Source organism: Amycolatopsis roodepoortensis (genome assembly GCF_014873915.1).
In the GTDB taxonomy this organism is placed as follows: domain Bacteria; phylum Actinomycetota; class Actinomycetes; order Mycobacteriales; family Pseudonocardiaceae; genus Amycolatopsis; species Amycolatopsis roodepoortensis.
On the sequence record NZ_JADBEJ010000005.1, the window covers coordinates 2448036 to 2503438 of the forward strand.

General features: G+C 69.2%; 55 protein-coding genes and 2 pseudogenes (2 of these 57 cut by a window edge). 30 read left to right on the forward strand and 27 right to left on the reverse strand.

What is annotated here, in order from left to right; genetic code table 11:
- On the reverse strand, positions 1-1722 hold the 5' portion of the coding sequence (locus H4W30_RS30885; protein ID WP_192745995.1) for a hypothetical protein. 630 nt of this gene lie to the left of the window's left edge; the window shows 1722 of its 2352 coding nt (coding positions 1-1722); its start codon is at positions 1720-1722; its stop codon lies off the left edge, out of view.
- A gap of 258 nt (positions 1723-1980) precedes the next feature.
- Here H4W30_RS30885 and pstC point away from each other — a divergent pair, with 258 nt between their 5' ends.
- From pstC to H4W30_RS30905, 4 genes are all read left to right on the forward strand, one after another.
- Positions 1981-2970: a phosphate ABC transporter permease subunit PstC gene (gene pstC, locus H4W30_RS30890; protein ID WP_192745996.1), complete on the forward strand. Its 990-nt coding sequence runs from the start codon at positions 1981-1983 to the stop codon at positions 2968-2970.
- The gene (gene pstA, locus H4W30_RS30895; protein ID WP_192745997.1) at positions 2970-4094 is read left to right on the forward strand and encodes a phosphate ABC transporter permease PstA; all 1125 of its coding nucleotides are present in this window, start codon (positions 2970-2972) and stop codon (positions 4092-4094) included. Before pstC ends, pstA begins: the two co-directional genes overlap by 1 nt.
- A 101-nt stretch (positions 4095-4195) precedes the next feature.
- The gene (locus H4W30_RS30900; RefSeq protein WP_192746877.1) at positions 4196-4987 is read left to right on the forward strand and encodes a phosphate ABC transporter ATP-binding protein; all 792 of its coding nucleotides are present in this window, start codon (positions 4196-4198) and stop codon (positions 4985-4987) included.
- A complete protein-coding gene (locus H4W30_RS30905) occupies positions 4984-6540 on the forward strand; it encodes a substrate-binding domain-containing protein (protein ID WP_192745998.1) in 1557 nt (518 codons plus the stop codon). Before H4W30_RS30900 ends, H4W30_RS30905 begins: the two co-directional genes overlap by 4 nt.
- Positions 6541-6748: 208 nt before the next feature.
- Here the strand turns inward: H4W30_RS30905 and H4W30_RS30910 are convergent, their stop codons facing one another.
- Positions 6749-8002: an HNH endonuclease signature motif containing protein gene (locus H4W30_RS30910; protein WP_192745999.1), complete on the reverse strand. Its 1254-nt coding sequence runs from the start codon at positions 8000-8002 to the stop codon at positions 6749-6751.
- 165 nt (positions 8003-8167) lie between these two features.
- Here H4W30_RS30910 and H4W30_RS30915 point away from each other — a divergent pair, with 165 nt between their 5' ends.
- Positions 8168-8761 (forward strand): hypothetical protein, encoded by a 594-nt coding sequence (locus H4W30_RS30915; protein WP_192746000.1) that lies wholly within the window; start codon positions 8168-8170, stop codon positions 8759-8761.
- A gap of 15 nt (positions 8762-8776) precedes the next feature.
- On the opposite strand, the gene H4W30_RS30920 is transcribed toward H4W30_RS30915, so the two are convergent.
- The gene (locus H4W30_RS30920) at positions 8777-9688 is read right to left on the reverse strand and encodes an NADP-dependent oxidoreductase (protein WP_192746001.1); all 912 of its coding nucleotides are present in this window, start codon (positions 9686-9688) and stop codon (positions 8777-8779) included.
- A 99-nt stretch (positions 9689-9787) separates the two neighbouring features.
- On the opposite strand from H4W30_RS30920, the gene H4W30_RS30925 reads away from it, so the two are divergent.
- Positions 9788-10249 carry a GNAT family N-acetyltransferase gene (locus H4W30_RS30925; protein ID WP_192746002.1) on the forward strand — a complete coding sequence of 154 codons (462 nt, stop codon included), beginning with the start codon at positions 9788-9790 and terminating at the stop codon, positions 10247-10249.
- Here the strand turns inward: H4W30_RS30925 and H4W30_RS30930 are convergent.
- Complete coding sequence (locus H4W30_RS30930) at positions 10227-11180, reverse strand: helix-turn-helix transcriptional regulator (RefSeq protein ID WP_192746003.1); 954 nt, start codon at positions 11178-11180, stop codon at positions 10227-10229. The two genes, H4W30_RS30925 and H4W30_RS30930, sit on opposite strands and share 23 nt — an antisense overlap.
- Before the next feature lie 62 nt (positions 11181-11242).
- Between H4W30_RS30930 and H4W30_RS30935 the strand changes: the two genes are divergently transcribed.
- From H4W30_RS30935 to H4W30_RS30945, 3 genes are all read left to right on the forward strand, one after another.
- Positions 11243-12370 (forward strand): epoxide hydrolase family protein, encoded by a 1128-nt coding sequence (locus tag H4W30_RS30935; RefSeq protein ID WP_192746004.1) that lies wholly within the window; start codon positions 11243-11245, stop codon positions 12368-12370.
- A gap of 2 nt (positions 12371-12372) precedes the next feature.
- Positions 12373-13452, forward strand: a complete 1080-nt coding sequence (locus H4W30_RS30940) for a winged helix DNA-binding domain-containing protein (protein WP_192746005.1) — start codon at positions 12373-12375, stop codon at positions 13450-13452.
- Positions 13453-13525: 73 nt separating this feature from the next.
- Complete coding sequence (locus H4W30_RS30945) at positions 13526-13822, forward strand: hypothetical protein (protein WP_034312745.1); 297 nt, start codon at positions 13526-13528, stop codon at positions 13820-13822.
- Positions 13823-13841: 19 nt separating this feature from the next.
- On the opposite strand, the gene H4W30_RS30950 is transcribed toward H4W30_RS30945, so the two are convergent.
- Entirely contained in the window at positions 13842-14612 is a 771-nt protein-coding gene (locus H4W30_RS30950; RefSeq protein WP_192746006.1) for an FHA domain-containing protein, read from the reverse strand.
- A gap of 84 nt (positions 14613-14696) precedes the next feature.
- On the opposite strand from H4W30_RS30950, the gene H4W30_RS30955 reads away from it, so the two are divergent.
- Positions 14697-15068, forward strand: a complete 372-nt coding sequence (locus tag H4W30_RS30955) for a PH domain-containing protein (RefSeq protein WP_026467493.1) — start codon at positions 14697-14699, stop codon at positions 15066-15068.
- A gap of 360 nt (positions 15069-15428) precedes the next feature.
- Positions 15429-15878, forward strand: coding sequence for a hypothetical protein (locus H4W30_RS30960; protein ID WP_192746007.1), 450 nt, complete (start codon positions 15429-15431; stop codon positions 15876-15878).
- Here the strand turns inward: H4W30_RS30960 and H4W30_RS44785 are convergent.
- The gene (locus H4W30_RS44785; protein WP_192746008.1) at positions 15875-16324 is read right to left on the reverse strand and encodes a transposase; all 450 of its coding nucleotides are present in this window, start codon (positions 16322-16324) and stop codon (positions 15875-15877) included. The genes H4W30_RS30960 and H4W30_RS44785 overlap by 4 nt on opposite strands.
- Between H4W30_RS44785 and H4W30_RS44590 the strand changes: the two are divergent.
- Positions 16309-16482 (forward strand): annotated as a pseudogene (locus H4W30_RS44590) (AMED_5909 family protein); the annotation flags it as partial. The gene H4W30_RS44785 and the pseudogene H4W30_RS44590 overlap by 16 nt on opposite strands.
- A gap of 42 nt (positions 16483-16524) precedes the next feature.
- Here H4W30_RS44590 and lpdA read toward each other — a convergent pair.
- The 4 genes and pseudogenes from lpdA to pip form a co-directional block, all read right to left on the reverse strand.
- Positions 16525-17910 (reverse strand): dihydrolipoyl dehydrogenase, encoded by a 1386-nt coding sequence (gene lpdA, locus H4W30_RS30970; RefSeq protein WP_192746009.1) that lies wholly within the window; start codon positions 17908-17910, stop codon positions 16525-16527.
- 47 nt (positions 17911-17957) lie between these two features.
- Positions 17958-18728 (reverse strand): lysophospholipid acyltransferase family protein, encoded by a 771-nt coding sequence (locus H4W30_RS30975; RefSeq protein WP_192746010.1) that lies wholly within the window; start codon positions 18726-18728, stop codon positions 17958-17960.
- 63 nt (positions 18729-18791) lie between these two features.
- A complete protein-coding gene (locus H4W30_RS44845) occupies positions 18792-19199 on the reverse strand; it encodes a nitroreductase family deazaflavin-dependent oxidoreductase (RefSeq protein ID WP_455423576.1) in 408 nt (135 codons plus the stop codon).
- Between the two features lie 63 nt (positions 19200-19262).
- Positions 19263-20201 (reverse strand): annotated as a pseudogene (pip, locus tag H4W30_RS30980) (prolyl aminopeptidase); the annotation flags it as partial.
- 38 nt (positions 20202-20239) lie between these two features.
- On the opposite strand from pip, the gene H4W30_RS30985 reads away from it, so the two are divergent.
- The 5 genes from H4W30_RS30985 (at position 20240) to H4W30_RS31005 (ending at position 25642) form a co-directional block, all read left to right on the forward strand.
- A complete protein-coding gene (locus H4W30_RS30985; protein ID WP_192746012.1) occupies positions 20240-21280 on the forward strand; it encodes a LacI family DNA-binding transcriptional regulator in 1041 nt (346 codons plus the stop codon).
- A 78-nt stretch (positions 21281-21358) separates the two neighbouring features.
- Positions 21359-22510: a dihydrodipicolinate synthase family protein gene (locus H4W30_RS30990; RefSeq protein WP_192746013.1), complete on the forward strand. Its 1152-nt coding sequence runs from the start codon at positions 21359-21361 to the stop codon at positions 22508-22510.
- Positions 22510-23316 carry a sugar phosphate isomerase/epimerase family protein gene (locus tag H4W30_RS30995; protein WP_192746014.1) on the forward strand — a complete coding sequence of 269 codons (807 nt, stop codon included), beginning with the start codon at positions 22510-22512 and terminating at the stop codon, positions 23314-23316. The genes H4W30_RS30990 and H4W30_RS30995 overlap by 1 nt, the downstream gene beginning before the upstream one ends.
- A 69-nt stretch (positions 23317-23385) precedes the next feature.
- A complete protein-coding gene (locus tag H4W30_RS31000; RefSeq protein WP_192746015.1) occupies positions 23386-24858 on the forward strand; it encodes an apolipoprotein N-acyltransferase in 1473 nt (490 codons plus the stop codon).
- 76 nt (positions 24859-24934) lie between these two features.
- Positions 24935-25642, forward strand: coding sequence for a response regulator transcription factor (locus tag H4W30_RS31005; protein WP_192746016.1), 708 nt, complete (start codon positions 24935-24937; stop codon positions 25640-25642).
- On the opposite strand, the gene H4W30_RS31010 is transcribed toward H4W30_RS31005, so the two are convergent.
- From H4W30_RS31010 to H4W30_RS31020, 3 genes are read right to left on the reverse strand one after another with little or no spacing between them, the layout of a single operon-like run.
- Entirely contained in the window at positions 25639-26754 is a 1116-nt protein-coding gene (locus tag H4W30_RS31010; protein WP_192746017.1) for an ABC transporter permease, read from the reverse strand. The two genes, H4W30_RS31005 and H4W30_RS31010, sit on opposite strands and share 4 nt — an antisense overlap.
- Positions 26751-27410 carry an ATP-binding cassette domain-containing protein gene (locus H4W30_RS31015; RefSeq protein ID WP_192746018.1) on the reverse strand — a complete coding sequence of 220 codons (660 nt, stop codon included), beginning with the start codon at positions 27408-27410 and terminating at the stop codon, positions 26751-26753. The genes H4W30_RS31010 and H4W30_RS31015 overlap by 4 nt, the downstream gene beginning before the upstream one ends.
- Entirely contained in the window at positions 27407-27928 is a 522-nt protein-coding gene (locus tag H4W30_RS31020) for a P-loop NTPase family protein (protein ID WP_225949930.1), read from the reverse strand. Before H4W30_RS31020 ends, H4W30_RS31015 begins: the two co-directional genes overlap by 4 nt.
- Before the next feature lie 77 nt (positions 27929-28005).
- On the opposite strand from H4W30_RS31020, the gene H4W30_RS31025 reads away from it, so the two are divergent.
- Both H4W30_RS31025 and H4W30_RS31030 read left to right on the forward strand, forming a co-directional pair.
- Entirely contained in the window at positions 28006-29370 is a 1365-nt protein-coding gene (locus H4W30_RS31025; RefSeq protein ID WP_192746019.1) for a sensor histidine kinase, read from the forward strand.
- A gap of 201 nt (positions 29371-29571) precedes the next feature.
- Positions 29572-30204, forward strand: coding sequence for a TetR/AcrR family transcriptional regulator (locus H4W30_RS31030; protein WP_192746020.1), 633 nt, complete (start codon positions 29572-29574; stop codon positions 30202-30204).
- A 94-nt stretch (positions 30205-30298) separates the two neighbouring features.
- Here H4W30_RS31030 and H4W30_RS31035 read toward each other — a convergent pair whose 3' ends face one another.
- Positions 30299-31036, reverse strand: coding sequence for a TetR/AcrR family transcriptional regulator (locus H4W30_RS31035; protein ID WP_192746021.1), 738 nt, complete (start codon positions 31034-31036; stop codon positions 30299-30301).
- A 61-nt stretch (positions 31037-31097) separates the two neighbouring features.
- On the opposite strand from H4W30_RS31035, the gene H4W30_RS31040 reads away from it, so the two are divergent.
- Together H4W30_RS31040 and H4W30_RS31045 are read left to right on the forward strand one after the other, a co-directional pair.
- Positions 31098-31967 carry an alpha/beta fold hydrolase gene (locus H4W30_RS31040; RefSeq protein WP_192746022.1) on the forward strand — a complete coding sequence of 290 codons (870 nt, stop codon included), beginning with the start codon at positions 31098-31100 and terminating at the stop codon, positions 31965-31967.
- 257 nt (positions 31968-32224) lie between these two features.
- A complete protein-coding gene (locus H4W30_RS31045; RefSeq protein ID WP_192746023.1) occupies positions 32225-32704 on the forward strand; it encodes a hypothetical protein in 480 nt (159 codons plus the stop codon).
- Here H4W30_RS31045 and H4W30_RS31050 read toward each other — a convergent pair.
- Positions 32653-34128: a carotenoid oxygenase family protein gene (locus H4W30_RS31050; RefSeq protein WP_192746024.1), complete on the reverse strand. Its 1476-nt coding sequence runs from the start codon at positions 34126-34128 to the stop codon at positions 32653-32655. The two genes, H4W30_RS31045 and H4W30_RS31050, sit on opposite strands and share 52 nt — an antisense overlap.
- Positions 34129-34224: 96 nt before the next feature.
- Between H4W30_RS31050 and H4W30_RS31055 the strand changes: the two genes are divergently transcribed.
- Positions 34225-35190 carry a winged helix-turn-helix transcriptional regulator gene (locus H4W30_RS31055; protein WP_192746025.1) on the forward strand — a complete coding sequence of 322 codons (966 nt, stop codon included), beginning with the start codon at positions 34225-34227 and terminating at the stop codon, positions 35188-35190.
- A 74-nt stretch (positions 35191-35264) separates the two neighbouring features.
- Positions 35265-35453 (forward strand): DUF5302 domain-containing protein, encoded by a 189-nt coding sequence (locus H4W30_RS31060; protein ID WP_016332157.1) that lies wholly within the window; start codon positions 35265-35267, stop codon positions 35451-35453.
- A gap of 104 nt (positions 35454-35557) precedes the next feature.
- Here H4W30_RS31060 and H4W30_RS31065 read toward each other — a convergent pair whose 3' ends face one another.
- The 4 genes from H4W30_RS31065 to H4W30_RS31080 form a co-directional block, all read right to left on the reverse strand.
- Positions 35558-36628 (reverse strand): Glu/Leu/Phe/Val family dehydrogenase, encoded by a 1071-nt coding sequence (locus tag H4W30_RS31065; RefSeq protein ID WP_192746026.1) that lies wholly within the window; start codon positions 36626-36628, stop codon positions 35558-35560.
- A gap of 159 nt (positions 36629-36787) precedes the next feature.
- Complete coding sequence (locus tag H4W30_RS31070) at positions 36788-37981, reverse strand: PLP-dependent aminotransferase family protein (protein ID WP_192746027.1); 1194 nt, start codon at positions 37979-37981, stop codon at positions 36788-36790.
- A complete protein-coding gene (locus tag H4W30_RS31075; RefSeq protein ID WP_192746028.1) occupies positions 37978-38760 on the reverse strand; it encodes a tryptophan 2,3-dioxygenase in 783 nt (260 codons plus the stop codon). The genes H4W30_RS31070 and H4W30_RS31075 overlap by 4 nt, the downstream gene beginning before the upstream one ends.
- Before the next feature lie 48 nt (positions 38761-38808).
- On the reverse strand, positions 38809-39630 hold the full coding sequence (locus tag H4W30_RS31080) for a PaaX family transcriptional regulator (RefSeq protein WP_192746029.1): 822 nt from the start codon (positions 39628-39630) through the stop codon (positions 38809-38811).
- A 48-nt stretch (positions 39631-39678) separates the two neighbouring features.
- On the opposite strand from H4W30_RS31080, the gene H4W30_RS31085 reads away from it, so the two are divergent.
- Genes H4W30_RS31085 through H4W30_RS31100 form a run of 4 tightly spaced genes read left to right on the forward strand, consistent with a single transcriptional unit; the run spans position 39679 to position 43416 of the window.
- The gene (locus tag H4W30_RS31085; protein WP_192746030.1) at positions 39679-40404 is read left to right on the forward strand and encodes a creatininase family protein; all 726 of its coding nucleotides are present in this window, start codon (positions 39679-39681) and stop codon (positions 40402-40404) included.
- Positions 40401-41903: a benzoate-CoA ligase family protein gene (locus H4W30_RS31090; protein WP_192746031.1), complete on the forward strand. Its 1503-nt coding sequence runs from the start codon at positions 40401-40403 to the stop codon at positions 41901-41903. Before H4W30_RS31085 ends, H4W30_RS31090 begins: the two co-directional genes overlap by 4 nt.
- Complete coding sequence (locus H4W30_RS31095) at positions 41900-42592, forward strand: SDR family NAD(P)-dependent oxidoreductase (protein WP_192746032.1); 693 nt, start codon at positions 41900-41902, stop codon at positions 42590-42592. Before H4W30_RS31090 ends, H4W30_RS31095 begins: the two co-directional genes overlap by 4 nt.
- The gene (locus H4W30_RS31100; protein ID WP_192746033.1) at positions 42589-43416 is read left to right on the forward strand and encodes an enoyl-CoA hydratase family protein; all 828 of its coding nucleotides are present in this window, start codon (positions 42589-42591) and stop codon (positions 43414-43416) included. The genes H4W30_RS31095 and H4W30_RS31100 overlap by 4 nt, the downstream gene beginning before the upstream one ends.
- A 156-nt stretch (positions 43417-43572) precedes the next feature.
- Here H4W30_RS31100 and H4W30_RS31105 read toward each other — a convergent pair whose 3' ends face one another.
- Positions 43573-44532, reverse strand: coding sequence for a helix-turn-helix transcriptional regulator (locus H4W30_RS31105; protein ID WP_192746034.1), 960 nt, complete (start codon positions 44530-44532; stop codon positions 43573-43575).
- A 62-nt stretch (positions 44533-44594) separates the two neighbouring features.
- Between H4W30_RS31105 and H4W30_RS31110 the strand changes: the two genes are divergently transcribed.
- Entirely contained in the window at positions 44595-45065 is a 471-nt protein-coding gene (locus tag H4W30_RS31110; protein ID WP_192746035.1) for a VOC family protein, read from the forward strand.
- On the opposite strand, the gene H4W30_RS31115 is transcribed toward H4W30_RS31110, so the two are convergent.
- The 5 genes from H4W30_RS31115 to H4W30_RS31135 form a co-directional block, all read right to left on the reverse strand.
- The gene (locus H4W30_RS31115; RefSeq protein WP_126735518.1) at positions 45057-45974 is read right to left on the reverse strand and encodes an SMP-30/gluconolactonase/LRE family protein; all 918 of its coding nucleotides are present in this window, start codon (positions 45972-45974) and stop codon (positions 45057-45059) included. The two genes, H4W30_RS31110 and H4W30_RS31115, sit on opposite strands and share 9 nt — an antisense overlap.
- A gap of 10 nt (positions 45975-45984) precedes the next feature.
- The gene (locus H4W30_RS31120; protein ID WP_192746036.1) at positions 45985-46641 is read right to left on the reverse strand and encodes a histidine phosphatase family protein; all 657 of its coding nucleotides are present in this window, start codon (positions 46639-46641) and stop codon (positions 45985-45987) included.
- On the reverse strand, positions 46642-47706 hold the full coding sequence (locus H4W30_RS31125; protein WP_192746037.1) for a phosphotransferase family protein: 1065 nt from the start codon (positions 47704-47706) through the stop codon (positions 46642-46644). It abuts the gene before it with no gap.
- A complete protein-coding gene (locus H4W30_RS31130) occupies positions 47703-48455 on the reverse strand; it encodes an SDR family oxidoreductase (RefSeq protein ID WP_126735513.1) in 753 nt (250 codons plus the stop codon). The genes H4W30_RS31125 and H4W30_RS31130 overlap by 4 nt, the downstream gene beginning before the upstream one ends.
- A gap of 100 nt (positions 48456-48555) precedes the next feature.
- A complete protein-coding gene (locus tag H4W30_RS31135; RefSeq protein WP_192746038.1) occupies positions 48556-49806 on the reverse strand; it encodes a S8 family peptidase in 1251 nt (416 codons plus the stop codon).
- Positions 49807-50067: 261 nt separating this feature from the next.
- On the opposite strand from H4W30_RS31135, the gene H4W30_RS31140 reads away from it, so the two are divergent.
- Complete coding sequence (locus tag H4W30_RS31140) at positions 50068-51024, forward strand: hypothetical protein (RefSeq protein ID WP_126735509.1); 957 nt, start codon at positions 50068-50070, stop codon at positions 51022-51024.
- On the opposite strand, the gene H4W30_RS31145 is transcribed toward H4W30_RS31140, so the two are convergent.
- Positions 51021-52655 (reverse strand): acyl-CoA synthetase, encoded by a 1635-nt coding sequence (locus H4W30_RS31145; protein ID WP_192746039.1) that lies wholly within the window; start codon positions 52653-52655, stop codon positions 51021-51023. The genes H4W30_RS31140 and H4W30_RS31145 overlap by 4 nt on opposite strands.
- A 144-nt stretch (positions 52656-52799) precedes the next feature.
- Here H4W30_RS31145 and H4W30_RS31150 point away from each other — a divergent pair, with 144 nt between their 5' ends.
- Entirely contained in the window at positions 52800-54506 is a 1707-nt protein-coding gene (locus tag H4W30_RS31150) for a bifunctional 3'-5' exonuclease/DNA polymerase (RefSeq protein ID WP_192746040.1), read from the forward strand.
- Positions 54507-54929: 423 nt separating this feature from the next.
- Here H4W30_RS31150 and hrpA read toward each other — a convergent pair whose 3' ends face one another.
- Positions 54930-55403: the final stretch of an ATP-dependent RNA helicase HrpA gene (gene hrpA / locus H4W30_RS31155; RefSeq protein WP_192746041.1), read on the reverse strand. The gene runs 3414 nt beyond the window's last position; the window shows 474 of its 3888 coding nt (coding positions 3415-3888); its start codon lies off the right edge, out of view — the gene reads right to left on this strand; the stop codon is at positions 54930-54932.

The following is a 55403-nucleotide window of genomic DNA, read 5'->3' on the forward strand; positions in this document are numbered from 1 at the left end:
GAAGGTCAGCGGATACGCGCCGTCCTTGGCCGCGGTGCCCGGCTGCACGGTCCCGTCCGCGCCGACCTGCATCGAATCGGCCGCCAGCTGCAGGCTTTCCTTGGTCGGCGCGACGAAGTTCCCCTTGCCGTCCGGAAGCGCGACCGGCGCCCAGCCGTAGGCCCGCGCGGTCGCGAGGTCGGTGATCACCCAGCTCATACAGCCGCCGGTGCAGACGAATCCCGTTCCCACGACACCGTTCTGCACCGTCTTGCGCACGGCGAGCTGACCGGTTTTCGCGTCGACGTTGTGCAGCGAACGGGCACCCGGATCGAGCGCGTTGAGATCGGAGATCACCCCCGGCGATTTCCCGTCCAGCTCACCGAAGTATTCGGTCCCCTTGTTCGGGAACACCCAGGCCGACGGCGCTGCCCCGGCGAGCACCTTGCTCAACGCGAGCGGCACGGTGCCCGGTCCGGATTCCCCGGTCACCCCGAAGAAGTCCAGGCTCTCGGCGCCGGCCCTGGCGCTGGCCGCGCTCGCCTCGTTCTCTCTCGTGACGGAGGCGAGCGCCGGATTGCGGCCGACCAGCGGGGTACCGTTCCGGAAAATACCGCCGCGGCCGTCCAGATCGGGTTGCTGTCCCCCCTTGGTGACCATGTTCGCCACCTCGTCGTGGGTGAATCGCAGGGTGCCGGTGAACTTCGCGTTGAGCGAACTCCCGTTGTCGTCGGTGTCGGTCGGCGACCAGCCGACCGCGGCCACGACCGCCGCGTTGATCCCGACCGGGATGTACTGCCGGTCCCGGACGGTCTGGGTGGCGAGCGCGTTCCCGCTGCCGGTGATCACCAGATCCGAGTCGCCCTTGTCGAACGCGGTCAGGCCGGCGTCCTCCGTCTCGCTCACGATGTTCGCCGGCTGCTCGGCCTGGGTGGGCGCGCAGAGCGCCTGGTTCCAAGCGACCGCGGTGCGGCCCAGCCGCTCCGGCATGCTGGCACTGATGGTGTTCTGACCGGCGCCCTTGCACCCCTTGACGCCGAGCTCCTGCTGCGACGGGGTGAATCGGATCGAGCTGTCGATCCAGGTCACGAACGCGCCGTCCGCGTTCTTCGCGGTGATCGTGACCGCGACCGAACAGGGATTGTTCTCGTCGCACCGGAAGGAGTACTTGTTGCGGGTCTTCGCACCGGTCGCCGGATCGACGACGTCGGGATTGGCCGCCCAGGAAACCGTGGGCGGCTTGTCGGCCTGACCTTCGGCGTTCTTGTTGAAGGTGGTGTACAGCGGGTCCCAGATGATCGGTTTCGGGGTGGTGGAACCGAGCGGGATCTGGGTGTCGATGACGATGTCGCCGGTCCTGCTGCTCCGGCGGCCCGTGGCACTGTCCATATGCGCCGCGTTCGCGATGAACTCGTCCTTCAGCCCACCGCAGTAGGCATTGACCCGCGCGCTGACGGAACTTTCCCGGTTCCACGGCGGTTTCCCGGCGACCTTGATCAAATTGTCCGGCAGGACCGCGGGGCAGACCTTCAGGGACGCCTGGGCGCCGCTCGCCAATCCCGACACCGTGATCCGCACCGGCTCGCCGTTCCGGGCCGCCGACAGATCGGCGGGCTCGGTCTTGAGGGTGTACGGCGGGTTCGACGGCGCTTGCGCCTGCGCCGCGGGGACGGACACACCCGTGACCATCAGCACCCCGCAGATCAGCAAGATCCCGACTTGTCTCGCACGGACGAAGAACACGGACGACTCCCAAGGTGCGCGGGCATACGGCGGAGAGCGAGACTCGATCACGAGCCGCACCGAAATCAAACGTCCCCGAGCCACCCGTTCGGGGTCAACCGTCCCCGGACCCGCCCCGGCACACATTCACATTCGCCCCGTCGGGCGTTCTCCGCGTGGACACCTTTCGCGGGATCGAGCACCACATACTGGCCGCATCGAGGGGCGAAGTGGTGTGCCCTGAACTCGTTTACTTACCGATACGAAGGAAGGCCGCTCGTGACCGTCGCGCCACCCCGGCCCGACCCGTCCCCACCGGGAACCCCGGTGCGGCGGGCGATCACCGAAGTCCTTTCCCGGGCCGACCGGGCGTTCCGCCGGGTCACCACCGGCGCCGGGCTGGCCATGCTGGGCATCCTCCTGGTCATCGGCTTCTTCCTGGTGTATCGGTCCGGGCCCGCCTTCGACAACAGCGGCTTCGGTTTCTTCACCACCATCCGGTTCGACCCCGCCTCCGGCGTCCTCGGCGTGCTGGGCCTCCTGTACGGCACGATCGTGGTCGCGCTCATCGCGGTCCTGGTCGCCGTGCCGCTGAGCATCCTCGCGGCGCTGTTCATCACCGAGTACTCCAGTGGCCGGATCCGCGGCTTCCTCACCGGCCTCGTCGACCTGCTCGCCGCCATTCCCAGCCTCTTGTACGGCCTGTGGGGATTCAGCTTCCTCGGCCCGCAGATCGTCCCGGTTTCGACGTGGCTGACCGAGAACCTCGGCTGGTTCCCGCTGTTCGCGTCCAAGGAGAACACGCTGTACATCCAGTCCATGTTCATCGCCGGGCTGGTGGTGTCCCTGATGGTCCTCCCGATCACGACCTCGGTGATCCGTGAGGTGTTCGCGCAGACTCCGCCCGGGGAAAAGGAAGCGGCGCTCGCTCTGGGCAGTACCCGTTGGGGGATGGTCAAAACAGTCATGTTGCCCTTCGGACGGGGCGGCATCATCGGTGGCTCGATGCTCGGGCTCGGGCGCGCGCTCGGCGAGACGATCGCCGTTTCGCTGCTGCTGCCCCAGGTTCCGGAGATCACGAAGCACATCCTCCAGTTCGGCGGCGCGACCATCTCCGGGTTCATCGCCAACAACTCCGGCGCGTCGGGGCTCTTCCTGTCCGGACTGATGGCGGCGGGCCTGGTGTTGTTCGTCTTCACCTTGGCCACGAACTTCACCGCTTCGGTGATCATCTCCAAGAGCCGGTCCGGCGCGGGAGTGGATGCCTGATGACCACGACAGTCGCTCCCCCGGTCTCGTCCGCTCCACGCAAGCTCGTCAAACGCCGCCCGTCGGAGACCACCCGGCAGGACCGGCTGGCGGCGCTCGGCTGCGCGGTGTCGGCCACGCTGCTCACCTGGTTCGTCATGCATCTCCTGCTGGATTCCCCCGGCTGGCTGGCGGATCTGATCGTCGCCTACCTGCTGTACCTGGCGATGCTCTACCTGGTCACCCGCGACCGCCTCGGCAGGCTCGCCGCGTCGGACCGGCTCGTCTCGACGATCGTGGTCTCCGGGGCGCTCACCCTGCTCGTCCCGTTGCTGTTCCTGTTGACCTACATCGTGATCGAGGGCGCGCCATACCTGCGCCTCGGCTTCTTCACCCACGACATGTCCGCCGTCGCGCCGACCGATCCGGTCACCGCGACCGGCGGTCTGCACGCGGTGGTCGGCACCCTTCAGCAGACCGCGCTGACCCTGGTGTTCGTCGTTCCGCTGGGCGTGCTCACCGCGATCTTCCTGAACGAGACCCGGTCGCGGTTCCGCCGCCCGGTGCGGATCATGGTCGACGCGATGAGCGGTCTCCCGTCGATCGTGGCCGGCCTGTTCATCTACGCGGCACTGATCATCCCCGGTATCCAGGCGGGCGTGGGACTGTTCAGCTACAACGGTTTGATGGCCACCCTGGCGCTGACGATGGTCATGCTGCCGACGGTGACGCGGACCGTGGACGTGGTGCTCCGGCTGGTACCGGACGGCCTGCGCGAGGCGTCGCTGGCCCTCGGGGCGAGCCGGGCGAGGACGGTGTGGTCGGTGGTGCTGCCCACCGCGCGCACCGGTGTCACCACCGCCGTGATCCTCGGCATCGCCAGGGTGGCGGGCGAAACGGCCCCGCTGCTGTTCACCTCGTTCGGCTCGCTCGCGATGAACGCCAACCCCTTCTCCGCGCCACAGGAGAGCATCCCACTGTTCATCTTCCGCTTCATCAAGCAGCCGCTGGAAAACGTCCAGCAGCGCGGCTACGTCGGCGCGCTCGTGCTGATCCTGCTCATCTTCGGCCTGTTCGCGATCGCGCGGATCGTCGGACGCGACCGGTCGAAGCGCAAGGCGAAAAGAACGAAGGAGAACCGGTGACCGACACCACCGAATTGTCCACTGTGGACGAGAACGGGGAGAACCCGTACTCCACCGGCTATCTCACGCCCCGCGACGCCGACGGCAGGCCGCAGGTCACCTTGACCGGCGGCCCGCCGCCCGGCGCGGCCGAACTCGAGTCGCGCGAGATCGGCGCCTGGTTCGGCGACCGGCTGGTCCTCGAAGGCGTATCGTTGCGGATGCCCGCGAAAGAGGTGACCGCGCTGATCGGCCCGTCGGGCTGTGGCAAGTCGACCTTCCTGCGCATCCTCAACCGGATGCACGAGCTCGTCCCGTCCGCGTCGCTGACCGGCGAAGTCCTGCTGGACGGCCAGGACATCTACGCCGACGGAACCCGGCCGCAGCAGGTCCGGCTGCGTATCGGCATGGTGTTCCAGAAGCCGAACCCGTTCCCGGCGATGTCCATTCGCGACAACGTGCTCGCCGGGCTGAAACTCGCCGGCGTCAAATGCGACGACAAGAACGCGCTCGTGGAACAGAGTCTCGAACGCGCTGGGCTTTGGCGTGAGGTCCGAGACCGCCTGAGCTCACCTGGCGGCGCCCTCTCCGGTGGACAGCAGCAGCGACTCTGCATCGCCCGTTCGCTCGCGGTGCAGCCCAATGTGCTCCTGATGGACGAGCCCTGCTCCGCCCTCGACCCCACGTCGACCCGGCGGATCGAGCAGACGATCGCCGAGATCGGGCACGAGGTGACCGTCGTGATCGTCACGCACAACATGCAGCAGGCACAACGGGTTTCGGACCATTGCGCGTTCTTCCTCGCGGCCGAGAACGAACCCGGCCGGGTGATCGAACACGGTCCGACGGACACGATCTTCAACGCGCCATCGGACGAACGCACCTACGACTACGTGAACGGGCGATTCGGATGACGACCTTGCGCAGGGTGGGCGCTTTGGGCGGGATCTCGGCTCTGCTGCTCTCGATCTCCGTGGCGGGCGCGCCCGGCGCGGCGGCGCTCAGCAGGGTCACGGGCTCGGGGTCCAGCTATGTCGGTGTGGCGATGACCGACTGGCAGAACGGTGCGACGTCGCGGGGTATCCCGATCAACTACTCGGCGACCAACTCGCCAGCCGGGGTCAATCAGTACGGCGACCGGACGGTCGACTTCGGCGGGACCGAGGCCGAAGTGTCCTCGCTCCTCGCGGCCGGCGGTGGCGGGGTGACCGCGCAGACCCGCGGCTACCAGTACGTCCCGGACGTCGCCGGCGCGGTCGCCGTCATGTACAACGTCACCGACCAGGCGGGCAAACGGGTCGACTACCTGCACCTGACCCGCGAGGTGATCGGCCGGATCTTCAGCCGGGACATCACGCGCTGGAGTGATCCGGCGATCACCGCGACCAACGGCGGGAAGTCGCTGCCGGACCAGCCCATCACGCTGGTCGGGCGGACCGGGCAATCCGGGACGACGGCGTTGTTCTACGACTTCATCGCGCATGCGGCCCCCGACGCCTACCAGCGCTTCGTCGCCCGCAACGTCGGCAACGGGATGGGCAATCTGCCCGCCGGGGTGCGCCCGATCCAGCTGCCCGAGCGTGGACCGGACGCCGACTGGTACCGGCTGCTCGCGGACTCGGACCAGATCGCGCAGGCCATCGGCAAAGCGACCATCCCGTTCTCCATCGCCTACGACGAATTCGCCTACGCCCAGCGCCACAACGTGCCGTCGGCATGGGTGCAGAACGGCGCGGGGCAGTACACGCAGCCTTACGCGGAGAACATCGCCTCCGCGCTGAAGTTCGCGGAACTCCGCCCTGACCTGAGCCAGAAACTCGACAAGGTCTACTCGAACGCGGACCCGAAGACGTACCCGATTTCGGCGTACTCCTACATCATGATGCCGTGCACGAGCGGCCGGGACACCTGCCGCGGCGGCTATGGCGACCAGGGCAAGACCGACACGATGACCGCGTTCCTCGAACACGTCGCGTGCGACGGCCAGATCAACATGGCCCGCATCGGCTATTCGCCGCTGCCGCCGAACCTGTCGCAAGAGATCATGAACTCCAACGCACGGCTCACCGGGCAGCCGCCGAAACAGCTGAACGCGGGCAACTGTGCCAACCCGACGTTCCACGGCAGCCTCGGCGCGGGTGCCGCCAGCCCACCTGACCCGCTGGTGACCGCCGGGATCATCGCCCCGAACGGCAAACCCGCGGCCGGGACGGGCGCCGCCGGGCCGAACGCGTCGACCGGCCCGAGCACGGGGCCGGCCACCGGTGACAAGACCGCCACCGCGACGGCGACCCCCGACGAGGAGTCGGCCGGCGGCGGCTCGAAGAACTGGCGGGAAGCCGCACCGGCGTCCTACGACGAGGGCGGGTTCGGCGGATTCGGCGGCTGGGCGGCACTGGTGCTTTTCGTGGCGATCGTGACCCCGTTGGTGGTGCGCGGGGTGATCCGGAAGCTGCGAGGGACTTAGCGATGCCGAGATCGACACCCACGCGGGCACGCGTAGCGGCGGTCTTCGTTGCCGAGGTGGCGGCGAGTCCTGAGATTCTCTGATCGGCCGTGGACTGTGTGGATTTTGGGACGTCAGATGTCCCAAGATCCACACAGTCGCCGGTCCTGGCCGATGTCGGGCATGCCGAGGGGCCCGTCGCCTGGGTGGCTGGCGGGCTCCTCGGGGTTCAGCGGTGGTGGAGGGTGTTGCGGCGGGGTTGTCGGAGCGGATCCCGGTATTGAGGCGGGATGAAATCCGGTAATCCGTCGGCGGCCATCCGGACTTCCCAATCACCGTGGTGGATCAGCCGGTGGTGGAAACCGCACAGCAGCACGAGATTCCGGAGATCCGTCGGCCCGCCGTCCGCCCAGTGGATGATGTGGTGGGCGTGGCAATTCTTGGGTTTGCGGTGGCATCCGGGGAAGGCGCAGCCACCATCGCGGATGTTCAACGCGCGTCTCTGGCCTGGGGTGACGAGTCGTCGTAGTCGCCCTACGTCGAGGGGTTCTCCGGCGGTGCTCAGCACGACCGGCAGCATGAGGCAGTCGCAAGCGGCCAGCCGGGCTTCCCGGGCGGTCATCGTCCCCACGAAATCGAGACAGGCGGTGCCGACGCCGGATTTGAGTTCGTCGAGTCCGATGGTGACGTGGACGAGGGTGCGGTAGCCGCTGGTGCCGGGTTGGTCGGGGCAGGCGATGGCGAGGTCGAGGAGTTCGGCCCAGGCGTCGCCCAGGCGTTCGCATTTCATCCGCAGGTCGGCTTGCCCGAATTCGTCGACCGGTCGCGGCTGGGCATACGCCTCCAGCGCGGCCGCCGTCCGGGCACCCGTCTCGTCGTCCAGCAGGCCGGTCAGTTTCCAGAACCCGTCCCGGCGGCGCTCCAGCGTGAGTTCCCGGCGTGGTTCCTTCGGCTCCGGATCCTTCGGCTCCTTGCCGTCAGGGTCGAGCCAGCCCAGCAGGTTCGCTTCAGCCTTGGCGAGCTGGTGCGGACCGGCGTTCGGGGCGAGGTCGGCGAGGATCTTCTCCGCGACCGCCTTATCTTCGGCGGAGGTGTCGGCAGGGAGTCTCTTCAAGATCTCCAGGATCTGGTCGATCCGTTCATCCCCGACCAATCCCTCGGCGGCGACCGCGGCCGTCTCGGGTGCCACGGCCGGGGCTTCGGTGCCATCCAGGTTCCGCGTCGGGTTCAAAGCGATCGCCCGCTTCACCACCGCGCCCGCTTCACCGCGCGACAACCCCGCCATCTCCGCGAGCCAGCTCGCCGTACTGCCATGCCCGAACAAATCCTTGGCGCCCCGAGACTCGACCTCCGCCAGAAACCGTCCCAAACCAGCGGTCGCCACCCGAATCACCCGCAAAGACTGCAGCACGCCATGGGCAAGCTCCAGCTTGCCGGCACGCCACAACTCCTGCGGCAACTCGGGAAGAAAGGTCTCGGACACGCCTCCATAATATCGCGATTCATCGAACAGATGTTCGTAATTTTAAGCGACAATTCCCGAGCTCATTTACCACCGAAGGGGTGATATCGACGGGAGGTGTTGTAACACCACGCGCGGATCGAGCGAGTACGTCCGGCAAGTGCCACCACAAAGCGGGAGCGCGCCATGTACATCCCACCCGAACCGGCCGCACGTCCGGCCAAACCCCGACGCTGGCCTTGGATACTCGCCGCCGCCATCGTCGCCGCGGCGCTCTCGACGACGATGACGCTCGTGCTACTCGGCAACGAACGCGACGGGAAGGAGGTCGCGTCGAAATCGACCGCATCACCTTGCCGGGACTCGGCACTCAAGCCGCCGTGCCGAGGCGTCAACGGCTGGATCCTGGCCGACGGCTCCTACGAAAGCACCACCCGCACGACCCCGCGCGCCTATGTGGCACCGACGACGACCAGCCCGCCGCCGCTCACTCCGGCGGACTTCACCCTCGATCTGAAGACCTATTCCAAAAAATGCTTCGGCTCCGCCGGCTGCAACGTGGTCGTCGAACCCACCCTGACCTACAAAGGTTCCGCGGAAACCATTTTGAGCCACGGAATGTGCTCGATGACTTACGACATCACCGGCGACGAATCGGGTCCGGTCACGGATACGCTCAGTTTCGTCGGAACGGACGTGACCGTGCGCCGTTCGGTGCTTTCGACGCCGTCCTCGAAAACCAAGGTGACCGTCAAGATCGTCAGCGTTTCCTGCGTCTGACGAGGCGACACCTCGTTACGGGAAGGTCAGCACGATCTTCCCCCGCCCGTGCCCGGTCTCGATCTCCCGGTGCGCCGCCGCGGCCTCGCTGAACGGATACGTCCGCCGCACCAGGAAACGCAGTTCCCCCTTGACGTACAACGACGCCAGCATTCCCAGCCGCTCGGCCGACCGCGTCCCGGTGACCACCCGCGCCCGCGCCTCGGGCGCACGGCCGTGCTCGACAAGCGTGAGCACGCGGTGCGGATCGCCGACCAGCTCCAGCGAAAGATCGAAGGCGACCCCGCCCGCGCCGTCGAGCGCCGCATCGATACCCGACGGCGCCAGGGCCCGCACCCGGTCGGCGAGGCCGTCACCGTAGACCACCGGTTCGGCGCCGAGCGAGCGGACGTACTCCTGGTTCGCCTCGCTCGCCGTCCCGATCACCTTCGCCCCGCGCAGCGCCGCGAGCTGGACCGCGGCCGTGCCCACCGCGCCCGCCGCACCGTGGACCAGCAGCGTCTCGCCGCGGGCGACCCGCAGGGCGTCCAGCGCCAGGTACGCCGTCTGCGTCCCCGCCGTGAACCCGCCCGCGACCTCCCACGGCATCTCCGCCGGCTTCGGCGTGACGTTCTCCGCGGGCACCACGATGTACTCGGCGTACGCCTGCACGGCCGTGAAGCCGAGCACCTCGGTCCCCGCGACGAGGCCGTTAACTCCGGAACCGACCTCGTCGACGACCCCGGCGAACTCGTTCCCCGGGACACGCGGCCAACGCAGCTCCAGGCCCGCGGGTTCCCAGCCAGCCCGCACGGCCGCGTCGTACGGCTGCACCCCCGCCGCCTTCACCCGCACCCGGACCTCCCCCGCCCCGGCGTGCGGCTCCTCCAGCTCCAGCACCCGGAGCACTTCCGGGCCACCGGCTTCCGTGAACGCGGCCGCTTTCATCTTGTTCCTCCAGTTCGTCCCCAGCTGTCGGAACCCAGCCTCATACCTCCAGATAGCTGGAGGTCAAGAACTGTCGGTGTGACGTTCTAAGCTGCGCTCGTGACGAGCTACCGCATCTCCAGGGCAAGCGCTTCCGACGCCGCCAGGCTGACGGCGCTGATGCACGAATCGGCCGCCTACCAAGGGGAGTACGCGTCGATCCTCGAGAACTACCAGGTCACGGAGGACTACCTCGCCACTCATCCCGCGTTCGTCGCGCACGCACAGCGGGACGTGGTGGGTTTCTACAGCCTGATCGAGTACCCGGCCGAGCTGGACCTGCTGTTCGTCGCCGATTCGGCCCAGGGCACGGGCATCGGCGCGTGGCTGATCGAGCACATGCTCGGGCAGGCCGCGGACCTCGGCATGACGGAGATCCGCGTCGTCTCGCATCCACCGGCCGCCGGGTTCTACGAGCGGATGGGCGCCCGCCGCGTCGGCGTCGTACCGCCCAGCCCGCCGAAGATCACCTGGGAGCGCCCGGAGCTGGTCTTCGACGTCAAGCGTCCACCGCACGACTGAACCGGCCGATCAGTTTACGCAGGTGCCCGGCGAATTCCGGCGAATCGACGACCTCGAAGTCGGCGTCGAGCAGGCCGAGGTAGAGCGCCAGGTACTCCAACGTGTCCGCGCCGGCCTTGAGCAGGCAGGTCCGCTCGTCGACGGCTTCGACGACGACGGCGGGCGGCACCTTCGCGGCGGCTTCGGCGGCCGGGGCGTGCAACCGGATCGTGGCGTGGTGCCGCCACAACGCGGCGCCGACGCCACGTTGGAGGTAGGCGACAACGCCGCCTTCGGGTGGTTCGCGTTCCTCGAAACGCCGTCCGTTGGGCGTGCGCGGCCGCACCCGATCGGCGCGGAACGTGCGCCAGTCCTGTTTGTCGACGTCCCAGCCGACGAGGTACCACCGGCGGCTCATATGCACGACGCGATGCGGCTCGACCTGCCTGCGCGTCTCGGATCCGTTGTGCCCCACGTAATCGAAGCGCAGGGTCTCACGGTCACGGCAGGCGGCGGCGATGGCCGCGAGCACCTCGGCGTCGACCGTCGGCCCGCCGCCCTGCACCGCGAGCGTCGCGGAATTCAGCGCCGCGACACGGTGCCTTAGCCGCGACGGCAGCACCTGCTCCAGTTTCGCCAGCGCGCGCACCGACGTCTCCTCGATCCCCGCGATCGTGCCGCCCGCGGCCGTGCGCAGGCCCATCGCCACCGCGACGGCCTCCTCGTCGTCGAGCAGCAGCGGGGGCATCGCCGCGCCGGCGCCCAGGCTGTAGCCCCCGGAGACGCCGGGCGTCGCGTCGACGGGATAGCCCAGGCCGCGAAGCCGCTCGACGTCGTTCCGGATGGTCCTGGTCGTGACGTCGAGCCGGTCCGCCAGCTCCGGACCTGTCCAAACGCGCCTGGCCTGCAGCAACGACAGGAGCCGCAGCAGTCTCGCCGAAGTTTCCGCCATGAATCCCACCTTGTCCGCAATCGCGGAACGAACCTTTCCGCAATCGTTCCTAATCTAGCCCCATGACCGAGATCAAGCCCTTCCGCATCGCCATCGACCAGGTCGAACTCGACGACCTCAAGGACCGCCTGCACCGCACCCACTGGCCGCGCGAGGTCACCGCAGACTGGAGCCGAGGTGTCCCGGTCGCCTATCTCAAGGGGTTGGCCGAGTACTGGGTCAACGGCTTCGACTGGCGCGCCCAGGAAGCCGAGCTGAACGAGTTCCCGCAGTTCACCACCGAGATCGACGGCCAGACCATCCACTTCCTGCACATCCGCTCCACCGCCCCGGACGCGCTGCCGGTGGTTCTGACACACGGTTGGCCGAGCTCACCGTTCGAATTCCGGCGAGTCGTCGAAGAGCTGAGCGACGAGTTCCACCTGGTCATCCCGTCCCTGCCCGGCTACGGGTTCTCGAACCCGGTGAGCGGCCCCGGCTGGGGCAACCTGTTCCGCGTCGCCCAGGCGTGGGTCACGCTGATGGACCGCCTCGGCTACGAACGCTTCGGCGTCCACGGCACCGACGCGGGCGCCGGGGTCGCGGGCATCCTGTCGATGATCGCCCCGCACCGCGTGACCGGCGTCCACCTCACCGGGACCAGCGCGGGGATGCCGTTCGGCCCGCCCGTCGAACTGGACGGCCTCGACGAGAAGGATCGCGAGCGCGCCGAACGCTTCAACCGGTTCCAGTCCGGCGGCCTCGGCTACCTGCACCTGCAGGCGACCCGGCCGCAGACGCTGGCCTATTCGCTGAACGACTCTCCCACCGGCCAGCTCGCGTGGATCGTGGAGAAGTTCGCCGAGTGGACCGATCCGGCCAAGGCGCTGCCGGACGACGCCGTCGATCGCGACCATCTGCTGACCGCGGTCAGCCTGTACTGGTTCACCGGCGCGGGCGCCTCTTCCGCGCACGCCGTGTACGAAGGCATGGAGGTGTACCGGCAGATGTCGCAAGGTGGCTGGGACGAAGCGCCTGCCGGTCCGCCGCGGGCGATCGCCGTCTTCGCCGGGGACACCACGATCCGGAGCCTCCAGGACGGCCCGGTGGAACACTGGTCCGAGTACGACAGCGGCGGCCATTTCCCGGCGATGGAGGTCCCCGGTCTGTTCGCCGATGACCTCCGTTCCTTCCTGCGAAAGTGCGTCTGACAATGAAGCAACTGAGCCCCCGGGCCCTCAACCGCGCGACCCTGGCCAGGCAGCTCCTGCTCGACCGCGCCGATCTGCCCGCCATCACCGCGATCGAACGGCTGGCCGGCCTCCAGGCTCAGGCTCCCGACTCGTCGTATGTCGGGCTGTGGTCGCGGCTTCGGGATTTCCAGGTGCACGAGCTGGCGAAACCGCTGGCCGCCCGCGAAGTCGTCCGGACGACGTTGATGCGCGGAACGGTGCACCTGGTCACGGCCGAGGACGCCGTCGCCCTGTGGCCGACGGTCAAATCGGTGGTCGAGCGCGGTTTCCTCGGCCACTACTCGCGGGAGATCGCCGGACTCGATCTCGCCGCGATCGCCGAAGCGGGACGGGCCCTGCTGGCCGAACGGCCCCGCACGCGCGCCGAGATCCGGACCGCGCTGGCGCCCCGGTGGCCCGATGCGGACCAGCCGACCCTCGGCTACGCGGTCAACAGCCTGCTCCCGCTCGCGCACGTGACCCCGCGCGGCCTTTGGGGCCAGACCGGACCGGCCGCGTTCGCCCTGCTAGAAGACTGGGTCGGCGCACCGATCACGGGCGGCATCACCCTCGACGACCTGGTGCTGCGTTACCTCGCGGCGTTCGGCCCGGCGACCGTCCGCGACGCGCAGGTCTGGTCGGGGCTGACGCGTTTGAAAGAGGTCTTCGAGCGGCTGCGGCCCGAGCTGGTCACCTTCATCGATGTCGAGGGCAAGGAACTGTTCGACCTTCCCGACGCGCCGCGGCCGGACCCGGAAACCCCGGCGCCGCCCCGGTTCCTGCCCGAGTACGACAACGTCCTGCTCTCCCATGCCGACCGCGCGCGGGTGATCCCCGACGGCCGCCGCGTGCCGTTGCCCCCGGGTAACGGCGGCCGCCGGGGCACCCTGCTCGTCGACGGTGAATTCCTGGCCATTTGGGCGATCAAAGGGGCGACACTGACGATCGAATCGCGGAAGCCGTTGCGAGGTCAGGATTTGATCGCCGAGGAGGGCGCACGGCTGCTGGAATTCGTGGTGCCGGGCGCGGAGCACGAGGTCCGTTTCGGCGTCGGCGGATAACAGTCCGGCCTTTCGCCGTAACGATGGGCGCCGTTCGGGCGAAGCAGCCGCCAAAGCCTGAAGGGAGCGGGCCATGAGCAAGAACTACGGATTCATGACGGTGCTGGCGGGGCTGAGCGCGCTCGCGGTCATCGCGGTCGCGGCGGTCTGGCGGTACCCGAACACGTCCGACGTCACGGCGGTGATCACCGCGGCGGGAACGGTGATCGGCACCGTGGTAGGCGCCTTCTTCGGCGTGAACGCGGCCTCGGCGGGACGCGTGAAAGCGGAAGAGAGCCGGGATCAGGCCACGGCGGCGCTGGTGAAGGTCGCGGGTGAGGCGGAAAGAGGAAGCGACGTCGCCAAGACGGCGATGGAAGGCGTGAGCTGACCGTCCTCTGTGGACACGCTCAGTCGAGCGCTTCGAGCAGGGCGAGGTCCGGCGGGACGAGCGTCGTGGACAGCACGAGCTCTCGCAACAGGTTGTCGTTCAACGCGTTACCGACCGGCTCGCCGACCTCCTCGCGCCGCAGGCCGAAAACACCGCCGGCGGACAGCCGCGTCCGGACGTCGATGACGACGTGCTCGACCCGGCGCGCGGTCCATGTCTCGCCGGGCCGGAGCTCGGTGAGCACCTCGGCCGTCTGCTGGCGGGACAGCGGCTGCGGGTTGAGGTCGTGCAGCAGGTAGCGCTGCCCGAAGACGACCAGGACCAGGCGTTCTTCCGCGCTGAGGCGCCAGCGGCGGGGCGGCACGGTGACGTCGTCGTGGCGGGTGACGGGCTGCCCTCCCTCGGGCCCGGCGACGTACAACTCGAGCAGGTGCTCCCGCCTGCCCGAACCGCGGACGAACAACGGCGTGTAGCCGTCGGACAGGGGGATCGGCTCCTCGCCGCGGGACAGCCAGCGGGAATTCGGCAAGCGGATGGGCAGCTGGCCGGTGTTGCTGACCCACCATTGGCCGTCGGTGAAGTTCAGCAGCCCGTGCCGGCGGCTGACCTGCAGGTCGTTCTCCCCTACACAAACGTCGACCTGCGGCCGGTTACGCCCGAAAGTGATCTCGCCGCCCTCGCCGGGGTCGACGGACACGCCACCCGCGAGCGTGAGCGCGAACACCGCGCCGGGAGCCGACGGCGGCACGCCGAGCGCCAGGCTCTCGTGCGTCGTCGTGAGCCGCTTCATCGTGCCTCCTCCTGGTCCCCGGCATTATGCGGGACGTCGCCGGGGACGGGTCCCGATATCGCGTTCGTCCGTATGTTGGAGTACATGATTGACTTCTCCAAGGACACCGTCTTCAAGCTCACGCCGTGCAAGCCGAAGGACATCGCGCCCACGGTGCAGCCGATCATCATCCCCGGCGAGGAGATCATCTCGTCGTTCAAGGCGGTGCGCGACTTCGTGGTCTTCACGAACAAGCGGCTGATCGCGGTGAACGTCCAGGGCATGACGGGCAAGAAGAAGGACTTCACCTCGCTGCCGTACAACAGAATCCAGGCCTTCTCGATCGAAACCGCGGGCACCTTCGACCTCGACGCCGAGCTGGACCTCTGGTTCAGCGGGCTGGGGAACGTGCGCCTGGAGTTCCGCGGTTCGGACATCCGGGCGATCGGCCAGCTGATCGCCACGCACACGCTCTAGCTCCCCGCCGCATTTAGTCGACTACTTGCGGCGGGCTGGGTGGGCTGCGGCGGGCTGGGCGTCGGGGCGGGTGGGTCGTGAGTGGCAAGTGACGTTCTAGCGTCACTCACGACCCACTTAGCCGCTGCGACTCCCGCCGGCTCGGAGGCGTTGCGAAAGCCACTTCGCAACGTCTGGACACCTTCGGCCTGTCTGTCGCGAGTGTTTCGGGTCGCTAGCGCCAGCCGCCACCGCCGTGCGCGAATCGCGAACTCACGTGATTGGAGGGACGACACACGTAGTTAAGCGGACGACACACGTGCCCAGACGGACGACTCGCGGCGGCCCCTGGTCGCGCGCAGGCCAGGGCAGAATTGGGACATGACCTTTGAGTCCGAGTACGCCCGGATGTGCGAGCAGACCAACCAGATGCTCCGGGAAGAATCGATAGCGGTCGCCAGGAGGGTACTTCTCGCGACCGACCAGCAGTACCTGGCCCGCGGCTACGGTGTTCAAGCCCACGGCTTCCGGCGCCTGCGCGACGCGCTCGCCGACCAGCTTCTCGATCTGCTCACCGCGTCAAGGCGCGCCAGTACCAGTTTTGCCGATACCGACCTGCCTGTGGCGATCAGATCCGACTCTTACGGCGACAGCTGGGTAGACCCGGGCGCCGACGCGATCGGGCAGCTGGCAGCGGCATTGGCCCGCGCGGCCACCATGCTCGTCGGCACCACACCCAGTGACTTCACCGACGAGTCGACCGGAGAGTGGGCCACCGGCGTGCTGAACGCGGTTCGCACGGCCGCGGAGAAGGTGATCAAAGTGGCCTAGGGCGTGTCCTGTGAGTCATTGGAGCCAGGACACGATCGCGGCGATGGTGAGTCCGGCCTGGTAGCAGGCGGCGCGTTCGGCGAAGCGGTGGCCAGGTCGCGGAACTGCTTGAGCCGGTTGAAGCACCGTTCGACCACGTTGCGCTGTTTATAAGCCTCGGCGTCTAACGCTGGTGGTCGCCCGCCGCTGCGGCCTTTGGCTGTGCGGCGGGCGATCTGGTCATCCCGTTCCGGACTGACGAACCTGATCCGCCGGTCTCGCATCGCCCCGCGGGTTGACGGATGCGAATACGCCTTGTCCGCGCTCACCGTCTCCGGTCGGCAGCGTGGCCGGCCGCGACCGATCCGGGCGACGGTGATGCCGTCCAGCAGCGGAACCAGCTGCGGGTTGTCGCCAGCCTGGCCCGGGTGAGCAGGAACCGCATCGGCAGACCCGCCCGTCCACAACCAAGTGGTTCTTGGTGCTCAGCCGCCACGGGATGAACCGAGAAGTGTCCGAGGTGGACCGATGGCACCACCACGAACTCAGGTACTGGGTGGGTTTCGAGGAGCGTAAGGCCGAGGAGCTAGCCGCACGAATCGCTACAGCCAGAACCAGCTCGTGAGTGGTAAGGACGGTTCTAACCGTCCTTACCACTCACGAGGGTTTACATGTTGATCATGTGGCCCGCGAGGCCGTGCACGGCTTCCTTCACCGCTTCCCCAAGGGTCGGGTGAGCGTGCACGTTCCGCGAGATTTCGTGCACCGTAAGGTCCCACTGCTGCGCCAGAGTCAGCTCCGGCAGCAGTTCGGTCACCTCGGGGCCGATCAGGTGCGCGCCCAAAAGCTCGCCGTGCGTAGCGTCGCTCAGGATCTTCACGAAGCCGACGGCCTCGCCGAGGCCGTGCGCCTTTCCGTTGGCGGTGAAGGGGAACTTCGCCACCTTGACGTCGAAGCCCTTTTCGCGGGCCTGTTCTTCGGTCCAGCCGAAGCTGGCGATCTGCGGCTGGCAGTAGGTCGCGCGCGGGATCATCACGAAGTCGAGTTCCATGGTCTCGGCGCCCGCGATGGTTTCGGCGGCGACGACGCCCATGGATTCGGACGCGTGCGCGAGCATCAGTTTCGCGGTGACGTCGCCGATCGCGAAGATGTGCGGGACGTTGGTGCGGCCCCGCGCGTCGACGGCGATGGCGCCGCGTTCGGTCAGCTCGACACCGGTCTTGTCGAGGCCGTATCCCTCGACCCGCGGCTGGAAACCGATGGCCTGCAACACCTTGTCCGCTTCCAGCACCCGGGACTCGCCGTTCTTCGACACGGTCACGCGCACGCTGGAGCCGGTGTCGTCGATCGACTCGACCTTCGTCGAAGTCAGCACCTCGATGCCGAGCTTCCGGTAGCGGCGCGCGAGCTCCGCGGAGACCTCGGCGTCTTCGAGCGGGACCATCCGGTCGAGGTACTCGACGATGGTCACCTTCACGCCGTAGTTGTGCAGCACGTAGGCGAATTCGACGCCGATCGCGCCCGCACCGGCGATGACGATGCTCTCCGGCAGCTCGTTTTCCATGATCTGCTGTTCGTAGGTGACCACGCGGTCGCTGCGCGTGGTGCCCGGCAGCAGGCGCGCGGTCGCGCCGGTGGCGATCACGCAGTGGTCGAAGGTGACCCGCTCGCCGTTGACCTCGATGGTGTTGGCGTCGAGGAAGGTGCCGTGCCCGTCGTATTCGGTGATCTTGTTCTTCTTCATCAGGAAGTGCACGCCCTTGACGCGCCCGTCCGCGACCTTGCGGCTGCGGTCGAAGGCGGCCTGGTAGTCGAAGCTGACCTTGCCCTCGACCTGGATCCCGAACGACTTCGCCTCTTTGGTCACGATGTGCGCGAGTTCGGCGTTGCGCAGCAGCGCCTTCGACGGGATGCAGCCGACGTTGAGGCAGACACCGCCCCAGTATTTCTCCTCCACGACCGCCGCGCTCAGCCCCAGTTGCGACGCCCGGATCGCCGCCACGTAACCGCCGACTCCGGCCCCCAGGACAACGACGTCATAGTGTGCACTCATACCCCGAAACCTACCCCTCACCGGGACGGTCCGAAGGGTGAGACTGCCTACTCGGGGCGCGAGCCGCGGATCTCGATCAGCAGCTCGGTCACCGCGGTCATGATCCGCTTCGTGGCCTCCTCCAGCACCTCACGGGACGGCGAGGGTGTCATGAGATCCGAGAGGTCCACCGGCGGGCCGGCGACCAGGTTCACCGTCTTGCGCGGGAAGGCGCGCGGGAGCACCGCATCGGACGGCAGCAGGTGGTGCGTGCCCCAGTTCGCCAGCGGGATCACCGGGACGCCGGTCTCCAGCGCGATCCGGGCGATGCCGGTCTTGCCGCGCATGGGCCACCCGTCCGGGTGATCCGTGAAGGTCGCCTCCGGGAAGATGACGACGCATTCACCCTCACGGACGGCGCTGACGGCGTCGCGGTACGCGTCTGACGCCGTGGCCGCGCCCCGATAAACCGGGATGTGCTTGCCGGAGCGCATCACCGAGCCGATGACGGGCGCGTCCCACAGGCTCGCCTTCGCCAGGTAGCGCGGCACGCGTCCGTGCGCGAGGCAGTACGCCGTCACCGTGGTCGGGTCGGCGAACGAGAGGTGGTTCGACGCCACCAGGAAGCCGCCCGACGCGGGCAGGTGCTCCCCGCCACGCACCCGGAACCGGGTGAACAGCACCAGGAACGGCCACACGACGTTGATCGCGAAGGCGAACCAGGCGCCCCGGCCGGCGCGGGCGAAGCGCCGGCCGAAGGCGATCATCTGGCGGAACGTCAGCAGGTCCCCCGAAGCGGGGCTCAGCGCGGTCCAGCGTTCACGGGGTCTCAGCACCATGGACGTAATTCGTAGCCGAACCCGCCCGGGTTCGGCTGAAACCACGCGTGAACGCGGCGCGGATCACACGCGCTCGAGCACCACCACGGGGATCTCGCGGTCGGTCTTCTTCGCGTACTCGTTGTAGTCCGGCCAGACCGCGGCGAGCTTCTCCCACAGCTTCGCGCGCTCCTCGCCCTCCAGCGTCCGGGCCCGCACGGTGAACTTGTCCGCCTTGACCTGGGCCTTGGCCTCGGGGTTGGCCTGCAGGTTCTTGTACCAGCCCGGGTCCTCCGGAGCTCCGCCCTTGGACGCCACGATCACCGGGTTGCCGTCGTCGTCGAACTGGTAGATCAGCGCGAACTTGCGGTCCTCACCGGTCTTGCGGCCCTTGGTGGTGAGGACGAGGCAAGGGACACCCTTCTCCCAGTCGTGGCCCACCTCGCCGTCGGTCTCTTCGTAGCGACGGACGTGCTCGTCACCGAAAAGCATGTCTGAGTTCCTCTCGTCCTGGCGTGTACCGGCGCCCTGCCAGTCTGACGCGAACCGGTCGGTCGCGCTGATCAACTCGTGCAGGATGCCGGGCTCGTCGAACGCGTGACCGGCGTCGCCGACCATCACCAGTTCGGCGGAAGGCAGCACCTGGCTGAGCTCCCACGCGGTGATGGCCGGGGTGACCACGTCGTAGCGTCCCTGGACCAGAACGCACGGGATGTCCCGGAGCTTCCCGGCGTCGCGCAGCAGCTGATCTTCGGCCAGCCAGCCGCTGTGCCGGAAGTAGTGGTTCTCGATCCGCGCGATCGCGAGGGCGAACGAGGGATCGCTGAACGCGTCGATCACTTCGTCCTGCGGCCGCAGTTTGACCGTCTCCCCCTCCCAGCGGCTCCACGCGATCGCGGCGGGGCCGTGCACGGCGGGATCCGGATGGCTCAGCAGTTCGTGATAGACCTCGATCAGGTTGTCCTGCCGGCGCGAAAACGGCACCGGGGCCAGGAAACGCGACCACGCCTCCGGGAACAGGTACGCCGCTCCCCCGCCGTACAGCCATTGCAGTTCCTTCGCCCGCAAGGTGGCGATGCCGCGGAGAACGAGTTCCGTGACCCGTCCGGGGTGGGTTTCCGCGTAGGTCAGCCCGAGCACACTCCCCCACGAGCCGCCGAAGACCATCCAGTGTTCGATGTCCAGATGCTCGCGCAAACGCTCGATGTCGGCGACCAGATGCCACGTCGTGTTGACCGAGAGATCGGCCTCCGGGGTGGCGCAGTTCGGCGTGCTGCGCCCGCAACCGCGTTGATCGAAAAGGACGATCCGGTATCGCCCGGGGTCGAACAGTCTGCGATGTCTCGGCGTCGAACCGCCACCGGGGCCACCGTGGAGGAAGACCACCGGCTTGCCCCCGGGATCGCCGCACTCCTCCCAATAGATCTCGTTGCCGTCACCGACAGGCAACATCCCTTGGACGTAAGGTTCGATTTCCGGGTAAAGGCCGAGCATATCCGCCACTATGCCCCAAACGCCCGCTTGGAGGATCGATGAAGGCTCGCCCCCACGTGACGCTGGAGGACGTGGCGCGCACCGCGGACGTATCGCTCGCGACCGCGTCCCGCGTACTCAACGGCACCGCCACCGTCCGGGGAGACCTCCGCGAACGAGTGATCGCCGCGGCCTCCGAGCTGTCCTATACCCCCAATGCTCACGCTCAGGCATTGGCCGGTGGCTCACAGCCCACCGTCGGGGTGATCTGCCACGACGTCGGGGATCCGTATTTCGCCGCGATCGCCGGCGGCGTCATGCGGGTGGCGAACGAAAACGATCTTCTGGTGATGCTCGCGAGCACTTTCCGCGATCCGGCCAAGGAGGTCGCCTACGTTTCGACGCTGCGCGCCCAGCGCGCGTCGGCCATTCTGCTGATCGGTTCCGCGTTCGAGGACAAGGCGTGGGAAAAGGCGATGGCCGCCGAACTCGAACCGTACCGGCGCGGCGGCGGGCACGTCGCCGCGGTCAGCAGGCATCGCGGACTCAAAGTCGACACCGTCCAGCCCGACAATCGCGGTGGCGGCGCCGAACTGGCGAAGGCCCTGCTCGGCCTCGGGCACCGGCGGTTCGCCGTGCTCGCCGGGCCGAAGAGCCTGACCACCGTCGTGGACCGCCTCGACGGCTTCGCCGCGGAGCTGCTGGAGCACGGCGTCGAACTGGCCGAGGCCGACGTCTTCGAGGCGGCGTTCACCCGCGACGGTGGTTACGAGGCGATGGAGAAGGTCCTCGCGCGGCCACGCAAGAAGTGGCCGACGTGTGTGTTCGCGGTGACTGACGTGATGGCCATCGGCGCGATGTCGGCGCTACGCGACGCCGGCGTCTCCATGCCCGGCGAGATGTCGATCGCCGGTTTCGACGACATCCCGGTAGTGCGCGATCTCACGCCCGCGCTGACCACGGTCGCGCTGCCGCTGGAGAAGCTGGGCGAACGGGCCATGGACCTGGCACTCAAGGCCTCCCCCGGCACCCGGCCGCGCGTGGTGAAGATGTCCGGCGAGGTCGTCCTGCGCCGCAGCACCGCCGCCCCCGCTCGCTGAAACCCTTGTGTGCGGCCCATGAGGTGACTTACCGTGGCGCGAGAAAGCGCTTTCTCACCCCCGCGCCACGGAGACCCGATGACCTTGATCGCCCTGCCCACCGCCGACGGCGGACTGGCGGAGTGGACGCCCCGAGGGGCGGAAACGCCCGCGAAACCGGCGTCACCGCCGACCTCCCGCATCGCCTACGCGGCCGCGCACGTGGTTGCCGACCCGCTCGCCCCCGCCGATCCCGAAGAAGGCGCGGTGCTGGACTGGGAGACCACGCTCGCCTTCCGTGAGCACCTGTGGTCCTGCGGTCTCGGCGTCGCCGAAGCGATGGACACCGCGCAGCGCGGAATGGGCCTGGACTGGGCCACCACCAAGGACCTCATCCGGCGCACCGGGGCGCTCGCCGCCGGACGGCCGTGGGTGGCGGGCGTCGGCACCGATCAGCTCCCCGGCGGCGAAGCGACCGCCGGGTCCATTGTGGACGCCTGGCGCGAGCAGCTGGACCTGGTCGGCGAGGCCGGGGCGATCCCGGTCGTGATGGCCAGCCGGGCGCTGGCCGCGTCGGCTTCCGGCCCCGCGGATTACCATGCTGCGTACGGGAAACTGCTCTCCGGCGCGGACCGCCCGGTCCTGCTGCACTGGCTGGGCGAGCAGTTCGACCCGGCACTGGCGGGCTACTGGGGTCACGGTGACGTCCGCAAGGCGGCCGAGGAACTGGGAAGGCTCTGCGCCGAGCACGCCGACGTGATCGCCGGGGTCAAGGTTTCCGTGCTCGACGCGTCGATCGAGACCGAGTTCCGCCGCGCGCTCCCCGAGGGCGTCAAGTGCTACACCGGCGACGACTTCAACTACCCGGAGCTCATCGCCGGGGACGACCAGGGCCACAGCGAAGCGCTTCTGGGCATCTTCGACGCCGTCGCGCAGGTCGCCGGCGCCGCGCTCGCCCGGCTCGACGAGGGCGACAAGGACGGTTTCCACGGCCTGCTGGACCCGACCGTGGCACTGAGCCGCGCCATTTTCCGCGCGCCAACCATGAACTACAAGACCGGCGTCGTCTTCCTCGCCTATCTCAACGGGCACCAGGAGCACTTCCGTATGGTCGCCGGCCGCGAGTCGGCCCGCTCCATCACACATCTGGCGGAGCTGCTGCGCCTGGCGGACGCCGCGGGCGCGCTCATCGACCCGGACCTCGCCGTCGCGCGGATGCGGCCGCTGCTGGCCGCGGCGGGGGTGGCCTGATGGACCGGTTGAGCCTGAACCAGATCACCACCAAGGCGTGGTCGCTGCCGGAAGCCGTCGCGGGCTGCGCCGAGGCGGGCGTCCGCTGGATCGGCCTGTGGCGGGACAAGGTCGCCGAGACCGGTGTCGAGGAGACCGCCCGGCTGCTCAAGGAGTACGACGTCGGTGTGTCGTCATTGTGCCGAGGCGGCTTCTTCACCGGGGTCACTCCGGAAGGGTCCCCTGTGGACGGTGTCGCGCAGACCCGGGAGGCGATCGACGAAGCCGCCGCACTGGGCGCGGACGTGCTCGTGCTGGTCGTCGGCGGGGTGAACGGCGACCTGGCCTCGTCGCGGCAGCGGGTCGCGGACGCGGTCGGAGAGCTGGCGCCGTACGCCGGCGAGCGCGGGGTCCGCCTCGGCCTGGAACCCTTGCACCCCATGCAGTGCGCCGAACGCTCGGTACTGTCCACTGTGGACCAGGCGCTGACGATCGCGCGCGAGCATCCGGCCGATCAGGTCGGCGTGATCGTCGACGAGTTCCACGTCTGGTGGGACCCGCGGATCGAGGAGTCGATCGCCGCGGCGGCGGGCCGGATCGCCGGATTCCACGTCTGCGACCAGAAGGTTCCCCTGACCGACACCCTGCTCGGCCGGGCGCTGCCCGGTGACGGCCCGATCGACCACCGGCACCTGAAGGCGTGCGTCGAGGCCGCCGGGTACACCGGGCCGATCGAGGTCGAGGTGTTCGACGCCGACCTTTGGCGGCGTCCCGGCGGGGAGGTGCTCGCGGAGACCGTCCGGGCCTACCGGGACCACGTTTCCTGACGAAAGTAAGGGTCCCTCGCTGCCCAAGGTCCGCTGTCCGGGCGGCCGTGGTTTCCTACCGTTCGCGGTATGAAACCACGGCTGCTCTGGTGGCTGGGCACAGCGTTGCTCCTGCTCGCCGTCCACACCGACTGGAACGTTCCGCTCGCGGCCTGGGTGTTCCCGGTCTTCCTTCTCCACTACGCCCGCCTTGTCCCGACACGGCGCGCGATCCTGATGGTGGGCCTGTCCCTGCTGATCGGGCAGCTGTTCTGGCTCGGGGTCACCGGTCTGCTGTTCGTGCTCTCCGCCTTGCTCGCCTTCACTCTGCTCGTAGTGCTGCAGACGACGGCGTTCCTGGCCGATCGGCTGCTCGCCGGCCGCGCCGGGGCACTGAGGACGCTGGTGTTCCCGGTGACGCTCGTCGCGGGCGAGTACCTCTTCACGGTGATCACCGGCTTCGGGGACTTCGGCGCGCTCGGCAGCACCCAGGCCACGAACCTGCCGTTGCTCCAGACGGCGTCCGTGACCGGCGTGTACGGCCTCACCTTCGTCCTCGCGTGGTTCGCCTCGGTGGCGAACACCGTCTGGACGGAAGGATGGCGGCCGGTCAAGCGCACGGCCATCGTCCACGTATGCCTGCTCGGCGTGGTGTTCGCGGCTGGTGGCCTGCGGTTGCTGCTCGACGCCCCCACGACTGAGACCGTGCGGATCGCGGGGATCAGCCCGTCGGCCGAGGCGGACCGGGCCAGTTCCGACGCCTTGGACCGCGCCGGCGTCAAGTACTGGCGCGCTGAGGAAGTCGCCGCCGCCGACCCGGCCGCGGTCGGTGCGGCGTTCGCGCCGGTCACCGACGATCTCGTGACGAGGACCGGGCAGCAGGCGTCGGCGGGGGCGAAGATCGTGCTCTGGCCGGAAACCCACGCCCGCGTCCTGGAACGTGATCAGGCGGCACTGCTGAAGCGGGTCGGCGACCAGGCGAAACAGGCCGGTATCCACGTCGGGCTCGCGTACGCGCTCTACACGTCGCAAGCTCCTTACATCCGTAACGTGGTCGTGCTCGTCGCGCCGTCCGGTGAGGCGCTGTGGACCTACGACAAGACGCATCCGACGCCGATGGAACCGATGACCCCCGGCCCGGGAAACGTCCCCACCGCGGATTCGCCGTACGGACGGCTCGCGGCGGTGATCTGTTACGACGCGGACTTCCCGGGCCTGATGCGCCAAGCCGCGGACAAGGGGACCTCGCTCATGCTCGTCCCCGCCAACGACTGGCCGGGTTTCGGCTCGCTGCACGCGGAGAAGGCGAGCTTCCGCGCGGTGGAAAACGGTTACTCCCTCTTCCGGCACTCCACCCACGGGATTTCCACAGCTGTGGACAGCCAGGGCCGCGTCCTCGGGCACGCCGACTTCTACCGCACCGATCAGCAGACGCTCGTCGCGGATCTGCCGGTGCAGCCGAGAACACAGACCGTGTACAGCCGTGTCGGTGACGTGTTCGCCTGGCTGTGCCTCGCGGCGGCCGCGCTCTGTCCTTTATGGACATATCGAAGGAAACGTTAGCGCCCCGTTACGGAAGAGGTGGTGTTCCTAACGTCATACCCGAAAAGAACAGTGTTCAACGGTTAAGCTCCCCCGCATGCCGAAACTGCTGGTGGTGGAAGACGACGACGCGATCGGCGGTGTCCTCGAATCGACCCTCCGCCTGCACGGCTACGAGGTTTCGTGGCAGCGCGACGGCCGCACCGCGCTCGCGGCCGCCGCGGACGGCGACATCGACTTCGTCCTGCTCGATCTCGGCCTGCCGGATCTGGACGGCGTCGAGGTCTGCCGTCGGCTGCGGGCGGAGCTTCCCGGCGCCGTCCTGGTCATCCTGACCGCGCGGCAGGAGGAGATGGACGTCGTCGTGGGCCTGGAGGCCGGCGCCGACGACTACCTCACCAAACCCATCCGGCTCGGCGAGCTGCTCGCCAGGGTCCGGGCGCATCTGCGGCGCGGGACGGCTCCGCCGGAGAGCAGGCCCGCGATCGCCATCGGCCATCTGCGGGTGGACACCGCCGGACGCCGGGTCAGCGTCGGTGGACGGGAGATCTCGTTGCGGGCCAAGGAGTTCGACCTGCTCGCCCGGCTGGCCGAGCAGCCGGGCGTCGCGGTCAGCCGGGACACGCTGATGTCGGAGGTGTGGGACGCGCACTGGTACGGCTCGACGAAGACCCTGGACGTCCACATCGCCGCGCTGCGCCGGAAGCTGACCGAGTCGGCGCCCACGCCCGAGCAGGCGCCGAGGATTTCGACGCTGCGCGGCCACGGCTACCGCCTCGAACAGCCCTTCGAGAGCCAGGCCTAGTAGTCGCGCAGGTCGGAGACCTCGTCCCGCGCGGCGAGCCGCGCGATCCACGCCGACGCCGCCACGCACGACACGACCACGACCGCCGCCAGCAGCCCGAAGTACCCGTGCGGCGAAGGCACTCGCTCCAGGCCCGCGACGAAGACGAACAGCACCCCGAGCAGGTGCCCGCCGATCAGGCCCCCGCCCCCGACGACCAGCGCGTCACCCGCGATGAACGCGGCCACCTGGCGGCGTTTCCCGCCGAGCGTGCTCACGATCAGCAGGTCCCGCCTGCGTTCGTTGAGCGCCGCGCCGAAGGAGGGCCCCGCCGCGGCGGCCGCGAGGATCAGCGAAGCGATCAGGTCCACCTTGGCCTCGCCGCAACCGTCCTTGGTGAAGGCGGTCGAGATGGCGAACGCCACCGCCAGCGCGACCAGCACCACGGACCGCGCCAGAAGCGCGCTCCGCCACGAAATGGACAGCGCGAGCACACCCGCCAGCCCGGAGACGAGCGGCCGGAGCACGCCGCCGATGACCCTTTTTCCCTTTCGCAGCCCCAGCTCCACCAGCCGCCACAGCAGCATCGTGCCGCCCGCCCAGCCGAACAACGGCCAGACGAAGGCGAGCGCGAGCAGGATGAAGTCGAGGCCGTAGGGCGACCACCAGGGCGGACCTCCGTCGGCCGGGACGAAATACCACTCTCGCAGCGCCGGGGGCAGAATGGCCAATACCGCCACGAGCGTCCCGGCGAGCAGCAAGAGAACGATTTCCCGGACGAGCGCGAACCCGGAGCCGGACGAGAAGCCACAGGCCAGCGACAGGGCGGCCCCGGCCACGCCGCCTGCCAGGCCCGCCGCCACGGCTTCGGCGGCGGCCAGGCCGAGTACTTGCCCACCGGTGGCGCCGCGGGCACGCAGGAGGTCCTGATCCGACCGCAGCACCCGCGCCGAGGGCGTGGTCAGCAGCACCACGAGCACCATCGCGGGCACCCAGCGCGGCGCGAGGTTCCCGGTCCAGTCGTGCACCGCGAGCAGCGTGGTCACGATCGCGACCCCGGCCGCGGGGACACCGAGCCTGGCGGGGCGCACGCGCGCGATCCCGCCGACCCACAACGCCATCGCCGCGATCACCGGTCCCGCACCAGCTTCCCGTCGACCATCGACCAGCGCTCGCCGAACAGCCCGCCCGGGGCCTCTTCGGCCGTGGCCACCAGCAGTCCGGCACCCAGCCGGTCCGCGGCCAGCACGAGCCTGCCGAGGAGCCGCTCCCCCTCGCGCCGGTCGAGCCAGCCCGCGGGGTCGTCGGCGAGGATCAGCTTCGGCGAAGGCGCGAGCGCCCTGGCCAGGACGGCGAGCCGGATCTGCTCACCGGTCAGTTCGCGGGGCGCCTTCTTGGCGAACCCCGCCAGGCCCACCAGGTCCAGCGCGCCGTCGACGGCGTCGCGGACCGCCGTGCCGGTCCGGCCGGCGAGCACGAGCGGCAGGGCGACGTTGAGCCGGACGTCGAGATCACGCAGCAGCCCGCCGTCCTGCAGCATCAGCCCGATCAGGTCGGGACCCGGCGGCGACGGCTCGAAGGCGGGCCAGTCGACGGTGCCCGCCGTCGGCTTCTTCATCCCGGCGAGCAGATGCAGCAGCGTGGTCTTCCCGGCGCCCGCCCTGCCGGTCACCACCGCGCGGGTCTCCGCGCAGATCTCGCAGGTGACGCCGTGCACGGCGACCACGGCGGTCAGCCCGGAACCGTAGGTATGCGCCAGCTCGTCGGTGCGGACCAGAGGTGCCGTCACGCCACTCTCACGATCCGGTGCGCGGCCGCCGCGATCTCGGGGTCGCGGGTCGCCACGACGACGGCCGTCCCGCGAGCCGCGACGGCGCACAGCAGATCCATGAGTTCGAGCGCGGCGAGCCCGTCGAGTTCTCCGGCGGGCTCGTCGGCGACGACCGTATCCGGGGCTCCGGCCAGCACGACCGCGACTCCGGCACGCGCGCTTTCCAGCGCCGACAGCGTGCCCGGATAGTCGTCGCCGCGACCGGCCAGCCCGACCAGTTCGAGCAGGTCGTCCGCGGTGCGGAGGGGGCGGCCCGCCAGCCGTCCCGCCAGTACGACGTTCCGCGCGACGGTGAGGTGGTCGAAGAGGTTGCCGCGCCTGAGCAGCAGGCCGACGGTCGCACGGTCGGAAGCGCCGCCGGGGGCGTCGCCACTTCCGGCGGGCAGCACGGCCACACACTCGCCCGGGACGGCGAACCGGACGAGGGGGACGGATCCGGGCCCCGGGCCTGCCATGACGGCGGCACGTCGGCGCATGGCCCCAAGGTAAGGCGAACGGGGTCAACATCGCCTTGATCTCAGGTCAACGGACGGCAAAATATCGCGTCGAGTGGGTGATCCTCGCGCTCGTCGGCCACACTCTGTCCGTGCGCCGCCGGATCGTCACCCTCACCGTGCTGGCCGCGGTGCTGGCGATCACCCTGTTCGGGGCGCCGCTGGCCGTCGCGGTCGCCAGGTTCCACGAGGGCAACTCGACCCACGACCTCGAACGGGTCGCCGACGCGGTCGTGCTCGACGTGACCGGCGATCTCGCCAACGGCCGCGTGCCGGAGCTCCTGCCGATCAAACCGGACAAGGACCGTATCCGCGGGATCAGGGTCGCGGTCTACACCCCGACCGGCAGGATCCTGGCAGGCAACGGCCCGGCCAGCGAAGATCGCTTCGTCCGCGAAGCGCACTACACCGACATGGCGACCGGGACCCGCGAGGACGAGGTCGTCCTGGCCGTCCCGGTGCTCAGCGGGCAGTCGCTCGTCGGGGTGGTCCGCGCCGCCCATCCCCGGTCCGAACTGGACGCCCAGATCCGGCTGACCTGGCTCAAGATGATCGTGCTCGCCCTGGTCGCGATCGGGGCCAGCTGGCTGATCGGGCGCCGGATCGCCACCCGGCTGGCCCGGCCGCTGGAGGATCTGGCCGCCACCGCCGAACGACTCGGCGAGGGCGATTTCACCGTCCGCGCCCGCCGGACGGGGGTCCGCGAGATCGATCAGGTCGCCGAAGCGCTCGACGTCACGTCCGAGCGGATCGGCGAGACGCTGGAACGCGAGCGGACCTTCTCCGCCGACGCCTCCCACCAGCTGCGGACGCCGCTGACCGGCCTGCGCCTGCAACTCGAGGCGGCGCTGGAAAGCCCCGATCGCGACCCCTACGCGACGATCCGCGACGGCATCGCGTCGGCCGACCGCCTGGAGCGCACCATCGACGACCTGCTGGCGCTGGCCAAGCAGACCAGGGCCCCGCGTGCGCGGCTCGACCTGGGCAAACTCTTCGAAGAGGTCCGGCAGACCTGGCACGGACTGCTCGCCGGACGGGGCCGGGCGCTGCGGATCAGCGGCCGCGAAGCCCTCCCGGCGCGGGCGGCGGACGCGGCCGTCCGGCAGGTGCTCGCCGTCCTGCTGGACAACGCGGCGACGCACGGACGCGGCACGGTCTCCGTCCTGGCGCGCGACGCCGGGGACGCGCTGGCCATCGACGTGAGCGACGAAGGCGCCATCCCGGACGGGCGCGATCCGTTCGCGACCGCCGAGCGGACCGAGGAACACGAGGGCAACGGGATCGGGCTGCGGCTGGCACGGAGCCTCGCCGAGGCGGAGGGCGGGCGGCTGCGGCTGACCAGCCCGTCGCCGACGACGTTCACGCTGCTCTTGCCGGCCGAACGTCCCTCACCGCGAGAAGAAGGCCCGGTCCTGGCGAGCTAGGGGGGGTTACTCGCCAGGCCGGGCCGGTAGGAGGCAAACGCGCCCCGACAGCGCGCACGGCATGCCACCTGAATGAAGACGGTAAAGACCAGCGGGCCAACAGACGGTACACGCCGGATTAACTGACACTTTGCTTTTTCATGTCACAGGGATTCGCCCACTGTCCAGCCGGGCTGAATCGATCGTGGGAAGATTGTCCGCATGACCACCGAGCCGGCGCCGAGATGGCGGAGACTGGAACCGGACGAGCGCAAGGAGCAGATCTTCGCCTGCGCGGCCCGCCTTTTCTCCGACCGCCCGTACTCGGAAGTGTCCACTTCGGACATCGCGGCGGAGGCCGGGGTCGCCAGGGGGCTGATCAACCATTACTTCGGCACCAAACGCGAGCTCTACCTGGAGATCATCCGGCGCGCGCTGACCGTACCGCGGCTCGCCGTCGAGATCCTGCCGGAAGGGCCGCTCGAACTGCGCGCCGACGTCGCCATCGACTGGTTCCTGGACATGGTCACCAGCCAGGAGAAGATGTGGCTGGCCGCGATCGCGCCCGAGGGCATCGGCCGCGACCTCGAAGTCGAACGGATCCTGGAGGAGGCCGATCGCGAATCGGCCGACCGGGTGCTCGAAGCGGTCGGGCTCTCCCGCGAGAGCGAACACGGGCCGGAGCTGAACGCGCTGGTCCGTGCGTTCGGCGGGATGGTCAAGGCGGCGGGCCGCGAATGGCTCGTACGCGGCTCGCTCGATCGCTCGCAGGTGCACACGCTGCTCAGCAAGTCACTGGTCACACTGGTCGGTGAGGTGTTCCCCGAGATCCAGCGCGCGGCTCCGCGGGCCTAGAGAAGCCCCCGGCACCTCGAGGGGGAGGTTGGTGCCAGGGGCTTCGGGACCGGTGACGAGCACCGGTATTCCTCCACAGTACGCCGATTCGCTGTCACGGCTCTGTCAAACTTCCGAGTGCGTTCAACTGGGTGAGCCTGAGCGCCAGTCCGTCGAGGCAGCGCTGCACGGCGTAATCGTAGAGACGCTCGTAGTAACCGGCCGCGAGGTCGGGATCCGTGACCAGCGCCGAGATCGACTCGCCCAGCGCCGCCATCCCCGGCAGGTCCTCGCGCGTGCGGTACGACGCGTAACCCTCGCAGCGGTCGAGCTGGAGCGCCATCGCGCTCTCGCGGTCGTCCTCCATCGCGACGAACTGGCAGGCGGTGGCGAGCAGCAGGTTGTACGCGAACGGCGACTCGGTGCCGAAGCCCGCCGCGAGCAGACGGCCGATACCGGTGTTCATGGTCGGCACCGCGGCGGCGACCGACGGCCCGAACAGGGCCAGCCGCCGCGCCGAGCCGGGATAGCGGCGCAGCACCTTCCGCACGGTCGGCAGGAACTCGGCGAACCACTCCCGCCACGGCAGGGTTTCGTCGGGCAGGGTCAGTTCGCCGACCACCCGGTCGAGTACCGCGACGACGACGGTGTCCCGGTCGCCCACGTGGTGGTAGACGACCGCGGGGTAGGCGTCGACGGCGGCCGCGAGCTGCCGCAGCGTCCAGTTCTCCAGTCCCGATTCGGCCGACAGCTCCAGCGCGGCGTCGACGATCCGGTCCCTGGTGACGGCCGGCCGTCCGGAAGCCGCGCGGGACCTGGGGCGGGGACCCGCGTCTTCGGGGAAAGTCGGCATGCGGGCTACCGTATCCGCATTCGGCTGGTCGTCCGGCGGGGGCTTCCGGCAGGATCGTGCCATGCCCCGCGCGCGTGTGAACGGCCTCGAACTCGAGTACGACACCTTCGGCTCCCCCGCGGATCCGCCACTCGTCCTGGTGATGGGCCTCGGCGCCCAGATGGTGACGTGGGAGGTCGGCTTCTGCGAGCTGCTGGCGGCCGGCGGGTTCCACGTCGTCCGGTTCGACAACCGCGACGTCGGTCTTTCGTCCTATCTGGACGATCTCCCCGCGCCGGATCTGGCCGCGCTCGCCGCGGGCGACCAGACGTCCGCGCCGTATCTCCTGTCGGATCTCGCCGCCGACGTCACCGGGCTGTTCGACGCGCTCGGCTTCGGCCGCGCGCACGTCGTCGGCGCGTCGATGGGCGGGATGATCGTGCAGCAGCTCGCGATCGACTCGCCGGAGCGGCTGCTCAGCCTGACGTCGATCATGTCCACCACCGGGGATCCCTCGGTCGGGCATCCCGAGCCCGCCGCGCTCGCCGGGCTGACGCGGCCACCGGCGGCCACCCGGGAGCAGGCGATCGAAGACGGAGTCGAGTGGTTCAAGCTCGTCGGCTCGCCAGGTCACCCGTCCGACGACGAATTCCTGCGCATGAAGGCCACCCGCAACTACGACCGGGCGAATCACCCCGCGGGCGCGTTGCGGCAGGCCGCCGCCATCGTCGCTTCGGGTGACCGCACGGCGAAGCTGCGCGAGGTCCGCGTCCCGACGCTCGTCATCCACGGCGAGAGCGATCCGCTGATCAACGTCAGCGGCGGGAAGGCGACCGCGGAGGCGATCCCGGACGCCGAACTGCTGCTGTTCGCGGGGATGGGGCACGAACTGCCGCGGCAGCTGTGGCCCGCGATCGCGGACGCGATCGTCACGCACGCGCGTAAGGCCTGAGGGAAAAGGCAAAGTCGGTCACCGAGAAGGACAGCGGTCGGGCCACCGTGTCCCTTGTGGACACTCGGGGCACGGTCGGCTTCCTTGGCCAGTCCGGAACCCTCGCCGGAGGCTCGGCTCGCCACGGTCGCCCTTCGGCTCGACAACCCGGCGCCCCCCGTGACGTACCGTCAGCATCCCGTCAAGAATCCCGGCACAGGCGTAGAAAAGCCGTTCACGCCGGTGGTCCGCCCGGCGGCGTGGTGTTCCCTGGACGGATGAGGAAACCCGAGTGTTTCGGCTTCCCGTTCGGTTGTGTCTCCGTCGTCGTCGCGGCGTCGGCGGCCGGGCTGCTCGGTTCGGCGCGACATCACGTCATTTCCTTGCTGGCATTGGGTTTGGTCGTCCTCGCCACCGGTATCGCGACGCGTGCGCCCGCGACCGCCGGGACGGCGGTGATCGCCTGGGGTGTCCATTCCGGATTCACCGTCGGCTCGCTGGGCGAGCTGCAGTTCACCGCCGAAACCGGTGTGGCCGCGGTCGTTTTCGCCGCGGCGACCACGATCGGCTCACTGGCCGGGGCGGTACGGCGGTTCAGGGAAGCCGCCGCGTCCGAGTCGCCCCACCCCCTGGAAGGGGCGACTCGGACGCGGCATTCCGGCCCTGCGCCTGCCCACACCCCTCCGGTGGGCGGGCACGAAGGGGATCATCGGCTACGGGAAGGTTCCAGCTGGTCCGCCCGGACCCAGGTCGCGTGAAAACCGAGCGGGACACGCTGGGGCAACAGGACCCTGGCCACGGGTCCGGCAGCGAGATCGGCGGCGTCGAAGACGTCCAGCTCCGAGCGCCCCTCACGCTCGTCCTGGACGAAGGTCACCAGATAGCCGTCGTGGGAACCGGCGGCCGCGCCGTCGCGGGGTGCGAACGGCGCCTCACTGCCCCACCGGCCCGGACCGAAACGGTGTTCGGTCTTGGCGCCGGCACGATTGTCGTAGCACACCAGGCCGTCGAACTTGAGCGTCGAATCCGGCGAGATGTGCACCGCGTAGGAGAAGCGATTCCGGCCGCCGACCACCCTCGAGTCGACGGACGGAAATTCGGTGTTGTCGTCGTCGAGCTGGTTCTCCAGGCACTGCCCGGTCCGCAGGTTGAACCGGTAGCGGTGCAGCGAGGCGTCCAGCCGCAGGTACGACAGCATCTTGGCGAGCGGGGTGTGCGCGTCGGCGCGCGGGCGCGGCCGCTGCACGCGGCAGACGTCGAGGACGATTTCCTCGCCCTGCTCCCAGGAATTGACGACGTGGTAGATGTAGCAGGGGCTGGCTTCGAACCAGCGGATCTGGCTACCGTCACCGTAGCGAGGGAGTACCCCGAACCGGCTCGGCAGTGAGCGGTCGAACAGCAGCTTGTGCCGTCCGTTGCGGGCCGCTTCCCTGTCCTGGATCAGCGGCAGGTCCATCAGGATCGCGTGGTTCTCGGTGATCGCCATGTCGTGCGGCAGGCGCGGGCCGGGGAGTTCGATCTCGGTCGTGCGCGCGACCTCGCCGTCCGCGCTGATCACGCCGTAACGCAGGTACGGCGGCCGTGGCCCGTAGTCGAACCAGAACATCTCGCCAGTGCGCTCGTCGACCTTCGGATGCGCCATCATGTCGCCGACCAGCGTGCCGAGGAAGGTCTCCGCGCCCAGCGTCTCCAGCGACAGCGGGTCGACCGCGTACGGCGTGCCGCACATGTACCAGGTGGAGAGCACCTTGCCGCGATGGAAGATCAGGTCGGTGTTGGCGCTGTCCTTGACGTTCAGGCCGTGCGTGTTGCCGAACGGGTTGCCATCGGGCGATTCCATGACGCCCGTCCAGAGCGCCTTGCCCGCCGCGGATTCCGCCTCGAAGGCCTTGGTGCGGATCCAGCGGTTGCGGTAGCGGGCCTTGCCGTTCTCCAGGTGGACGGCGTGGATCATGCCGTCGCCGTCGAACCAGTGGTAGCGCCCCCGCGGCTCGAACCGGGGGTTGGGCCCGTTGCGCAGGTACACGCCGTTCAGGTCCGCGGGGATCTCGCCGACGACTTCGAGATCGCTCGCGTCGATCTCCTCCCCGACCGGGGCGTAGACGCCCATCAGATACGGGTTGACCTCGGATTCGCCGGTGGGGGCTGCCACCAGCACCGGCTGCTCGGAGGTGCTCGTCATGGCCGAGACACTACGATTGCTGTAGTCAGGTGTCAATAGGCTTCTACTGCTGTAGTCAGTAGTACGCTGACCGCGACACCCCTCGGAAGGAAGCACGTGACAGAGGCGACGGCGCACCGCGTCAGACCGGCGGGCGATCCACTGCGCCGCGCGCTCGAACTGCTCGGGGATCAGTGGACGTTGCTGATCCTGCAGAGTCTTTTCCTGCGCTTCCGCCGCTACGAAGAACTCCGGCTGCGGTTGGGGATCTCCCCCACGGCGCTGTCCGGGCGGCTGCGCGCGATGGTCGAGGCGGACGTGCTCGTCCGCACGCCGTACCGGGACGCGCGCCGCACCCGGCACGAGTACCGGCTCACCGAACGCGGCCTCGAACTGTGGCCGCTGCTGATCTCGATCTGGGCCTGGGAACGGGAATGGGTCGAGGGGCGGCGCGCCGTCCTGCCGACGCTGATCCACCTCGACTGCGAACTGGCCACCTCGGCACCGCTCGGCTGCGCCTCCTGCGAACGGCGGGTCGACGCCCGCGACGTCCGCGCGCGACGGCTCGACGACACCGGCGTCGTCGAAGCGACCGCGTCGAAACGCTTCCGCCGCAAGGACGCCGACTCCCTCGCGGGCGACCCGCTGATGTTCTTCCCGGACACCATGGAACTCCTCGGCGACCGGTGGTCGACCGGGCTCGTGGTGAGCGCGCTGCTCGGGGCACGGCACTTCTCGGAGTTCGAACGCGAACTCGGCATCGGGCCGAGCGTGCTTTCGGGACGGCTGTCGAAGCTCGTGGACGTCGGCGTGCTGCGGACCGGGACCGCGAAGACCCGCGCCGACGCGCACGACTACCGGTTGACGGCGAAGGGGCTCGCGTTCTTCCCCGCGCTGGCCATCATCGCCGAGTGGTCACGGGGTTTCGAGGTCCCCGGCCAGGAGCCGGACATCACGCTCGACCACGTGGACTGCGGCGACCGGCTGAAGCCGATCCTGCTGTGCGACCACTGCTGGCGCCCGCTGCTGCGGAACCGGGTCCGGTTCGGCGGCCCGGTCCAGCTGCCCACGCCGCCCAGGTGACGTAAATCGACTCGCCAAGCCGGTCGGTTCCTGACAGGCTGGCGTGGTCACACGTCGTCACCTCGGAGGTAAGAATGACTGAACCCGCACCGTCCCCTGCGGATGGCGAAGAGGACGACACCAAGCGCAAGTTCCGCGAGGCCCTGGAGCGCAAGCAGGCCCAGGCCCGCTCGGGTTCCTCGCACGAGAACGGCGGCGGGAAGAACCTGCACGCGCACGGTCCGGCCGCGAACAAGCGCACCTTCCGCCGCAAGAGCGGCTGAGTCCGCGCGCTTCCGGCGCCTGCCGGACGGACATGACGCGAAAGCCACTTTCGGGACATCTGGTGTCCCGAAAGTGGCTTTCGCGTCATGCGGGGAGGGAGCGGTTACACGGTCAGGATCGACCGCAGCCCGCCGACCTCGGCCATCCGGCGCTCGGCCAGCCGGTCGGCCGCCGTCGCCGGCGGCACGCCGTCGGCCTTGGCCAGCGCGAACACCTCCTTGGTGGTGTCGAAGATGGCCGTCGTCTTGCGCTTGGCGCGCGCGAAGTCGAAACCGTGCCGCTCGTCGTCGACCTGGATCACGCCACCGGCGTTGACCAGGTAGTCCGGCGCGAAGAGGATGCCGCGGTCGTCGAGCTGCTTGCCGACGCCCGGATGCGCGAGCTGGTTGTTGGCCGCGCCGCAGACGATCTTGGACCGGAGCAGCCCGACGGTCTCGTCGGTCAGCACCCCGCCCAGCGCGCACGGCGCGAAGACGTCGAGCTCGGTGCGGATCAGCGTGTCGAGGTCTTCGACGACCTCGACACCGGGGTACGCCGCGCGAGTGCGCTCGATCGCGGCGGGCGAGACGTCGGTGATGACCACCTGCGCGCCGGCCTCGATCAGATGCCCGACCAGGATGTGCCCGACCTTGCCGACCCCGGCGACGCCGACCTTGCGGCCCGCGAGGTCCGGGACGCCCCAGACGGCGTCCGCGGAGGCACGCATGCCCTGGTAGGTACCGAAAGCGGTGAGCACAGAGGAGTCGCCGGCGCCGCCGTTCTCCGGCGAGCGGCCCGTGACGAACTCCGATTCGCGGGCGACGATGTCCATGTCCTGCACGTAGGTGCCCACGTCACAGGCGGTGATGTAGCGGCCGCCCAGCGACTGGACGAACCGGCCGAAGGCGCGAAGCAGCGCTTCGGTCTTGTGCTTCTGGGGATCGCCGATGATGACGGCTTTGCCGCCGCCGAGGTCGAGCCCGGCGAGCGCGTTCTTGTAGGCCATCCCCTTCGACAGCGCGAGGACGTCCGCGAGGGCCGCGTCCTCGGATGCGTAGGGGTAGAACCGGGTCCCGCCGAGCGACGGCCCGAGCGCCGTCGAGTAGATCCCGATGATGGCCTTCAGGCCGGTGGCCTGGTCCTGGCAGAAGACGACCTGTTCATGGCCCGTTCCCTGGCCGAACACTTCGGTCACTGTGGTGACTCCTTGTCCTGGAGTGCACGCTGCTTGTGGCTCACGTGCGAAATTCCTGCAACAAGGCACAGTCCCCGGCGAAGGTCGTCCGGCGGCGACGGTGCCACATCGCAAACCTAGATCGCCCCGGTCCGTTCGCCAAGCCGGGGGCGGGTGGTCTCAGCCGCTGACGACCTCTTCGAGGACGTGGAGCGCGGAGTCGAGCTGCCGGTCGGACAGATACGGCGCCGGTCCGAACCTCAGGTACGCGCCTCGGCTGTCGGTCCGGACGCCGCGTTCGTCGAGGGCGGCCTGCAGCGCTGCGGCGTCGGCGCATTTCAGCGAAAGGAATCCGCCGATCCGGTCCAGCGGTGTCTCCCGGTCACGGGTGACGACGTTCTCGGGCAGCCCGAGCTTGTCGAAGCCCTCGGCGAGGTACCCCACCTGGTGCCGCGACACCTCCCGCAGGAACTCGGGGGTGAGCCCGTGCTCGGCGAAGAACCGGAAGACGCGGGCGCCCCGGTAGTGGCTCGTCGGGTCGTAGGTCGCTCCGGCGAACCGGTCCGATCCGGAGGCGTACGCGGTCTGGCCGGGCCGGCGCTCGTCCGCGAGCGCGCCGAACTCGGCGTACCAGCCGGTGACGACCGGCCGCAGTTCCTGCGCGTGCGCGGGCATCCGCAGGAAGCAGTTGCCCTCGCCGAGCTGGAGGTACTTGTAGCCGCCGCCGAGCACCCAGGCGTTGGTGAGCCCGAGGTCGTGCAGCGAGAACGGGACGACGCCGAGCGCGTGGTAGGCGTCGACGACGAGGTTCACCGACTTCGAGAGGCAGACGTCGGCCAGATGCGCGAGGCCCGGCACGAGGCGGGAGGTCTCGAACAGCACGGCCGAGACGAGCACGGCGGAGGTGTCTTCGGTGACCTCGGCCGCGACGCGTTCGGCCAGCGTGGCGACCGGCGCCGCGGGGACGCGGACCACCTCGACCCCCTCCTCGGCCAGCCTGCCGAGCTGACGGCGGAGCGTGTGGAACTCGCCGTCGGTGGTGACCAGCCGCGGACGGCGCGGCAGGTCCATCGCCGAGAGGAACCGGATCACCAGGTCGTGTGTGCTGGCTCCGAGCGCGATGTCGCCGCGCGGGTCACCGAGCAGCGCCCGGAACCCGGCCCGCATCTCGTCCGCCTTGGCGAAGGCCCGCGCCCATTTGGTGTCGACCTCTTCGGCGGCGTCGGCGAAGGCTTCGAGAACACCTTCGCGTGCCACATCCGGCCAGGCCTGGTGCGAGTGCCCGGTGAACAGCATCCGGTCCGCCACACCGAATTCCGTGTAGTGCGCCGCGAGCGCGTTGGGGTCGCGGCGAAGATCGTCGAGGTTCGTCAAAGCCTGCTCCGCACAGCCCAGAGATCCGGGAACATCGGGGAGAAAAGCGTCGTACGCAGATAGTGCGCTCCCGACGAACCCCCCGTCCCGGTCTTGTCTCCAATGGTCCGCTCGACCATCTTCACGTGCCGATACCGCCACTCCTGCATCCCTTCGTCCAGATCGACCAGGTGCTCCGCCACGACGGACGGCCCGGTGTCGTCGCGGTAGACCCGCAACAGAATTTCTTGGAGCTCCGGAGAGGGTTCGAGTGGCTTGGTGACATCGCGCCCGGTCGGGACGTCGTACCCCTTCACCGCGAGGTAGGTGACGAAGGAGTCGAAGAGCGACGGCCGCGCCATCGCGTCCGAGATCTGGGCACGCTGGTCACCGCCTTCGGGGTAATGCGCGAACACCCGCTCGTCCCGGCGGCCGAGGACGGCCTCCAGAACACGGAACTGGGCCGACTGGAACCCGCTCGAAGCGTCGAGTCGCGCACGGAAACTGGTGAACTGGCTCGGAGTCATCGTCTCGAGCACATCGATCTGCGCGACCACCACCTTGAAGATAGTCAGGATTCGCCTCAATGTGCGGACGGCGTGAGCGGTGTTACCCGCTTCGAGTTGCTCCTGCAGGTAAAGCGCCTCGTGGAGAACTTGTTTGAACCAAAGTTCATACACTTGGTGGATCACGATGAAGAGCAATTCGTCGTGCTCGTCGGACCGGGGATGCTGCGCGTCCAGCAATTCGTCCAGTGAAAGGTAGGACGTGTAACTCAATGCGGCCTGAGTGTCGTTCATTTTTCTGTCACTCCATCGATATCGCGCTGATCTTGACCCGGTCACCTGTCATTTTTCTGTCACCTCGTCGAAATGGCGTTGCGCCGCCGTGGCCAGCGCGTGATAGAGATCGTGGAACACCTCGACCGCGGCCGCCCGGCTCGGCGGAGCGGGCACCAGCCCGACCGGGAGCTCCGGATCGAGCGACGGGAAGGCGCGGAACGTGTGCGTCAGCCAGGTCCGGACCCGGAACGCCTCGGCGTCGGGCAGGTCTCCCGGATACCCGCCGAAATCCCGGACGAACGCGTCGTACCGCGCGGCGAGGCCGTCGAGGTTCCATGCCCGCGCGGCGAAGCGCCGGACGTCGAGGCCCGCCGACGGTTTCCCGAGCATCAGCCCGGCGTGTTCGGAGACGTCCAGCTCCTCCAGCAGGGCCAGCACCTCGGCCTCACGGTCGTGCGGGGCGATCCAGGTGCCGTCCTGGACTGGTCCGAAACCGAGGAAGCGCAGCCGCCGCACCAGCCTTTCCCGGGCCTGGCGGCGGCTCTCCGGGATGCTCTGCCACAGCACGGTCCACTCCCCGACCTCGCGTTCGCGCCTGCCGAGGGAGAAGATCCGGCGGTCGCCGTCCTCCAGGAGCGCGATCGTGCGGCGGGTCAGCGAGTAGTGGACCAGCCTGCCCGCCTTGTGCCGCGCGAGCAGGTCGCGGCGGGCGAGCCTGGCCAGCGCGATCCGCGCGGCGCCGTCGGAGAAGCCGAGCCCGGCGAGCACGCCGACCAGGCCGCCGGACCAGACACGACGGCTCTCACGCGGCGACACATAGGTGCCGAGCAGCGTCATCACCAGCTCCTGGGGACCTGGGTCGCCGTGGGGCGCGGCCGGTTCGGGCATACGGGCAACTCTATACACCCCAGGCCGCTGCGGTGTAGCTTGACTCGGGTGACGTACTTCGCGGAGTTGAGCTCACCTCAGGTCGCCGCGCTCGCGTCCGACGAGCGCGTTCCCGTGCTGCTGCTGCCGGTGGGCGCCGTCGAGCCGCACGGACCGCACGCGCCGCTGGGCACCGATCCCCTGATCTCACGCGGGATGTGCGAACGCGCCGCCGCGCGGCTGGCGGGTGATCCCGGCGTCCGGGTGCTGATCCTGCCCGAGGTGCCGTACGGGGTGACGCGGTTCGCCGCCGGGTTCGCCGGCGGAATCTCGATCGGCGAAGAGACCCTGTTCGCGCTGCTGGCCGAGATCTGCGGCGCGCTCACCGAGCAGGGCCTCACGCGGATCCTGCTGGTCAACAACCATTTCGAGCCGGCGCATCTGGCGGTGCTGCGGCGCGTGGCCGAGGCGGCGGGCGTCGGCTTCGTCGACCTGGTCCGCCGCCGGTACGCCGAGCGGCTCACCGACGAGTTCCGTTCCGGCGAATGTCACGCCGGGCAGTACGAGACGTCGCTGGTGCTCGCCGACCGGCCCGACCTCGTCGACGCCGCCGTCCAGCGCGACCTGCCGCCGGTCCACGTCGACCTGGCGCGCGGCGATGCCGCGGACTTCGTCTCGGCCGGGATGACCGAGGCCTACTGCGGCACCCCCGCCCAGGCGACCGCCGATGAAGGCGAGAAGACCTTCTCGGCGCTCACCGACATCCTGGTCGAAGCGATCCGAGACCTCGTATGACCTTCAATCTGGCGACCCATTTCGTCGACCGGATCCCCGGCGGGCGGACGGCGTTGCTGTGCGGTGACGAGGAAGTCACCTACGCCGAGCTGGCGGCGCGGGTGAACCGGGCCGGGAACGTGCTGCGGGACTTGGGTGTCCGAAGTGGACAGCGGGTACTGCTGGCGCTGAACGACGGCGTCGAGTTCGTGGCCGTCTGGTACGCGGCGCAGAAGATCGGCGCGGTCACCGCCGAGGTCTATTCCTTCCTCCAGGCCAAGGATTACGCCTACTACCTGGACTACACCGAGGCCGTCGTCGTCATCGCGGACGGCTCGACGTTGCCCGCGCTGCGGGAAGCCGGCGCGCGGAACCTGCTGGTCGTCGGCGATGTCGCGCTGGAGCCCGGCGAGCACTCGTTCGACTCGCTGGCCGCCTCGGCGTCGGCCGAACTGGAGGCCGCGCCGACCACGCTGGACGACGTCGCGATCTGGAAGTTCACCACCGGGAGCACCGGTTCCCCCAAGGCGTGCGTCCATCCGGCGCGCAGCGCGCTGGAAAGCTTCGACCGGTACGCGCTCGGCGTGCTCGGTCTCCGCGAGGACGACCGGGTGCTGGCCGTGCCGAAGCTGTTCTTCGGCTACGCACGCGATCTGACCGCGTTGTTCCCGTTCGGCGTCGGCGCGTCCGGGATCGTGTTCCCGCAGCGCAGCACCGCCGAGCTGCTGTTCTCCCTGATCGAGCGCTATCGGCCGACGATCCTGGTGAACGTGCCGACCATGATGAGCGCGATGATCGCCCACCCGGCGGCGTCTACTGTGGACATGAGCTCGCTCCGGCTCTCGACGTCGGCGGGCGAGGCACTGCCTTCGGAGCTGCATCGCAAGTGGGACAACGTGTTCGGGGTCCCGGTGATCGACGGGATCGGCTCGTCGGAGGCATACCATATCTATCTCTCCAACGTGCCCGGCGCGCAGCGGGTCGGCAGCCTCGGCCGCGAGGTACCCGGCTACACCGCTCGCGTTCTCGACGAGAGCGGAGATCCCTTACCGGATGGGGAGATCGGCACCCTGGAGGTGACCGGCCCGACCATCGCGCGTGAGTACTACGGCGACGCGGAGAAGACCGCGCGGATGTTCCACGGCGACACTCTGCGCACGAGCGACCTGTTCAGCCGCGACAGCGACGGGTACTTCCACCACCACGGCCGCGCCGACGACCTGCTGAAGGTGTCGGGCGTGTTCGTCGCGCCGAGCGAGATCGAAGACTGTCTCATCGGTCATCCCGCGGTCGTCGACTGCGCGGTGCTGGGCGTGACGGTCGACGGCCTGGTCGTCCCGCGGGCGTGCGTCGTCCTGGCCGAGGGCGCTTCCGCGACGGCCGAGGAACTGAAGGACCACGCGCGCGCCCATCTGGCGAAGCACAAATACCCGCGCGAGGTGGTGTTCGTGACCGAACTCCCCCGCACCGCCAACGGAAAACTCGATCGGCGCGCGTTGCGCCGGGTGGAGGCAGAGTGAGCAGGATCGTCGTCGTCACCGGCGGGACCCGGGGGATCGGCGCGGCCATCGCCGCACGGTTCCGGGCCGCCGGCGACAAGGTGCACGCGCCCGGCCGGGCCGACTGCGATGTCACCGACGAAGACGCCGTCGCACGGTACTTCGAAGGCCTCGGCCCGGTCGACGTGCTGGTGAACAACGCCGGGATCTCGGCGAGCGCCCCGCTGGCGAAGACGTCACTGGAGCAGTGGCGAACCCAGATCGAGGTCAACGCGACCGGAGCTTTCCTGTGCACACGGGCGGTTCTGCCCGGGATGCGATCGCGCGACACCGGCCGGATCGTCACCGTCGCCTCGACCGCGTCGCATATCGGCTACCGCTACACGGCCGGGTACACCGCGTCGAAGCACGCCGCCGTCGGGCTGATGCGGGCGACCGCCGCGGAGCTGGCGGGCACCGGCGTCACCGCGAACGCCGTCTGCCCGGCCTTCGTGCGTACGGATATGACCGCCGCCTCGGTCGCCCGGATCCAGGAACGGACCGGCCGCGACGAAGCCGACGCGGAAGCCGCCCTCGCCGCCGCGTCGCCGCTCGGCCGACTGCTCGAACCCGACGAGGTCGCCCACGCGGTGACCTTCTTCGCGGCGCCCGAAGCCGCCGCGATCAACGGACAGACACTCGTCCTCGATGGAGGTGGGATCCAGTCATGAGCCCGTTCCGCGCCACGCCGCCGATCACGACGGACTGGGAGCACTTCGAGTTCACCGTGGACGACGGCGTCGCCACGGTCACCCTGAACCGCCCCGACAAACTGAACGCGCTCACCTTCGACAGCTACGCGGACCTGCGCGATCTGCTGGCCGAGTTGCCGCACCGCGGCGACGTCCGGGTGCTGGTCATCACCGGCCAGGGGCGTGGTTTCTGCTCCGGCGGCGACGTCGAAGAGATCATCGGCGAGTTGCAGAAAATGGAGTCCGCGGAACTGCTGGAGTTCACGCGGATGACCGGCGCGGTGGTGAAGGCGCTGCGGGAGTGCCCGATCCCGGTGATCGCCGCGGTGAACGGTGTCGCGGCGGGCGCGGGTTCGGTGATCGCGCTGGCGAGCGACTTCCGGCTGCTGGCGTCGTCGGCGAAGTTCGCCTTCCTGTTCACGAAGGTGGGCCTGGCCGGTGCGGACATGGGTTCGGCGTACCTGCTGCCGCGGCTGGTGGGCCTAGGCCGGGCGACCGAGTTGCTGATGCTGGGCGACAAGATCGACGCGGCTCGCGCGGAGGCAATCGGGCTGGCCTCCCAGGTCGTTCCCGACTCCGAGTTGGCTTCTACCGCCTCTGCCTTGGCGCGGCGTCTGGCCGATGGGCCGGCGTTGGCGTACAGCACGACGAAGGTGCTGCTGACGCGTGAGCTGGACATGGATCTGGGGAGCTCCATCGAGCTGGAGGCGATCACGCAGGCATTGCTGATGACGGCGAAGGACCACGGGGAGTTCTATGCGGCCTGGACGGCTGGGCGTTCGCCCCAATGGACCGGCCGGTGAGCTCTTCCCCCTTCCGCAGTTAGTCGGCTAATTGCGGGGTCCCCCGGTCGTGACCGGACCGGCGAGGCCCGACTGTGTGGATTTCGGGACGTTGGATGACCCGAAATCCACACAGTCCTGCGTGAAGGTACCGGTCATGCACCCAACGTCCCGCAGTTAGTCGGCTAACTGCGGGGAAGAAGCACCAGCCGCGCCCAAGAGGCGTTCGGCCAGCACCCGGCACCGCTCCCCCAGTTCCACCGGCTCGATCACCTCGAACGCGTGCCCTAGCAGAACCACGTGCATCAGCAGGAAATCGAGATCCCCGGCCCCGCTCAGCACCTCGCACCGCGAACGCCCCCGCTCCCGCACCACCGCCGCCGATGCCGGGATCTGCGCCCGCACAACGGGAGCGGGCGCGTGGACCAGGAATCGCGCCTGATGCCGGTAGACCCGGCTCGCGATGTTCTCCTGCACGTAGGCCGCCGCGTCGGGTGCCGGGCGCGGGCGGAAACGCCACGATCGCGCGGAGACCTCGGTCATCTTGTCGACGCGGAAGGTGCGCCAGTCGTCACGGTCGAGGTCGTAGGCGAGCAGGTACCAGCGCCGCCCGGAAGCCACCAGCCGATACGGCTCGACCCGCCGCGAAACGGAACCCGAAGACGGATACTCGAAGCCCACCTCGACCTCGTCGCGGCAAGCGCGGGCCAGGGTCATGAGTACCTCTGGATCGATCGGCGCGCGGCTTCCGTCGAAGGCGACCACCGAGCCGGACAGCGCGCTCACCTCGTGGCGCAGCCTGGTCGGCAGCACCCGGTCGAGTTTCGTCAGCGCCCGGAGCGTGGCCTCACCGCTGCCCGCGCCGGCGAGCAGCGAGACCGCGGTGGCGATCGCCTCCTCGTCGTCCAGCAGCAGCGGAGGCATGTCGTGACCGGGCCCGAGCTGGTAGCCGCCGCCGACGCCGTTGCTGGCCTGCACCGGATACCCGAGGGCGCGCAGGCGTTCGACGTCGCGCCGGATCGTGCGCGGGGTGACGCCGAGCCGTTCGCCGAGTTCCGGGCCGGTCCACACCGCCCGCTGTTGCAGCAGGCCGAGCAGGGTGAGTACCCGCTCGGTCGTCCCGCGCTCGTCCTCCATGTCAGACACTGTGCCAGAGATAGCGGACCGATCCTGTCCGCTAGGCATGTCAGAGTGGTCCCATGAACCGCAAGAGCCGCGAATTCCAGGTCAGCTTCGACGCCCTCGACCCGAAAGCCCTCTCGATCTTCTGGCGCGACGCCCTTGGCTACGTCCACCCCGGCCCTCCCGGGGTGGAGGTGCCCGAAGGCACCGACCCGCTGGACGCGTGGGCCGAGTTCCTCGAACGGGTCGGAGTGCCCGAGGATCAGCGCAACACCCGCTCCGCCCTCGAAGACCCGGACGGCGAAGGGCCGCGGATCTTCTTCCAGCAGGTCCCCGAGGACAAGATCGCGAAGAACCGCGTCCACCTCGACCTGCGCGCCGCTCCCGGACTGGAGGGAGACGAGCGCATGGCGGCGCTCGAAGCCGAGTGCGACAGGCTCGTCGCCCTCGGGGCGAAGCGGATTCAGCGCTTCGAGCCCGAGGAGCCGCTGAGCCTCGGCTTCATCGTGATGAACGACCCGGAGGGCAACGAATTCTGCCTAGACTGACGTCACGGCGATCGCGTTGTCCTCCAGCGAGCCGAAGTAGAGGGTCCCGGCCCGCTCGCGGACGCCGACGAGCACATGGAACCCGTCGATCTCCCCGCGCAGTTCGTGGACGAGCTTCCCGTCCGGAGTCACGCCTCGCACCCCGCATTCCCGAGCGGGTGCGGGCTGCAGGGCCGTCGGCAGCGCCCGGACTCCGGCCCGCAGGGGCGCGGGGAGCTTCTGCACCAGGGAAAGCGCGGGGACCTTCGGGCTCGCCACGGTGATCCAGATCAGCCCGTCGCTGCCGGTCGAGATGTTGTCGGGGTAGCCCCACAGGTCGTCGACGAGGTAATCCCGCGTCCCCGCCTTGTCGCCGGTGAGCCACACGCGCGCGACCCGGTAGGCGCCGGTCTCGGCGACGGCCACATAGGACTCGTCGGGCGGCAGCGCGACACCGTTGGCGAACTGGAAACCGTCCGCGAGCTGCTCGATCTTGCCGTCCGGCGTGCGGCGCAGGAGCCGTCCGCCGCCGGTCTGCTCGATCAGGTCGTCCCGCCATTTCTCGATGCCGAAGCGGCGCGACGAGTCGGTGAAGTACACCGTGCCGTCGGAGGCGACGGCGGCGTTGTTGCAGAACACGAAATCGAGCCCCACCGCCGAAGTCGCCAAGGTGGTCACGGGGCCGCCCGCGAGCGGCATGGTGAGCAGGCCGGCCTTGGCGTCGCAGATCAGGAGGTCTTCGCCGTAGAACTCCAGCCCCAGCGGACGGCCGCCGGTGTCGCCGAGGACGTCGATCCGCCTGCCGTCCGGCGTGACGCGCAGGATCCGCCCGTCGTCGACGCCGGTGTAGATCCGCCCCTGGTCGTCGACCACGACGTCCTCGGGACCGTGCCCGTTGACCGGGATGACCGTGACCTCGCCGAACGCCATCGCGTGTCTCCTACCGATAAGTGAGCAGTTGTGCGGCTTCCGCCTCGAAATGCGGATGTTCGTTGAACGACAACATGGTCACCCCGCCGCGGCCGGACACGAGTTTGGTGATGCCCGCGTTCACGGTGACCCGGTTCAGCTTCAGCAGCCCCGCTTCCGGCGTGCCCATGAGCGCGCCGCAGACCGTCGCGATCACGCCGCCGGAGCTGAAGACCACGGCGTACTCGCCCTTGCCCAGCGACGCCACGACGTCGGCCAGCGCACCCTTCACCCGCTCCAGGAACTGGGGCCAGGTCTCGGCGCACGGACCCGAAGCGCCCGCCGAGACCCACGCGTTCAAGGCACCGTCCAAAGCGGCCTGATACGCCCGCGAATCGGTCTGCTGGACACCGGCGGCGTGGTGTTTCGCGATGTCGACGTGGTCGTACTCGTTCCACCGCTCGTCCTCGACGACGGCGATCCCGGAGCCGAGCACCTTCAACGCCGTCGCGGCCGTGTCCCGTTGGCGGGCAAGGGAACCCGATCGCGCCTGGGTGAACTCGACGCCGCGCCTGAGCAGTTCCTCACCGACCACAGTGGACTGTTCGAAGCCGCGGGGCGAGAGCTGGTCGTAGTTCGCCGCGCCGAACGAAGCCTGCCCGTGCCGGACCAGGTAGATCGCACCCATCTACGCGGTTCCTCCTCCGATGATCCGGCGGCAGCGCCCGTCGAGGTAGCCGACGAACTGCCACAGCTCCTTCAACGCCGGATTGGTCGTCTGCCCCGCGTGGTAGCGGTAGTAGATCTGCTGGATCACCACCGCGAGCCGGAACAGGCCGTACACCTCGTAAAACGTCCAGTCGCCGATTTCGAGGCCGGACCGTTCCGCGTACCGCCGCACGAACTCCTCACGCGTGTACATCCCCGGCACGTGTGTCGGCTGACGGCGGCTGAGCTTCATGACGTCGTCATCGTCGTCCTGCACCCAGTACGCCAGGGTGCTGCCCAGTTCCATCAGCGGATCGCCGAGGGTGGCCATCTCCCAGTCGAGCACGCCGACGATGTCGAGTGCGTCGTCGAGCACCAGATTGTCGAGGCGGTAGTCGTTGTGGATCAGGCAGATCTTGACCTCGGTCGGCTGATTGTCCTTCAGCCACGCCATGACCTCGGCGCAGTCCGGGACGTTCTCCGTGCGCGCCTTGAGGAACCGCTCCGACCAGCCGCGCACCTGACGCTCGACGTAGCCGGCGCCCTTGCCGAGATCGGTCAGCCCGGCGGCCTCGACGTCGACGGCGTGCAGTTCCACCAGTCTGTCGACGACCTTGCCGCACAGCTCCCGCGCGCCCTCCGGCGGCAGGTCGAGGCCGGCTGGCAGATCTCCGCGCAGGATCAGGCCTTCGAGCCGTTCCATCACGTAGAAGTCGCCGCCGAGCACGGTTTCGTCGTCGCAGAAGGCGAGAACCTCGGGCACGTATGGGAAAACGGGCCGCAACCCCTGCTGGACCCGGAACTCGCGGCGCATGTCGTGCGCGGAGGCGGCCTTGTGCCCGAGCGGCGGGCGCCGCAGGATCAGCTCGCGATCCGGGTAGGTCAGCAGGTACGTGAGATTCGAGGCGCCACCGGGGAACTGGCGGACCTCGGGCGGCACGTCACCCAGCCCGGGCACGCGTCCGGCCAGCCAGGCGTGCACCGCGGCCGGGTCGAACGAGTCCTCTCCGCGTACCTCGACGGTCTTGTCCGCGGCGACCGTCATCCGAACTTCTTCAGCAAGGGAGCCGGGACGAACGGGAAGAGCTTCGAGAGCACGCTCCACGGCCACGTCGGCACGAACGCCTTCGCCGTCTCGGATTCGATCGCCTTCACCAGCGCCTGCGCGCCCGGCTCCGCCCTGACCGCCCCCGGAAGCTTCGAGATGTCTTCGTTCATCTCCGATTCGATGAACCCGGGGTGCAGCGTGGTGACCTTGATCGGGGTCTTCAGCAGCTCGATCCGGGTGCCCTCGGCGAACGACGAGATACCCGCCTTCGAAGCGGCGTACGCGGTGGCGTTGCCGGGTACGCCGCGCAGCGCGAGGAAGGAGGACACGACCACCAGGTGGCCGTTCTTCTGCTTGCGGAAGATGCCGACGGCGGCCTCGATCTGGGCGGCCGCGGCGAGGAAGTTCGTCTGGAGGGTCTCGCGGTTGGCGTCGAACCGGCCGGTGCCGATGCGCTGCCCCTTGCCGAGCCCCGCGTTCACGATCACGCGGTCGAGTGAGCCGAGTTCCTCGCGGAACTCCTCGAAGACGGCGAAGACCTGGTCGTGGTCGTTCACGTCCAGCTTCCGGGTGACCACGGTGATGCCCGGATACGCCTTTTTGAGTTCCGCGGCGAGCGCTTCGAGCCGGTCGACACGGCGGGCGGCCAGCGCCAGGTTGCGGCCTCTGGCGGCGTACTGCCTGGCCATTCCCTCGCCGAGTCCGGAGCTCGCCCCGGTGATCAGGATGTTCTTCCGCAGGACCATGACAGGAGCTTACCCGTTGGTAACAAGTCTGGGACCCCCTCGGACATGGGGCTGCCCCCGGCGCCTGGGGTTCGCCGGGGGCAGCCTGTCCACAAGGGTCTTACTTGACCTGGAGCAGCTTGTTGGCCGTTCCACCGGTCGGGTTGCTGATCTTGCCGTCCGCGGCGGCGCCGACCAGGCCTTCGGCGACCTGGGCCGGGGTGGCCTCGGGGTTCGCCGAGAGGTACAGCGCGGCGGCACCGGCGACGTGCGGCGCGGCCATCGAGGTACCGCTGATGGTGTTGGTGGCGTCGTCACCGGTCGCCCACGAAGAGGTGATGTCGACACCCGGCGCGTACAGGTCCACGACCGAACCGTAGTTCGAGAAGCTGGCCTGCTTGTCGGTCTTGTCGCTGGCGGCCACCGTGATGGCCTCCTTCACCCGGGCGGGCGAGGTGGTGCCGGCGTCGGAGGACTCGTTGCCCGCCGCGAGCGCGAAGGTCACGCCCTTGTCGATGGCGCCCTTGACCGCCGCGTCGAGGGCGTCGTCCGCGCCGCCGCCCAGGCTCATGTTGGCGACCGACGGGCCCTTGGCGTTCGCCGCGACCCAGTCGACCCCGGCGACGACACCCTCGGTGGTGCCGCTGCCGTTGGCGTCCAGCACGCGGACGCCGACGATCTTGACGCCCTTGGCCAGGCCGTGGTCCGTGCCGCCGATGGTGCCGGCGACGTGTGTGCCGTGGCCGTGCTCGTCGTTGGGGGTGTCGTCGTTGTCGACGAAGTCCTTGCCACCGGTCGCGCGGTCACCGAAGTCCTTGTGCGAGCCGCGGACACCGGTGTCGATGACGTAGGCGGTGACGTTGTCGGCCTTCGCCGGGTAGGTGTACTTGTCGTCGAGCGGCAGGTCCGCCTGGTCGACGCGGTCCAGGCCCCACGACGGCGGGTTGTCCTGGGTCTCGCTGATCTTGAACGTCTTGTTCTGGACGACGTACGCGACCTGCGGGTCGGCGGCGAGACGCTTCGCGGCGGCCTCGTCGGCCTTGATCGAGAAGCCGTTCAGCGCCGAGCCGAACGTGCGGGACAGCGTGGTGCCGTACTGACCGGTGAGGCCCTGCGCCTTGGCGGCCACGTTCGCGGTGATCTCGTGCGCCGCGGCGATGCCCTGGCCGACCGCGGTGGGCTTGAGCACGACGATGTAGCTGCCGCCGACCGCGTTGGCCGCACCCGCGCCGCGGATCTCGCCCTGCTGCTCGGCGTTGGCCGCACCCGCGCCGAACGTGGCGACCGCCGCGGTCACCCCGGCGAGGGCGACTCCCGCCACGAGGCCGCTACGGATCTTTCGGGACTTCAGGTTCTTCCGGGACTTGCTCACTGGTTCCCTTCCTGCCGCGCCGTGCGGATCACCCGGGAGGATGATCGTTGTTGAGAGCCATGCAAGCCGGTGCCCAGGCGGGCGGGCAATGATTCACAGTTACCAGTACTAGGCCATTCGGACTAAAGACGCTCGTCCGGAAAGTCGTTTTCGCCTGGCAGAAGGCGCCCCTGAAGCGTTACCTCAGACTGTTAAAGTTATTCGTGTTGTTATCAACCGGGCGGTGTCAGGGAACGGCAGACGGGGGCGGTCGGGCAGCATATGGTGGCGGGGAGCGCGGCGGACCGAGTGACCACGGACGATGAAGATCAGCCGCGTACCGCGTTCGCCACCGCGTTGAGATCGGCCATCGCCACCAGCGGCCTGAGTCTCGACCGTATCCAAGCCCGGCTGCTCGCGCGCGGCGCGTCGGTGAGCGTGACCGCGCTGAGTTACTGGCAATCGGGCAAACGTCAGCCGGAACGGCAGAGTTCGCTGTCCGCGGTCCGGGTCCTCGAAGAGGTCCTGGCGATCCCCGCCGGTTCGCTGCTCAGCCTGCTTCCGCCGCCGCGGCCGCGCGGGGCGTCGTCACGCCGCAGCCGGGCGACCACCGAGCAGCCGCTGACCTTCCCGCTCGAAGCGCTCCAGGCGCTGTTGGAGAAGGTCGGTGCGCCCAACGCGCTCGAACAACACCATCAGCTGAAACTCGTCGGCCTGCACGACCTGTGCGAGATCGCCGAGGACGGCGGGCAGCGCGCCGTGACCGCGCGGGCGGTGTTCCAGGCGGGCGCCGACGGGCAGGACCGCTGGCTGCTGGTCTACGCCCAGGGCGACCCGGAGGCCGGGCCGCCGGTGCTGAACACGCTGCGCAACTGTCACGTCGGCCGCGCCGAGGTCGACGACGAGCACGGGCTCACGGTGGCCGAGCTGCTCTTCGACCGGCCCATCGACCGCGGCGAGACCCACCTGATCGAGTACTCGCTGACCAACCCCGGGCCGCCGTACCCGGAATGCCGGAACACGCATTACCGCGAGTTCCGGCGTCCCGTGCGCGAGTACCTGCTGGAGGTCCGGTTCGATCCGGGCACCGTGCCGGCGAAATGCTGGCAGTACAGCGCCCACGGTGCCTCGGCGGGGCCGAGGGACCGGAAGGAACTCAAACCGGACCAGGGCAACGGCGTCCACGCCGTGGCGCTCGACTTCGGCCCCGGCGTGTTCGGCATCGACTGGGAGTACTAGTGCAGCTTGTTGCGCAGCACCTTCCCGGTCGCGTTGCGCGGTAGCTCGTCGAGGAACTCCACCTCGCGCGGCACCTTGTACCGGGCGAGGTTGGCCTTGACGTACTCGCGTACGCCGTCGACGTCCAGATCCGACTTCTCGGCTCGCACCACGAAGGCCTTCAGCCGCTGCCCGAACTCGGGATCGTCGACCCCGACCACGGCCGCCTCGAGCACGTCCTCGCGTTCGACCAGGAGGTTTTCGACCTCGATCGGGAAGACGTTCTCGCCGCCGGAGACGATCATCTCGTCGTCGCGGCCGTCGATGAACAGCAGGCCGTCCTCGTCGAAATGGCCGACGTCGCCGCTGGAGAGCAGGCCGTCGATGATCTCCTTGTTCCGCCCGTCGGTGTAGCCCTGGAAGCTCAGCCCGCTGCCGACGAACACCCGGCCGGTGACATGCGGCTCGGTGATCTTCTCGCCCTTTTCGTCGTACAGCGCGACCTTGCAGCCCACCGGCGCGCGGCCGACGGTGCCCGGCGCCTTGCGCCAGTCCTCGGGGGTCGCGACGGTGGCGACCGCGACCTCGGTGGAGCCGTAAAGGTTGTGGACGACGTCGCCGAACGCGGCGGTCGCACGGTTCCCCAGATCCGGTGACAGCGCGGATCCGGCGACGAAGATGATCCGCAGGGACGAGGTGTCGTACTTGGCGCGGACCTCCTCGGGCAGGTCGACGATCCGCTGCAGCATCGTCGGCACGAGGACCAGCGTGGTGCAGCGGTTCTCCGCGACGCCGCGCAACGTCTCCTCCGGCACGAACTTGCGCCGCATGACGACCTTCGAACCGAGCGCGAACGACAGGATGAACTGCGACAACCCGGTGCCGTGGAACAGCGGCGCGCCCATGTAGGTCGCCTCGCCGGTCCGCAGCGGGATGCGATCGAGGAACTGCGCGGAGGCGAGCGCGGAGGTGTGCGGCCGCGGCGCGCCCTTCGGCGTCCCGGTGGTACCGCTGGTCAGCAGGATGAACCCACCGGGTTTGGCGGGCGCGGGCCACGCGCGGTCGTCGGTGCTGGCGACCAGTTCGGCGACGACGGGGACGCCGTCCGGGCGGGCGGTGTCCGAATCGACCCACGCGAGGTAGTGCTCGACGTCGCCCTCGACCGCGTCCAGCAGGCCGGTGAACTCCTGGTCGTACACGAGCGCGGTGACGCCTTCACGCTTGGCGACGTCCGCGAGCTGCGGTTTGGCGAACCCGGTGTTCATCAGCAGCAGCTTGGCGCCGAGCTTGCCCGAGGCGAGCATCGTCAGCACGAGACCGCGGTGATCGCGGCACAGCGCGGCGATCACCGAACCCGGGCCGAGGCCGCGTTCGGACCACGCCCTGGCCAGCGCGTTCGACTGGGTGTCGAGCTGCTTGAAGGTCAGCGGGCCGAGCTCGTCGATGATGCCGGTCGCGGTCGGGTCCCGGCGGGCGGCGATCATGTTCGCGCCGGCGAACGGGCCCCATTTGCGCACCATGACCAGCGAACGCAGGCCTTCGTCGACGCGCGGGATGGGGAGCAGGCCCGCTTGGCGCATCACGTCGATGCTGCGCACGGTCTCGGTCACCTTGCCCGCCACCAGGGTGGCGAGGCCGGTGGGGTTTCTCATCCGGGCACCTCCGTTGCTGCTGCGGCGAGACACCATGCCACCGGCACGTACCGGCGGTATGGGTTGCTACTCGACAGTAGCCGACCGATAGCGCAGGCGCACTAACCGTCTGGTGACAGAAATGTCGGTGGGAACCACCACAATGTGAGTGTGCAGGCGATCGCAGGTCAAGAGGAGGATGGCGACTTCGCGATCGCTTTTTCCGGGCAGCAGGCGCGGCGGGGGATGAAGCTCCCGGAGTTCGTCGGCGAAGTACGGCGATTGGAGGCGGAGCACTCACCCCGTTGGGTGTTCCCGTCGGTCGAAGGGACGTATCCGGCGCTGATCAATGCGGGCGTCAGGGTGCGGCGTTGTCACGACCTGGCGCTGACCGAGGGATTGCTCCTGGCCCACGAAGGCCGCCCGCAGGAATCGCGAAGTCTGCGTGCCGCGCTGGCCAGGGCGAACGGGCAGGAGGCGCCCGCCGACGAGCCGCCGCTCTGGGCCGAGGACGATCAGCCCACGCTGTTCGAGACGCGCGGTCCGCGGCTGCCCCCGGGTGTCACGGTGATCGACGCGACGCGCCGGGTCCTGGCCGAGCAGGAGAAGCGGGTCGCTCTCACCGAGCGTCCGGAGCGGCTCCGGTTGCTTTTCGCGGCGGAGTCGGCGAGCGCGCTGGCGGCCGCGGAGATGTCGGCCGACGGGCTGCCTTGGCGAGCCGACCTGCATTTGGCGCTGCTCGCCGAGCAGCTCGGGCCGCGTGTCCCGGCCGGGCATCGGCCGAAGCGGCTGGTCGAGCTGGCGGCGAAGATCAGCGACGCGTTCGGCGGGCGCCCGGTCAACCCGGACGCCCCGGCCAGCGTCGTGCGGGCGCTCGGCCGGGAGGGCATCGAGGTCTCGTCGGCCAGGAAGTACCTGCTGCGCGACATCGACCACCCCGCCGTCCCGCCGCTGCTGGAGTACAAGGAGCTCGCGCGGCTGCATTCGGCCAACGGCTGGACGTGGCTCGACGAGTGGGTGCACGACGGCCGGTTCCGCCCGCATTACGTCGTCGGCGGGGTCGTTTCCGGTCGCTGGGCGAGCCGGGGCGGGGGTGCGCTGCAGATCCCGAAGATCCTGCGGACCTGCGTCCGGGCCGATCCCGGCTGGAAACTGGTGGTCGCCGACGCCGCTCAGCTGGAGCCGCGGGTGCTGACGGCGTTGTCCGGAGATCGGAAACTGGCCGAGGTCGCCGCGGCCACGGATCTGTACGCGAGCCTCGCCGAGGCGATGTTCTCCGGGGTGCGCCGCGTGCCGGTGCCCGCTTGGGACGACAGGGACGACCGGGATCGAGCGAAGATCGCGATGCTGTCGGCGATGTACGGCGGCACTTCCGGCGAGGCGGGACCGTTGCTGGCGTTGCTGCGCACGAGGTTCCCGGACGCGGTGTCCTATGTGGAGCGTGCCGCGCAGGCCGGGGAACGCGGTGAGCGCGTCCGCTCGCGGCTCGGCCGGACGTCGCCCGCGCCGTCGGAGGCCTGGCGCGCGTTGACCGGCGGCGTCGCGGAGGACGAGGCGGGTGAGCTGAAGGCGCGGCAGGCGTCCCGCAACTGGGGGCGTTTCACCCGGAACTTCGTCGTGCAGGCGAGCGCGGCGGACATGACCGCGGTCCTGCTGGCGACCCTGCGGAGCAGGCTCCCCTCCCCCGCGCACCTGGTGTTCTTCCAGCACGACGAGGTCCTGGTGCACACCCCGGCCGAGTTCGCCGACGAGGTTTCGGAGTCCATTGTGGACAGTATGGCCGAGGCGGCACGGATGCTCTTCGGTGCCGCCTACCCGGTCCGGTTCCCGCTGCACATCGCCGCCGTGGACACCTACGCCGACGCTAAGTGAGTTACGCCCTCCATCACGCGAGTTACGCCCCCAATCACGCGAGTTCGCCGTTCAATCACGCGTGTCGTCCGTCTGATCACACGCGTCGTCCATCTGTTCACGCGAGTTACGCCCCCAGCCACGCGAGTTACGCCCCCAATCACGCAAGTTCCGCCCTCGATCACACGAGTCCCGATTTCAGGCGACGGGGACACGTGACCAGATGACGAACTCGCGTGATCAGATGGACGACACGCGTGATTGAACGGACGACACGCGTGATCAGGCGGCGAACTCGCGTGATTGGGGGCGCGACTCGCGTGATGGGAGGCGAGACTCGCGTGATTGGAAGCGTAACTCGCGTGGCTGGGCGCGCGACTCGCGTGATTGGGGGCGTAACTGGCGTGGGTGGGGGCGTAAGTCGTGGAGGGCCCAGGTAGTTGGCTAATTGCGAGGGGCGGCGGCGTCCAGGGCCTTGATGACTCGCTTGAGCGAGACGGGGTGGGCGGTACCGAGCGTCTGGGCGAAGAAGCTCACCCGGAGTTCCTCGATCATCCACCGGATCTCCCGCAGCGCGGGCGACGAAGTGCCCGGCGGTAGCGCGTCCAGCGCCGCCTGGTACTCGTTGCGGAGCCACGCGATGTCGCCGGTGCGCTGGATGTCGCGCGTCGGCTCGGTCGGGAGTTTCTCCAGCCGCCGTTCGATGCCCCGCAGGTACCGGACGACGTGCTTGAGCCTGTCCTGCCCCGTTTCGGTGACGAAACCCTTGTGCACCAAGCCGTCCAGCTGCGCGCGGATATCCGCGAGCGAGTCCTTCGGGCCGCGCGTGTCGGCCAGCCGCGTTTCGACGTCGTTCGCGGCGCGCAGGATCTTCTCGACGTTGGTCAGCACGTCGAGCACCCCGGCGTTCAGCCCGGC

What these genes read in the sequence shown, in the direction of transcription:
- pstA (WP_192745997.1), top strand. Translation starts at nt 2,970, where the DNA reads ATGACCACGACAGTCGCTCCCCCGGTCTCGTCCGCTCCACGCAAGCTC.
- H4W30_RS30905 (WP_192745998.1), top strand. Translation starts at nt 4,984, where the DNA reads ATGACGACCTTGCGCAGGGTGGGCGCTTTGGGCGGGATCTCGGCTCTG.
- H4W30_RS30915 (WP_192746000.1), top strand. Translation starts at nt 8,168, where the DNA reads ATGTACATCCCACCCGAACCGGCCGCACGTCCGGCCAAACCCCGACGC.
- H4W30_RS30920 (WP_192746001.1), bottom strand. Translation starts at nt 9,688, where the DNA reads ATGAAAGCGGCCGCGTTCACGGAAGCCGGTGGCCCGGAAGTGCTCCGG.
- H4W30_RS30930 (WP_192746003.1), bottom strand. Translation starts at nt 11,180, where the DNA reads ATGGCGGAAACTTCGGCGAGACTGCTGCGGCTCCTGTCGTTGCTGCAG.
- H4W30_RS30935 (WP_192746004.1), top strand. Translation starts at nt 11,243, where the DNA reads ATGACCGAGATCAAGCCCTTCCGCATCGCCATCGACCAGGTCGAACTC.
- H4W30_RS30940 (WP_192746005.1), top strand. Translation starts at nt 12,373, where the DNA reads ATGAAGCAACTGAGCCCCCGGGCCCTCAACCGCGCGACCCTGGCCAGG.
- H4W30_RS30945 (WP_034312745.1), top strand. Translation starts at nt 13,526, where the DNA reads ATGAGCAAGAACTACGGATTCATGACGGTGCTGGCGGGGCTGAGCGCG.
- H4W30_RS30950 (WP_192746006.1), bottom strand. Translation starts at nt 14,612, where the DNA reads ATGAAGCGGCTCACGACGACGCACGAGAGCCTGGCGCTCGGCGTGCCG.
- H4W30_RS30955 (WP_026467493.1), top strand. Translation starts at nt 14,697, where the DNA reads ATGATTGACTTCTCCAAGGACACCGTCTTCAAGCTCACGCCGTGCAAG.
- H4W30_RS30960 (WP_192746007.1), top strand. Translation starts at nt 15,429, where the DNA reads ATGACCTTTGAGTCCGAGTACGCCCGGATGTGCGAGCAGACCAACCAG.
- lpdA (WP_192746009.1), bottom strand. Translation starts at nt 17,910, where the DNA reads ATGAGTGCACACTATGACGTCGTTGTCCTGGGGGCCGGAGTCGGCGGT.
- H4W30_RS30975 (WP_192746010.1), bottom strand. Translation starts at nt 18,728, where the DNA reads ATGGTGCTGAGACCCCGTGAACGCTGGACCGCGCTGAGCCCCGCTTCG.
- H4W30_RS44845 (WP_455423576.1), bottom strand. Translation starts at nt 19,199, where the DNA reads ATGCTTTTCGGTGACGAGCACGTCCGTCGCTACGAAGAGACCGACGGC.
- H4W30_RS30985 (WP_192746012.1), top strand. Translation starts at nt 20,240, where the DNA reads ATGAAGGCTCGCCCCCACGTGACGCTGGAGGACGTGGCGCGCACCGCG.
- H4W30_RS30990 (WP_192746013.1), top strand. Translation starts at nt 21,359, where the DNA reads ATGACCTTGATCGCCCTGCCCACCGCCGACGGCGGACTGGCGGAGTGG.
- H4W30_RS30995 (WP_192746014.1), top strand. Translation starts at nt 22,510, where the DNA reads ATGGACCGGTTGAGCCTGAACCAGATCACCACCAAGGCGTGGTCGCTG.
- H4W30_RS31000 (WP_192746015.1), top strand. Translation starts at nt 23,386, where the DNA reads ATGAAACCACGGCTGCTCTGGTGGCTGGGCACAGCGTTGCTCCTGCTC.
- H4W30_RS31005 (WP_192746016.1), top strand. Translation starts at nt 24,935, where the DNA reads ATGCCGAAACTGCTGGTGGTGGAAGACGACGACGCGATCGGCGGTGTC.
- H4W30_RS31020 (WP_225949930.1), bottom strand. Translation starts at nt 27,928, where the DNA reads ATGCGCCGACGTGCCGCCGTCATGGCAGGCCCGGGGCCCGGATCCGTC.
- H4W30_RS31030 (WP_192746020.1), top strand. Translation starts at nt 29,572, where the DNA reads ATGACCACCGAGCCGGCGCCGAGATGGCGGAGACTGGAACCGGACGAG.
- H4W30_RS31035 (WP_192746021.1), bottom strand. Translation starts at nt 31,036, where the DNA reads ATGCCGACTTTCCCCGAAGACGCGGGTCCCCGCCCCAGGTCCCGCGCG.
- H4W30_RS31040 (WP_192746022.1), top strand. Translation starts at nt 31,098, where the DNA reads ATGCCCCGCGCGCGTGTGAACGGCCTCGAACTCGAGTACGACACCTTC.
- H4W30_RS31045 (WP_192746023.1), top strand. Translation starts at nt 32,225, where the DNA reads ATGAGGAAACCCGAGTGTTTCGGCTTCCCGTTCGGTTGTGTCTCCGTC.
- H4W30_RS31050 (WP_192746024.1), bottom strand. Translation starts at nt 34,128, where the DNA reads ATGACGAGCACCTCCGAGCAGCCGGTGCTGGTGGCAGCCCCCACCGGC.
- H4W30_RS31060 (WP_016332157.1), top strand. Translation starts at nt 35,265, where the DNA reads ATGACTGAACCCGCACCGTCCCCTGCGGATGGCGAAGAGGACGACACC.
- H4W30_RS31075 (WP_192746028.1), bottom strand. Translation starts at nt 38,760, where the DNA reads ATGAACGACACTCAGGCCGCATTGAGTTACACGTCCTACCTTTCACTG.
- H4W30_RS31080 (WP_192746029.1), bottom strand. Translation starts at nt 39,630, where the DNA reads ATGCCCGAACCGGCCGCGCCCCACGGCGACCCAGGTCCCCAGGAGCTG.
- H4W30_RS31090 (WP_192746031.1), top strand. Translation starts at nt 40,401, where the DNA reads ATGACCTTCAATCTGGCGACCCATTTCGTCGACCGGATCCCCGGCGGG.
- H4W30_RS31100 (WP_192746033.1), top strand. Translation starts at nt 42,589, where the DNA reads ATGAGCCCGTTCCGCGCCACGCCGCCGATCACGACGGACTGGGAGCAC.
- H4W30_RS31105 (WP_192746034.1), bottom strand. Translation starts at nt 44,532, where the DNA reads ATGGAGGACGAGCGCGGGACGACCGAGCGGGTACTCACCCTGCTCGGC.
- H4W30_RS31110 (WP_192746035.1), top strand. Translation starts at nt 44,595, where the DNA reads ATGAACCGCAAGAGCCGCGAATTCCAGGTCAGCTTCGACGCCCTCGAC.
- H4W30_RS31115 (WP_126735518.1), bottom strand. Translation starts at nt 45,974, where the DNA reads ATGGCGTTCGGCGAGGTCACGGTCATCCCGGTCAACGGGCACGGTCCC.
- H4W30_RS31120 (WP_192746036.1), bottom strand. Translation starts at nt 46,641, where the DNA reads ATGGGTGCGATCTACCTGGTCCGGCACGGGCAGGCTTCGTTCGGCGCG.
- H4W30_RS31125 (WP_192746037.1), bottom strand. Translation starts at nt 47,706, where the DNA reads ATGACGGTCGCCGCGGACAAGACCGTCGAGGTACGCGGAGAGGACTCG.
- H4W30_RS31130 (WP_126735513.1), bottom strand. Translation starts at nt 48,455, where the DNA reads ATGGTCCTGCGGAAGAACATCCTGATCACCGGGGCGAGCTCCGGACTC.
- H4W30_RS31140 (WP_126735509.1), top strand. Translation starts at nt 50,068, where the DNA reads ATGGTGGCGGGGAGCGCGGCGGACCGAGTGACCACGGACGATGAAGAT.
- H4W30_RS31145 (WP_192746039.1), bottom strand. Translation starts at nt 52,655, where the DNA reads ATGAGAAACCCCACCGGCCTCGCCACCCTGGTGGCGGGCAAGGTGACC.